Source organism: Variovorax atrisoli 110B, from assembly GCF_000382045.1.
GTDB classification, from domain to species: Bacteria; Pseudomonadota; Gammaproteobacteria; order Burkholderiales; family Burkholderiaceae_C; genus Variovorax; species Variovorax atrisoli.
On record NZ_KB907456.1, the window covers coordinates 1 to 55,323 of the forward strand.

General features: G+C 68.0%; 54 protein-coding genes (1 of these 54 only partly in view). 25 read left to right on the top strand and 29 right to left on the bottom strand.

All coding sequences use genetic code 11. The features are described from left to right. Positions 1-3,387, top strand: a 3,387-nt coding sequence (locus tag G369_RS36060; protein ID WP_019655734.1) for a non-ribosomal peptide synthetase, incomplete at its 5' end; no start/stop codon positions are given. 164 nt (positions 3,388-3,551) lie between these two features. Here G369_RS36060 and G369_RS0119645 read toward each other — a convergent pair. From G369_RS0119645 to fhuF, 4 genes are all read right to left on the bottom strand, one after another. Further along, positions 3,552-5,903, bottom strand: a complete 2,352-nt coding sequence (locus G369_RS0119645; protein ID WP_019655735.1) for a TonB-dependent siderophore receptor — start codon at positions 5,901-5,903, stop codon at positions 3,552-3,554. A 258-nt stretch (positions 5,904-6,161) separates the two neighbouring features. Beyond that, positions 6,162-7,472: a lysine N(6)-hydroxylase/L-ornithine N(5)-oxygenase family protein gene (locus G369_RS0119650; RefSeq protein ID WP_019655736.1), complete on the bottom strand. Its 1,311-nt coding sequence runs from the start codon at positions 7,470-7,472 to the stop codon at positions 6,162-6,164. A 96-nt stretch (positions 7,473-7,568) separates the two neighbouring features. Next, on the bottom strand, positions 7,569-8,414 hold the full coding sequence (locus tag G369_RS0119655) for a formyl transferase (protein ID WP_019655737.1): 846 nt from the start codon (positions 8,412-8,414) through the stop codon (positions 7,569-7,571). 104 nt (positions 8,415-8,518) lie between these two features. Beyond that, on the bottom strand, positions 8,519-9,295 hold the full coding sequence (gene fhuF, locus G369_RS0119660; protein WP_019655738.1) for a siderophore-iron reductase FhuF: 777 nt from the start codon (positions 9,293-9,295) through the stop codon (positions 8,519-8,521). Between the two features lie 246 nt (positions 9,296-9,541). Here fhuF and G369_RS0119665 point away from each other — a divergent pair, with 246 nt between their 5' ends. From G369_RS0119665 to G369_RS0119700, 8 genes are all read left to right on the top strand, one after another. After that, positions 9,542-11,224, top strand: coding sequence for a cyclic peptide export ABC transporter (locus G369_RS0119665; RefSeq protein ID WP_019655739.1), 1,683 nt, complete (start codon positions 9,542-9,544; stop codon positions 11,222-11,224). Then, on the top strand, positions 11,221-11,823 hold the full coding sequence (locus tag G369_RS37150; RefSeq protein WP_020723173.1) for a Fur family transcriptional regulator: 603 nt from the start codon (positions 11,221-11,223) through the stop codon (positions 11,821-11,823). Before G369_RS0119665 ends, G369_RS37150 begins: the two co-directional genes overlap by 4 nt. A gap of 12 nt (positions 11,824-11,835) precedes the next feature. After that, positions 11,836-13,023 (top strand): efflux RND transporter periplasmic adaptor subunit, encoded by a 1,188-nt coding sequence (locus G369_RS0119675; RefSeq protein WP_019655741.1) that lies wholly within the window; start codon positions 11,836-11,838, stop codon positions 13,021-13,023. Beyond that, a complete protein-coding gene (locus G369_RS0119680; RefSeq protein WP_051127610.1) occupies positions 13,020-15,017 on the top strand; it encodes an ABC transporter permease in 1,998 nt (665 codons plus the stop codon). Before G369_RS0119675 ends, G369_RS0119680 begins: the two co-directional genes overlap by 4 nt. A gap of 2 nt (positions 15,018-15,019) precedes the next feature. Next, a complete protein-coding gene (locus G369_RS36070; RefSeq protein ID WP_244164359.1) occupies positions 15,020-16,462 on the top strand; it encodes an efflux transporter outer membrane subunit in 1,443 nt (480 codons plus the stop codon). Continuing rightward, positions 16,462-17,769 (top strand): PepSY domain-containing protein, encoded by a 1,308-nt coding sequence (locus G369_RS0119690; RefSeq protein WP_019655744.1) that lies wholly within the window; start codon positions 16,462-16,464, stop codon positions 17,767-17,769. The genes G369_RS36070 and G369_RS0119690 overlap by 1 nt, the downstream gene beginning before the upstream one ends. A gap of 118 nt (positions 17,770-17,887) precedes the next feature. Continuing rightward, a complete protein-coding gene (locus tag G369_RS36075; RefSeq protein WP_019655745.1) occupies positions 17,888-18,127 on the top strand; it encodes a hypothetical protein in 240 nt (79 codons plus the stop codon). Further along, entirely contained in the window at positions 18,124-18,351 is a 228-nt protein-coding gene (locus G369_RS0119700) for a hypothetical protein (protein WP_019655746.1), read from the top strand. The genes G369_RS36075 and G369_RS0119700 overlap by 4 nt, the downstream gene beginning before the upstream one ends. 31 nt (positions 18,352-18,382) lie before the next feature. Here the strand turns inward: G369_RS0119700 and G369_RS0119705 are convergent, their stop codons facing one another. From G369_RS0119705 to G369_RS0119720, 4 genes are all read right to left on the bottom strand, one after another. Beyond that, a complete protein-coding gene (locus G369_RS0119705; protein WP_019655747.1) occupies positions 18,383-19,447 on the bottom strand; it encodes a FecR family protein in 1,065 nt (354 codons plus the stop codon). Beyond that, positions 19,444-20,064: an RNA polymerase sigma factor gene (locus G369_RS0119710; RefSeq protein ID WP_019655748.1), complete on the bottom strand. Its 621-nt coding sequence runs from the start codon at positions 20,062-20,064 to the stop codon at positions 19,444-19,446. Before G369_RS0119710 ends, G369_RS0119705 begins: the two co-directional genes overlap by 4 nt. Before the next feature lie 273 nt (positions 20,065-20,337). Further along, entirely contained in the window at positions 20,338-21,783 is a 1,446-nt protein-coding gene (locus G369_RS0119715) for an FAD-binding oxidoreductase (RefSeq protein ID WP_019655749.1), read from the bottom strand. Further along, on the bottom strand, positions 21,780-22,190 hold the full coding sequence (locus tag G369_RS0119720; protein WP_019655750.1) for a DUF2069 domain-containing protein: 411 nt from the start codon (positions 22,188-22,190) through the stop codon (positions 21,780-21,782). Before G369_RS0119720 ends, G369_RS0119715 begins: the two co-directional genes overlap by 4 nt. Before the next feature lie 108 nt (positions 22,191-22,298). On the opposite strand from G369_RS0119720, the gene G369_RS0119725 reads away from it, so the two are divergent. Next, on the top strand, positions 22,299-23,510 hold the full coding sequence (locus G369_RS0119725) for a YihY family inner membrane protein (protein ID WP_019655751.1): 1,212 nt from the start codon (positions 22,299-22,301) through the stop codon (positions 23,508-23,510). A gap of 100 nt (positions 23,511-23,610) precedes the next feature. Here G369_RS0119725 and G369_RS0119730 read toward each other — a convergent pair whose 3' ends face one another. Then, entirely contained in the window at positions 23,611-23,952 is a 342-nt protein-coding gene (locus G369_RS0119730) for an Mpo1-like protein (RefSeq protein WP_019655752.1), read from the bottom strand. Between the two features lie 102 nt (positions 23,953-24,054). On the opposite strand from G369_RS0119730, the gene G369_RS0119735 reads away from it, so the two are divergent. Both G369_RS0119735 and G369_RS0119740 read left to right on the top strand, forming a co-directional pair. Next, positions 24,055-24,447: a thioredoxin family protein gene (locus tag G369_RS0119735; RefSeq protein ID WP_019655753.1), complete on the top strand. Its 393-nt coding sequence runs from the start codon at positions 24,055-24,057 to the stop codon at positions 24,445-24,447. Positions 24,448-24,465: 18 nt separating this feature from the next. Continuing rightward, positions 24,466-25,128 carry an NAD-dependent epimerase/dehydratase family protein gene (locus G369_RS0119740; RefSeq protein WP_019655754.1) on the top strand — a complete coding sequence of 221 codons (663 nt, stop codon included), beginning with the start codon at positions 24,466-24,468 and terminating at the stop codon, positions 25,126-25,128. Here the strand turns inward: G369_RS0119740 and G369_RS0119745 are convergent. Further along, positions 25,112-26,080, bottom strand: coding sequence for a LysR family transcriptional regulator (locus G369_RS0119745; RefSeq protein ID WP_019655755.1), 969 nt, complete (start codon positions 26,078-26,080; stop codon positions 25,112-25,114). The genes G369_RS0119740 and G369_RS0119745 overlap by 17 nt on opposite strands. A 127-nt stretch (positions 26,081-26,207) precedes the next feature. Here G369_RS0119745 and G369_RS0119750 point away from each other — a divergent pair, with 127 nt between their 5' ends. Both G369_RS0119750 and G369_RS0119755 read left to right on the top strand, forming a co-directional pair. Then, positions 26,208-27,635 carry a M20 family metallopeptidase gene (locus G369_RS0119750; protein ID WP_019655756.1) on the top strand — a complete coding sequence of 476 codons (1,428 nt, stop codon included), beginning with the start codon at positions 26,208-26,210 and terminating at the stop codon, positions 27,633-27,635. Between the two features lie 8 nt (positions 27,636-27,643). Further along, positions 27,644-28,633 carry a Bug family tripartite tricarboxylate transporter substrate binding protein gene (locus G369_RS0119755; RefSeq protein ID WP_019655757.1) on the top strand — a complete coding sequence of 330 codons (990 nt, stop codon included), beginning with the start codon at positions 27,644-27,646 and terminating at the stop codon, positions 28,631-28,633. Between the two features lie 3 nt (positions 28,634-28,636). Here the strand turns inward: G369_RS0119755 and G369_RS0119760 are convergent, their stop codons facing one another. Both G369_RS0119760 and G369_RS0119765 read right to left on the bottom strand, forming a co-directional pair. Next, a complete protein-coding gene (locus G369_RS0119760) occupies positions 28,637-29,443 on the bottom strand; it encodes an alpha/beta fold hydrolase (protein ID WP_019655758.1) in 807 nt (268 codons plus the stop codon). A gap of 1 nt (position 29,444) precedes the next feature. After that, positions 29,445-30,755: an O-acetylhomoserine aminocarboxypropyltransferase gene (locus G369_RS0119765; protein ID WP_019655759.1), complete on the bottom strand. Its 1,311-nt coding sequence runs from the start codon at positions 30,753-30,755 to the stop codon at positions 29,445-29,447. A 167-nt stretch (positions 30,756-30,922) separates the two neighbouring features. Between G369_RS0119765 and G369_RS0119770 the strand changes: the two genes are divergently transcribed. After that, positions 30,923-31,375, top strand: a complete 453-nt coding sequence (locus G369_RS0119770; protein ID WP_019655760.1) for a CBS domain-containing protein — start codon at positions 30,923-30,925, stop codon at positions 31,373-31,375. Between the two features lie 33 nt (positions 31,376-31,408). On the opposite strand, the gene G369_RS0119775 is transcribed toward G369_RS0119770, so the two are convergent. The 3 genes from G369_RS0119775 to add are packed head-to-tail and all read right to left on the bottom strand — an operon-like array spanning position 31,409 to position 34,603. Further along, positions 31,409-32,500 carry a nucleoside hydrolase gene (locus G369_RS0119775; RefSeq protein WP_026346508.1) on the bottom strand — a complete coding sequence of 364 codons (1,092 nt, stop codon included), beginning with the start codon at positions 32,498-32,500 and terminating at the stop codon, positions 31,409-31,411. 4 nt (positions 32,501-32,504) lie between these two features. Beyond that, positions 32,505-33,485 carry a Bug family tripartite tricarboxylate transporter substrate binding protein gene (locus tag G369_RS0119780; protein ID WP_020723177.1) on the bottom strand — a complete coding sequence of 327 codons (981 nt, stop codon included), beginning with the start codon at positions 33,483-33,485 and terminating at the stop codon, positions 32,505-32,507. An 8-nt stretch (positions 33,486-33,493) separates the two neighbouring features. Then, positions 33,494-34,603, bottom strand: coding sequence for an adenosine deaminase (add, locus tag G369_RS0119785; protein ID WP_019655763.1), 1,110 nt, complete (start codon positions 34,601-34,603; stop codon positions 33,494-33,496). A gap of 87 nt (positions 34,604-34,690) precedes the next feature. Here add and G369_RS0119790 point away from each other — a divergent pair, with 87 nt between their 5' ends. After that, entirely contained in the window at positions 34,691-35,647 is a 957-nt protein-coding gene (locus tag G369_RS0119790; RefSeq protein WP_019655764.1) for a LysR family transcriptional regulator, read from the top strand. Between the two features lie 4 nt (positions 35,648-35,651). On the opposite strand, the gene G369_RS0119795 is transcribed toward G369_RS0119790, so the two are convergent. The 4 genes from G369_RS0119795 to G369_RS0119810 all read right to left on the bottom strand — a co-directional run bounded on the left by G369_RS0119795 (position 35,652) and on the right by G369_RS0119810 (position 39,901). Continuing rightward, entirely contained in the window at positions 35,652-36,749 is a 1,098-nt protein-coding gene (locus G369_RS0119795; protein ID WP_019655765.1) for an IS630 family transposase, read from the bottom strand. Between the two features lie 65 nt (positions 36,750-36,814). Beyond that, on the bottom strand, positions 36,815-37,450 hold the full coding sequence (locus G369_RS0119800; protein WP_019655766.1) for a hypothetical protein: 636 nt from the start codon (positions 37,448-37,450) through the stop codon (positions 36,815-36,817). Next, positions 37,447-38,331: a universal stress protein gene (locus G369_RS0119805; RefSeq protein ID WP_019655767.1), complete on the bottom strand. Its 885-nt coding sequence runs from the start codon at positions 38,329-38,331 to the stop codon at positions 37,447-37,449. Before G369_RS0119805 ends, G369_RS0119800 begins: the two co-directional genes overlap by 4 nt. A 349-nt stretch (positions 38,332-38,680) precedes the next feature. Further along, positions 38,681-39,901 (bottom strand): polyhydroxyalkanoate depolymerase, encoded by a 1,221-nt coding sequence (locus G369_RS0119810; RefSeq protein ID WP_019655768.1) that lies wholly within the window; start codon positions 39,899-39,901, stop codon positions 38,681-38,683. Between the two features lie 90 nt (positions 39,902-39,991). Between G369_RS0119810 and G369_RS0119815 the strand changes: the two genes are divergently transcribed. After that, positions 39,992-40,648, top strand: a complete 657-nt coding sequence (locus tag G369_RS0119815) for a glutathione S-transferase (RefSeq protein ID WP_026346511.1) — start codon at positions 39,992-39,994, stop codon at positions 40,646-40,648. Between the two features lie 10 nt (positions 40,649-40,658). Here G369_RS0119815 and G369_RS0119820 read toward each other — a convergent pair whose 3' ends face one another. Further along, a complete protein-coding gene (locus G369_RS0119820) occupies positions 40,659-41,486 on the bottom strand; it encodes a helix-turn-helix domain-containing protein (RefSeq protein ID WP_019655770.1) in 828 nt (275 codons plus the stop codon). A 109-nt stretch (positions 41,487-41,595) separates the two neighbouring features. On the opposite strand from G369_RS0119820, the gene G369_RS0119825 reads away from it, so the two are divergent. Together G369_RS0119825 and G369_RS0119830 are read left to right on the top strand one after the other, a co-directional pair. Then, positions 41,596-42,582 (top strand): Bug family tripartite tricarboxylate transporter substrate binding protein, encoded by a 987-nt coding sequence (locus G369_RS0119825; RefSeq protein ID WP_026346512.1) that lies wholly within the window; start codon positions 41,596-41,598, stop codon positions 42,580-42,582. A 34-nt stretch (positions 42,583-42,616) separates the two neighbouring features. Further along, a complete protein-coding gene (locus tag G369_RS0119830) occupies positions 42,617-43,969 on the top strand; it encodes a Rieske 2Fe-2S domain-containing protein (protein WP_019655772.1) in 1,353 nt (450 codons plus the stop codon). Here G369_RS0119830 and G369_RS0119835 read toward each other — a convergent pair. The 6 genes from G369_RS0119835 to G369_RS0119860 are packed head-to-tail and all read right to left on the bottom strand — an operon-like array spanning position 43,966 to position 48,121. After that, entirely contained in the window at positions 43,966-44,313 is a 348-nt protein-coding gene (locus G369_RS0119835; RefSeq protein WP_019655773.1) for a DOPA 4,5-dioxygenase family protein, read from the bottom strand. The two genes, G369_RS0119830 and G369_RS0119835, sit on opposite strands and share 4 nt — an antisense overlap. Before the next feature lie 7 nt (positions 44,314-44,320). Further along, a complete protein-coding gene (locus tag G369_RS0119840; RefSeq protein WP_019655774.1) occupies positions 44,321-44,950 on the bottom strand; it encodes a DUF4166 domain-containing protein in 630 nt (209 codons plus the stop codon). Continuing rightward, positions 44,947-46,008: an SRPBCC family protein gene (locus G369_RS0119845; RefSeq protein WP_019655775.1), complete on the bottom strand. Its 1,062-nt coding sequence runs from the start codon at positions 46,006-46,008 to the stop codon at positions 44,947-44,949. Before G369_RS0119845 ends, G369_RS0119840 begins: the two co-directional genes overlap by 4 nt. A 56-nt stretch (positions 46,009-46,064) precedes the next feature. Then, positions 46,065-47,012, bottom strand: coding sequence for an SAM-dependent methyltransferase (locus G369_RS0119850; RefSeq protein WP_019655776.1), 948 nt, complete (start codon positions 47,010-47,012; stop codon positions 46,065-46,067). Between the two features lie 29 nt (positions 47,013-47,041). After that, on the bottom strand, positions 47,042-47,464 hold the full coding sequence (locus tag G369_RS0119855) for a thiol-disulfide oxidoreductase DCC family protein (RefSeq protein ID WP_019655777.1): 423 nt from the start codon (positions 47,462-47,464) through the stop codon (positions 47,042-47,044). A 60-nt stretch (positions 47,465-47,524) separates the two neighbouring features. Then, positions 47,525-48,121 (bottom strand): GbsR/MarR family transcriptional regulator, encoded by a 597-nt coding sequence (locus G369_RS0119860; protein ID WP_019655778.1) that lies wholly within the window; start codon positions 48,119-48,121, stop codon positions 47,525-47,527. 124 nt (positions 48,122-48,245) lie between these two features. On the opposite strand from G369_RS0119860, the gene G369_RS0119865 reads away from it, so the two are divergent. Continuing rightward, a complete protein-coding gene (locus tag G369_RS0119865; protein WP_019655779.1) occupies positions 48,246-49,340 on the top strand; it encodes a PA0069 family radical SAM protein in 1,095 nt (364 codons plus the stop codon). Positions 49,341-49,427: 87 nt separating this feature from the next. Next, positions 49,428-50,471, top strand: a complete 1,044-nt coding sequence (locus tag G369_RS0119870; RefSeq protein ID WP_019655780.1) for an RNA methyltransferase — start codon at positions 49,428-49,430, stop codon at positions 50,469-50,471. 52 nt (positions 50,472-50,523) lie between these two features. Here the strand turns inward: G369_RS0119870 and G369_RS0119875 are convergent, their stop codons facing one another. The 3 genes from G369_RS0119875 to G369_RS0119885 all read right to left on the bottom strand — a co-directional run bounded on the left by G369_RS0119875 (position 50,524) and on the right by G369_RS0119885 (position 52,655). Then, complete coding sequence (locus G369_RS0119875; protein WP_019655781.1) at positions 50,524-51,294, bottom strand: alpha/beta fold hydrolase; 771 nt, start codon at positions 51,292-51,294, stop codon at positions 50,524-50,526. A 154-nt stretch (positions 51,295-51,448) separates the two neighbouring features. Continuing rightward, positions 51,449-52,027 (bottom strand): DUF1569 domain-containing protein, encoded by a 579-nt coding sequence (locus tag G369_RS0119880; protein WP_019655782.1) that lies wholly within the window; start codon positions 52,025-52,027, stop codon positions 51,449-51,451. An 82-nt stretch (positions 52,028-52,109) separates the two neighbouring features. Beyond that, a complete protein-coding gene (locus G369_RS0119885) occupies positions 52,110-52,655 on the bottom strand; it encodes a MarR family winged helix-turn-helix transcriptional regulator (RefSeq protein ID WP_019655783.1) in 546 nt (181 codons plus the stop codon). A 326-nt stretch (positions 52,656-52,981) separates the two neighbouring features. Here G369_RS0119885 and G369_RS0119890 point away from each other — a divergent pair, with 326 nt between their 5' ends. The 4 genes from G369_RS0119890 to G369_RS0119905 all read left to right on the top strand — a co-directional run. Then, the gene (locus G369_RS0119890) at positions 52,982-53,950 is read left to right on the top strand and encodes a LysR family transcriptional regulator (RefSeq protein ID WP_019655784.1); all 969 of its coding nucleotides are present in this window, start codon (positions 52,982-52,984) and stop codon (positions 53,948-53,950) included. 221 nt (positions 53,951-54,171) lie between these two features. Beyond that, on the top strand, positions 54,172-54,567 hold the full coding sequence (locus tag G369_RS38635; RefSeq protein ID WP_157773743.1) for a type II secretion system protein: 396 nt from the start codon (positions 54,172-54,174) through the stop codon (positions 54,565-54,567). A 32-nt stretch (positions 54,568-54,599) separates the two neighbouring features. Beyond that, positions 54,600-55,277, top strand: coding sequence for a hypothetical protein (locus G369_RS0119900; RefSeq protein ID WP_051127612.1), 678 nt, complete (start codon positions 54,600-54,602; stop codon positions 55,275-55,277). Continuing rightward, positions 55,274-55,323 carry the start of a GTP-binding protein gene (locus tag G369_RS0119905; RefSeq protein WP_019655787.1) on the top strand. Its footprint extends 493 nt past the window's final position, so the window shows 50 of its 543 coding nt (coding positions 1-50); its start codon is at positions 55,274-55,276; the stop codon falls past the right edge of the window. Before G369_RS0119900 ends, G369_RS0119905 begins: the two co-directional genes overlap by 4 nt.

Genomic DNA, 55,323 nt, shown 5'->3' on the forward strand with positions numbered 1-55,323 from the left:
CACGAGGCGTTCTTCCGCCAGATGCTGGCAGACGTGGACGAGCCGACGGCGCCGTTCAACCTGCTGGACGTGCAGGGAGACGGCACGCGGGTAGAAGAAGCCCGGCTGAGGCTCGATGCCCAGCTCGCACAAGAGATCCGAAGAGAAGCACAGCGCCATGGGGTGAGTGCGGCGACGCTGTTCCACCTGGCGTGGGCGCTGGTGCTGGGCAAGGCCACGGGCAAGGACGACGTGGTGTTCGGCACGGTGCTGTTCGGGCGGATGCAGGGCGGGGAAGGGGCGCAGAGAGCGCTGGGGTTGTTCATCAACACGCTGCCGCTGCGGGTGAGGCTGGGAGCCAGAGAGATACAGGCGTGCGTGAAGGAGACGCATCAAGCGCTCACGCAGCTGCTGCACCACGAGCATGCGAACCTGTCGCTGGCGCAGCGCTGCAGTGCGCTGCCGGGCGGGACGCCGCTGTTCTCGGCGCTGCTGAACTACCGGTACAGCCCGGAGCCCGAGGTGATCGAAGGCCAGGATGCGGTGCCCATGTGGGAGGGCATGGACGATCTTGGTGGACAGGAACGCACCAACTATCCCTTCGGCATGTCGGTGGATGATCTGGGCAAGGACTTCGAGCTGGTGGCGCAGATTCACGAAGCGGTGAGTGCGCAGCGCATCTGCGGCTTCATGCGCATGGCCATCGACGGGATCGTGGCTGCACTGGAGAAGCATCCTGCGCAGCCCATTCGCGAACTGGATGTGATCTTCGATGCCGAGCGCAGTCAGCTGACGGCATGGGGATCGCAACACCAATCTCAGGAATCCTCAGTCGGCGACCCGATCCACAGCCGGATAGAGCGCGAGGCGGCGCAGCATCCGGATGCCACTGCACTGGTCTTCGGCGATGAGTCCCTGAGCTACGGCGAACTCAACGCGAAGGCGAATCGCCTGGCCCACCGTCTGATCGCCCTGGGCGTGAAGCCCGAGAGCCGGGTGGGCATCGCGGTGGAACGCTCCATCGAGATGGTGGTGGGCATCCTGGCGGTGCTCAAGGCCGGCGGTGCCTACGTGCCCCTGGACCCCGAGTACCCGGCGGATCGCCTGTCCTACATGGTGCAAGACAGCGGCATCGAGCTGCTGCTGACCCAGAGCCACCTGGGCGCACTGCCCGGCGCGGAATCACTCCAGGTGCTGCCGCTCGACACGCTCGATACCGCGTCCGAGCCCGACGGCAACCCGCAGGTCGCGCTGCACGGCGAGAACCTGGCCTACGTCATCTACACATCGGGCTCCACAGGCCGCCCCAAGGGCGCGCAGCTGTGCCACCGCAACGTGACGCGACTGCTGGACGCCACGCAGCACTGGTTCGGCTTCTCGCCAGACGATGTCTGGACGATGTTCCACTCCTACGCCTTCGACTTCTCGGTGTGGGAGATCTTCGGAGCGCTGTGCGCCGGGGGCAAGCTGGTGGTCGTGCCGTTCTGGGTGAGCCGCTCGCCGGAGGACTTCCTGCAGCTGCTGCGCGCGCAGCGCGTGAGCATCCTGAACCAGACGCCATCGGCCTTCGGGCAGCTGGTGGCCCTGCCGCAGGCGCTGGAGGGAGGGTTGTCGCTGCGTGCGGTGATCTTCGGAGGCGAGGCGCTGGACCCGCAGCGCCTGAGGCCCTGGATAGAGCGCTACGGGGACGGCAGCCCGCAGCTGATCAACATGTACGGCATCACCGAGACGACGGTGCACGTGACCTACCGGCGCATCACGCGGGCGGATCTGGGTCAGCAGCGCAGTCCGGTGGGAGTGGCGATCCCGGACCTGGGGATGCAGGTGCTGGACGGACAGCTGGGGCCCGTGCCGCAGGGGGTGGCGGGGGAGCTGTATGTCAGTGGGGAGGGGTTGGCTCGGGGGTACCTGAAGCGAGCCGCCTTGACCGCGGAGCGCTTCATCGCGACAGAGAAGGGGCAGCGCCTGTACCGAACGGGGGACCTTGTGCGGTGGAACAACGAGGGTCAGCTGGAGTACCTGGGCCGGATCGACCACCAGGTGAAGGTGCGGGGGTTCCGCATCGAGCTGGGGGAGATCGAGGCGGGGCTGCAGGCCCAGGAGGAGGTGCGGGAGGCGGTGGTCGTGGCGAACGAGGGCCCTGCGGGTACGAGGCTGGTGGCCTATGTCTCGGGCAACGCGGGCCAGGTGATCGACACGGCGGCCCTGAAGCAGAAGCTGGGCGAAGCGCTGCCGGACTACATGGTTCCGAGCGTGATCGTGGAGCTGCAGGCGCTGCCGCTGAACGCGAACGGGAAGGTGGACCGCAAGGCGCTGCCAGCGCCGGAGTTCACGAGCGAGAGGGCGTACGAGGCGCCCGAGGGGGAGGTCGAGGAGGCTCTGGCAGCCATCTGGGCCGAAGTACTCGCAGTGGCTCGCGTGGGCCGCAACGACAACTTCTTCGAACTCGGCGGCGACTCCATCATCAGCCTCAAGCTCATCGCTCGCATCCGCGAGAGCGTTCCTGGCGGAAGCTGGCTGTCCCTGATCGACGTAATGCAAAGCGGCTCGTTGAGGGATCTCGCGGCTCGCCTGCGCCAGAAGTTCGAGCAGGAGCACAACGCCGTCTGCTTCAACGCAACCGGCAGCGGAACGCCGCTCTATTGCCTGCCGGGCCTGATGGTCAACTCGCGCGAGTTCCTGCCGCTGGCGCAGGCACTGCAGGACGACCGGCCGGTCTACGGTTTCGCTTGCCATGTCTTCACGCGAAAGCGTTGGCGCGGCTTCGATGTCCAGGCCATTGCCGCAGAGTACGCGGACTTCATCTCGGCGACTGCCTTGCAGGGGCGCTGCGCGCTGCTCGGCTGGTCGTCGGGTGGCGATCTTGCGTTCGAGGTGGTGCGCCAGTTGCAGGGCCGCGTCGAGATCGAATTCGTGGGCATGGTCGACGTCTTCGAGAACACCGCCCTGCGGGCCACGCGCACCCTCACGGACGTGCAGCGCCGGCAGGCCGAAGAGGCACTGGCCGCCTGGCTGGCACGTTCGCAGATGGCCGACCGCTGGCATGAACTGCTGGCGCGGATGGGGGGCTCCGAGCGCGCATACGTGCTCGAGGAAATGCTGTTTGCCGGCCGCGAGTTCCCCCTCGACGGGCCGGGCGAAGAATCGCTGGAATGCGAAATGTGGATCCGGCTCGACAAGCGCCTGCGGGCAGAGCAATGCGCCTACGACCGCATCGACGTGCCCATGCACGTCTTTCTCGCGGATGCGTCGCTGCAGGAACGCGGCGTGCTGAGGAACTGGTCGGACAGCGCCCCGGTGCTGTCGTCCGAGATCGTGCCCGACGCCGATCACCTGAGCATCATCCGACACCCGCAGATGCTCGCCAGCCTGAGGCAGCACCTGGCACGGACGGAGGTGCTGGCGTAGCGCGATGGCGTGCGGGTCACGGCCCGCACGCACGCACGCAAGCAAACAAGCGGAAAGTGAAAAGAAAAACGGCCTTCAGAAATGAAGGCCGTTTTCTAGTCTCGAGAAGACAGGAGGAGAAGGGATCGCCGGGAGCTGACGCCCTCCCGGCCGGCGCGTCGTCGTCAGAAGCGGTATGTTGCCGTCGCGACGACCTTGCGCAGCTCGCCGTAGCGGCAGCTGCCCGAACTGCAGTTGCTGATGTAGGTCTTGTTGGTCAGGTTGCGCACGTTCAGCGCCAGGCTCCAGCGCTGGAAGTCGTAGCCGACGAGTGCGTCGATCAGCGTGTACGACGGCACCTTGGCTGCCGCGGACTCCTGGTAGCCGTGGTTGGAGCCCATGAAGCGCGCGCCAAGGCCCACCTTGATGCCGGAATCGAAACGGTAGTCCGTCCACACCGACAGCTGGTTGCGCGACACGGCCTGCATCTGCTTGCCGATTTCGCTCGCCGTGCTGCTGGCCGTGACCACCGCCTTCGGCGTGTAGGTGTAGGCCGCGATCACGTTCATGTTCTTGACCGGCTGGAAGGCTGCTTCCAGCTCGAGGCCGCGCACCAGGATCTCGCCGGTCTGCTTCGGCTGGTAGGTCGAGTTGTAGGTGATGTAGTTCTGGCGGCGCAGGTCGAAGATCGCGGCGCTGTACTTGCTCTTGCCGTCCAGGGGCTGGTAGCGCACGCCGGCTTCGTACTGGCGTCCGGTCTCTGGCTTCAGCGGCTTGCTCGTCTCGGGGTCGATCGTCACCGTCGGCGAGAACGACTCGGAATAGCTGATGTACGGCGCCCAGCCGCTCGGATGCAGGTAGACCAGGCCCGCGCGGCTCGTGAACTTGTGGTCCGTGATGCGCGTCGTCGATCCGTCGAGGTAGTTGTTCAGGCGGGCCGTCGCGGTGTCATAACGGCCACCCAGCGTGGCGACCCAGTTGCCCCACTTGATCTGGTCCTGCAGGTAGAAGCCGGTCTGCTCAAGGCTGGTCTTGGCGTCGAACCACGGGTCCAGGGGGACGACGTCGTTCGTGTACACCGGGTTGTAGCCGTCGATGTTCGAGACCGTGCCGGCGTTGTAGGTGCGCTGGTAGTTGCGCGAACGCTGGTAGTCGACGCCGAACAGGAAGGTGTGTTGCCAGTCGCCGAGCTTGAACTTGGCCTGCGCCTGGTTGTCTATCGTGAAGAGCCGCGCGCTCTCCTTGCTGCCGAAGGGGAAGCGGCTCAGCGTGCGGAAGTTGGCCGGGTCCGAAGGCACGTCGGGGTTGACGGTCACGAAGTTGCTCGCGTTGTAGACCTGCCGGTAGTCGACCTTGATGGAACCGTAGCGCACATTCTGGCGCAGCGTCCAGGTGTCGTTCACGCGATGGTCGAGCATGTAGCCCACCATCCACTGGTCCTGGTTGAAGTGGTCGAAGCCGGGCTCGCCCACGTAGGTCTTCGGCGAGAACTTGCCGTTCGGGTTGGGCAGCAGCGTGCCGACTTCGGGGAAGCTGCCGTAGGAACTGCCGTCACGGATGCGCAGGTAGTGCGACAGCAGCGTGAGCGAGGTGTCGCTCGACGGCTTCCAGGTGAGCGACGGCGCGATGTACGTGCGGTCGTTCGGCAGGCCGCTGGCGTCCAGCTTGGCGTCGCGCACCAGTCCAGTGATTCGGTACAGCACCTTGTCCTGCTCGTCGAGCGGGCCCGAGAAGTCGCCCGCGACCTGGCGGCGGGAGTTGTCTCCGAGCTGCACCTGCAGTTCGCGCAGCGGCTCCTCGGTCGGACGCTTGCTGACCACGTTGATCATGCCGCCGGGGCCGGTCTGCCCGTACAGCACCGACGACGGGCCGCGCAGGACCTCGATGCGCTCGGTGCCGTAGTTCTCGGTCTGCCAGACGGCCCAGCCGTTGTTGTTGCGCAGCTGCAGGCCATCCAGGTAGTAGCCGGGCGTCTGCGCGTCGAAGCCGCGGATGATGGTCCAGTCGAAGCGCGAATCCGCACCCCATGGCGACACGTTGATGCCGGGCGTGTAGGCCAGAGCGTCCTTCAGGCGCAGTGCGCCGGTGGCCTCGATGAAATCGGATGTGACGACCGAGATCGATTGGGGTGTTTCGATGATCGGCGTGTCGGTCTTCGTACCGACGGCATTGCGCTTGGCGACATAGCCCTTGAGCGGGCCCGAAGCCGTTTCGGCCTCGCCTTCCGCGAGAACGGTGACGGTGGGGAGCGTCGAGGAGGAAGAGGCCGGCACGTCCGCGGCGCGACGGACGGCGTAGCCGCCGTTTTCAGTCCGGGTGGCGCGCAGGGCGGTGCCTGCGAGCATGGTCTCCAGGGCCTGCGCCACGGTCAGCCTGCCCGACACCGGTTGGGAGCCGACGCCGGCCACCACGTCGCCTGCGGCAAAGACCTGAACGCCGGTCTGCCGCGAGAGCTCGTTCAGTGCCGTTGCCACAGGCTGTGCCGGCACCTTGACCTCAAACACCTGCACGGCCGCCTGACCTGGCGTCTGAGCCATGGCAACGGGGCTCAGCAACCCGAGGGCAGTTCCGAAGGCAGCAGCAAGAGCGGCATTCAGTAGATGTTGACGAGGCAAGGGACGCATAAGTCAGGGACTCCAGGGTTTCAATTAAAAGTAAGACGTATTTACCTTCGGGCGCGGATGCCGGCCCGATTTCCGGTCTCTGGCGCTTCTATGAGTAAGACGTTCGAACTCATAAAACAGAGACACACCGTCGCAACTTTTTTCGCCCCGGGGTCCGATGCCCGAAAAAACTCAGGTTCCGATCGCTTCGTGCTCCTGGTGCTTCTGGTGCACCTGGACGGCAGGACCGGCCGGGGTCGCGAGCAGGGCGCTGCCGATCTCTCCGGTACGCACCGACGTGACCGACAGCAGGGTGTCGCTGAGGCCGTGCGAATCCTCGCAGGCGCCCTGCAGGTAGATGGCCGGGCGGAAGTCAGGCGTGCCCTGCAGCCGGTAATGCCGGTCGACCGAGTAGTCCCCCAGGTACGGGTCCAGCGGCGACAGCAGCGTCTTGTGATGCTCCCTTGCATAACCCGTGGCGAGCACGACTGCGTCGTACCTGACGGTGCTTTCGCGCATCGCGTTCTGGTCCCACAGCGTGAGGTGCACGCCGTGGCCGTCGGCAGTCACTCCGCGGATGTCGTGCCGGCGCAGGAGGCGCAGCCGGTTTCCGCCGATCACCCGCTGTTGGTAGAAGGACTTGAAGATCTGCTGGATCAGCTCGAGGTCGGCCACGGCGTAGTTGGTATGCCAGAACTCGTCAAGCAGTGCCGCGCGCTCGGCCTCCGAGCGGCTGAAGGTGTAGTCGGTGAACTCGGCGTTGAATATCTCGTTCACGAAGGGGCTGTCGTCCGCCGGGCGGATCGAGCGGGCACGCGTGATGAGGTCGACCTGCGGCGTGCCGGGGCGGCCCTGCAGGTCCATGAAGATCTCGGCTGCACTTTGCCCCGCGCCCACCACGGCCACCCGCCGCGGGTTGCCGATCTGTGCGATGTCCTGCAGGTAGGTGCTGGAATGAAACACGCGCGGGTCGTTCCGCAGGGTGCGAAAGCTGTCGGGAATGTTGGCCATGCCGCCGATGCCGACCACCAGGTTGCGCGTCAGCCGCTCGACGAGCTTGCCCGAGTGGTTGCGCGAGCGCACGCGCAGCAGGGCTACTTCGCCGCCTTTTTCCTCGGGAAGCACCTCGAACACCTCTTCACCGTAGGCGCAGGCGTCGTCGAACTGCTCCGCGGCCCAGGACAGGTAGTCGTTGAACTCGTGGCGACTCGGGAAGAAGCTCTTGAGGTTGACGAAGTCCGTCAGTCGGCCTTTTTCGTGCAGGTAGTTGATGAAGGTGAAGTGGCTGGTCGGGTTGCGCAGCGTCGCCAGGTCCTTCAGGAACGAGATCTGCATGTGCGCATGGTCCAGCAGCATGTGCGGGTGCCAGGCGAAGCTCAGCTGCTTCTCGATGAACAGGGCGTCGAACGGGCTGCCCGCATGGCGCTTTTCCTCGAGCGCGATGGCCAGCGCGATGTTGGACGGGCCGAACCCGATCCCGATCAGATCATGGACGTGTTGCATTGAAGATCGACTCCTGTGTATGAAGAGGGCTCGCATGCGCGAGTGAGGCAATCGCCCAGGAAATTGCTGGACATGGCGCCGGGTGCGCTCGGGTGTTCACGCGGCAACCGGGGCCATGGTGGTCTCGGCCAGCAGGGCCAGGCCCTGGTGCAGCGCGGGAAACAGGCTGTTGTTGAAGTTGTTCCAGCGCAGTTCCAGGATCGTTTCTCCGGGCTCGATCTTCGTGTCGAGCACGTCGAAGATGACCTCGCCGGAGTCGATGCCGTTGTCGACGTAGTGGAACGACGCGCCGGTCATGGTGACCGGGGCGACATCGACTTTCTCGAGGGTGTTCCAGTCGACCACCCGCTTGCCCTGCGCGCCGTACAGCGCGTCCAGCGTTGCGTGGGCGCCGCGGCGCTCATAGGGCGACTCGATGCGCGTGATGCCGGGATGGATATTCGCGATCCGCCGGTGAAACGGCGCGCCCGGGCGCACCAGTTCGTCGAGGATCACCAGCAGCCCGTCGAGCACGACGACGTCGGCCTCGAGTTCCACCAGCTTGTCGTACAGGCGGCGCTCGAAGTCGCTCTTTCCCTTGGCGCGGTCGGGGGCGTCGAGGGGCAGTTGCCGGTAGGTCGACGCGATGGGGTGCAGCATGTCGTTCAGCCGCTTGCCTTGCGTGCGCAGGTCAGCGGGGAAGATCCATTTCTTGCCCGGCTCGCAGGCGAAGCCGTAGTCCTGCAGCGACTTGCGGTCGCGCGGCGAACTCTGGTCGTCGTCGTAGATGATCCCCTCGAGCGAATACGCGTCGCCCAGCGACGTGCCGTCCAGCGCCTCGGCGAGGTATTCGAGCGGTGACTTCATGTAGCGCCGCTCGCCCTTGTAGTCGATGAACTGGCCGGCCTGGTCGGCCGCGGCATTTCTCAGGGACAGGATGTAGACGAGTTTGGCTTTGGACATGGGCGTTCGATGTTGGTCTGGTCTGAAGTGGTGGCTGATGTGCCGCCGCCTGAGAAAGACGAGGCAGCCGTGAATCTGTTCATCTGCGAGGGCTCATGCGCCGCTCAGGCGTTCCGTTCTTCCGCTTCGGCCCGGTCCCTGCGGTACGCAGGTGCGAGCGGGCATGGGCCGCAGTGCGTCTCGCCGGGCAGCAGGTGGTTCAGGCAGCAGTGCCGGTACAGCGTCAGGGTTTCGCAGCGGCCGGCCTCGATCCTGCGCACCTCCCGCCGGGGCGCGTACAGGGGATGGACGCGCGCCTGCGGCCAGGTCGCGTCGCGCAGCAGCCGGTCCCGGTCCTGCGTGATCGGCGCCGCGCAGCCGGTCATGGCCAGTGCTTCGTTCAGGATGGTTTCGATGTGCCGTGCCGTGTTGCTCCAGAGAATCTTTGGCGCGAGCTTCGTCAGGCGGCTGATGGCTGCGAAGAGCGGCTCCAGGTGCTGCCAGAACATCGGCGCATAGCGTTGCGCAGTGCTGGCGCCTGGCATCGGCCGGCCCAGGTCGCGGATGTAAAAGCCGAGCGGATCGCCGGCTTCGTCGAAGCTCACCCAGACCTGTTCCGGCGCCGCCGGAAAGGCATGCTGCAGCACGCTGGCTGCAGCCACCATTGGCGGCAGCCACATGCCCAGGTACTCCAGGCTCCATGCGGAGGCTACCGCCCGCAGATCGCGGACATCGGCGCCGAGATGTCGGGCCTGGCGATATAGCAGCTCGGTCAGCAGGGCGGGGTCGTGCAGCAGATCGGCTACCCCGATGGCATTGGCGGGCGGCTGCGGCGCGCAATGGAGGGCCTCGCCATGCCTCGCGTGCTCTCCCTGGAACAGGGGTTCCAGCAGCGCAATCATGGCCCGGTCCGGGACTCGGAAGGCAAATGGAATTCGTCGTGCATGCAGATAGGACGGACGGAGGGCTCCGGTGTTCACGCTGAGGCCGCATGAACATTTTGGAGCGTCGCCCGTTGAATGGGGAGCGGCTCCGAGCTGCCGGCGACCCTGGCCATCCGCCCGGTCGTCTTCCATTCGTTACCCGTCCGGTCGCTGGAGGTCCACGCTGCCGGGTCGTTGTCGCCCCAGGGGCGGAAAGACTTTCGCATGACATCTTCGAATGGCGATGCCGCCGAAATCAGGCGCCTGCTGAAGCCCTTTCTCCCATGGATGGCCTTGTCGTCGTTCACCGGCATCGCCGCCGGCGTGGCCACCGTACTGCTGCTGGCCACGATCAACAAGGTGCTGAACACGTCCGGCGGCCTCGCCGGCGGCCTGCTGCTGACTTTCGTTGCGCTGTGCGCGGTGTCGCTGATCGGTCGCGTGGTCTCGGACGTCTCGACCAATCTCGTCGGGCAGCGACTCGTCTCGCAGATCCGCAAGAGCCTGGCCCAGAAGATCCTGTCGGCGCCGATCGATGCGCTGGAGCGCTATCGCACGCACCGGCTGATGCCCGTGCTGTCGCAGGACGTGGACATGATCAGCGACGTGGCCTTCGCTTTCTCCGCGACGCTGATCTCGCTGGCCATTGCCCTGGGATGCCTGACCTATCTGGCGGTGCTGTCGTTTCCGCTGTTCTGCGTGCTGATGGTGGCACTGGTCATCGGCATCTCCATACAGGTGGTGGCACAAACCCGCGGCGTGGCCGGCTTCTGGAAGGCGCGCGACTACGAAGAGCGACTGCACAAGGCCTACCGCGGCATCAGCGAGGGTGCGAAGGAGTTGCGCATGCATCGCTCGCGCCGCGCGCTGGTGTTCGGCGGGCAGATCGAGCGCATCGTCGACAGCATCCGCACCGTCAACAGCCGGGCGATCAACACCTACGTGATCGCCACGGCCTTCGGCTCGGCGCTGTTCTTCCTGCTGATCGCGCTGATCCTGGGCTGGGCGGCCTTCCGCAACACCGATCCCGTGGTGCTGAGCGGTTTCGTTCTCGTGCTGCTGTTCCTCAAGGGGCCGATGGACCAGATCGCAGGCGCTCTGCCGGGCGTGGGCCGTGCCAAGGTGGCGTTCCAGCGCATTGCCGACCTGTCGACGCGCTTCGCAAGCCCCGAGCCGCATCTGCACCTGGACCGCGCGCCTAGCGAAGTGCGCCTGGGCAGCGCCATCGAACTGCGCGGAGTGCGCTATGCCTTCGACGCCGCGGAGGGCAGCGATGCGTTCGTGCTGGGCCCCGTCGACCTGCGGTTGAACAAGGGCGAGCTGGTCTTCGTGGTCGGTGACAACGGTTCCGGCAAGACCACCATGATCAAGCTGCTGCTGGGCCTCTATGCGCCGCAAGGCGGGGAGATATTCGTCGACGGCAAGGTCGTCACGCCCGAGGCCCGGGACGACTACAGGCAGCTCTTCACCACCGTGTTCTCCGACTTCTACCTCTTCGAGGATCTGGTGGCGGACGGCTCCGGCGGCGCGTCCTCTGCCGGCCTGCCCGAGGCTGCGTTGCCGTACCTCGAACGCCTGGAGATCGCGCACAAGGTCTCCGTGAAGGATGGCTTGTTCACCACCACCGATCTTTCCACCGGCCAGCGCAAGCGCCTGGCGTTGGTGCATGCGTATCTCGAAGGGCGGCCAGTGCTGGTGTTCGACGAATGGGCGGCCGACCAGGATCCGACCTTCCGTCATCTGTTCTACACCGAGCTGCTGCCCGAGCTGCGTGCCAAGGGGCACCTTCTGGTCGTGATCTCGCACGACGACCGCTACTTCCACCTGGCCGACCGCGTGATCACCATGCGCGCGGGGCGCATCGCGGAAGACCGCGCCCGGCCCCGACTCGAAAGCCTCGCCGCGTGAACGACCAACCGCAAGCACATAAAGCCCTGCCGCAGCCGCCGCGTCCCGCCTTCCTGGCGCAACTGCGGGCGGCCAACCTGCGACCGTCCGCGGTGCGCGTCTGCGTGCTCCAGACCCTCGCGGATGCTGGTGAGGAGTGGCAGCGAGGCGAAGAAGTCTTCCGCCGCATGCTGCTGCGCGGCACCTCGGTGAGCTTGACGACGGTCTACCGCATCCTCAAGGAGTTCGAGCAGAGCGGCCTGATCATGCGCGAATGGGTGCGAAGCCGCGGCGGTGCTCTGGCGGTGTTCCGCTACAAGATGCCGGACGCCGAGCCCTGCGGCGTGCGCATGCGCTGCGGCGGCTGCGGAGCCGTCGCCGAGGTTCATGACCGCGATCTGCGCGAGGTGCTCATGCGCGTGGCGCTGAGCCGGGGGTTGCCGTCGGCCGGTGCGTTCGACGTGCAGATCCACGGCCCCTGCTCGACGTGCCGGAGCCAGGGTGCGACGCCACAGGGTTCGTATGAGTCGCAGTTTGGAGAGCCCGGCGGCCATGGCGCCGGAATGCTGCCGCTGGCCGGTTTTCATTCCCGGCCGCGCACGCAGCGTCTTTCGGCCTAGCGGGGTGGCGGGATGAACAGTGGTGTCAGTAGCGGTGCCCCGAAGCGCGCCGGTCGCCGCTACGCGGTGGCTCTGTCGCTCGTTTCGCTGGCGGCCGTGGCGGGCGCCGGCATGCTCTGGGGGCGCGGCTCCGCTGCCGAGGTCGAGTCGGTGGCAGTGGCGCGGACGACCATCGAATCGAGCGTAACCGCGCTTGGCGTGCTGCAGCCGCGGCACTATGTGGACGTGGGCGCGCAGGTCTCGGGCCAGATCCTCAAGCTGCGGGCGCAGCCCGGCGACATCGTCGCCAAGGGGCAGTTGCTGGTCGAGATCGATCCGAGCGTGCAGCAGGCCACGGTCGACGCGGGCCGAGCGTCGCTCGCGGGCCAGCGGGCACAGCTGGCGGACCAGCAGGCGCAGCACCGCCTCGCGCAGCAGCAACAGGCGCGGCAGCGCCAGATGGCTGCCGACGGTGCGACGCGCGAAGAAGACGTGCAGAGTGCGGAGGCCACGCTGGCTTCCGCCGCCGCGCGAGTGCGCAATCTCGAAGCCCAGATCGCGCAGACCCAGGCCACGCTGAAGGCCGACGAGGCCAGGCTCGGCTACACCCGTATCTACGCGCCGATGGCCGGCACCATCGTGTCCGTCGAGGCGCGCGAAGGCCAGACGCTGAATGCCGCCTACCAGACGCCGAATGTGCTGCGCATCGCCGACCTGTCGTCGATGACCGTGTGGTCCGAGGTGTCGGAGGCGGACGTGCGTCGCATCAAGGCGGGCATGCCGGTCTACTTCACCACGCTCGGCGAAAGCCGGCGCCAGTGGCAAGGCAAGGTGCGCCAGCTGCTGCCTGCGCCGCCGCTGCCGGAGAACAAGTCGGGCAACAGCGACAGCGGAGCGCGCCAGTCGGCCGCGTCCAGCAAGGTGGTGGTCTATACCGCGCTCTTCGATGTCGACAACGCCGACGGCGAGCTCATGCCGCAGATGACCGCGAAAGTATCGTTCGTCGAGTACGCCGAGAAGGACGTGCTCACTGTGCCGCTGGCTGCACTCGTGCCCGTGGCCGGCAGCGCCGATCGCTTCACCGCCCGTGTGTTGCGCGCCGACGGCAAGGCGGAGCGGCGCGAGTTGCGCATCGGTGTGCGCAACCGCCTGGCGGCCCAGGTGCTCGAAGGGGTGCAGGCCGGCGAGCGCATCGTCGTGGGCAAGGCGGCGAAGGAATGACACCGCCTCGGAAGCCCGCACGCGGGGAGACCCCCAGGCCCCTGATCGAGTTGCAGGACATCCGCAAGTCGTACGGTGGCCGTGAAGGGGAGGGCGGCGCGGAAGGCGGCAGCCCCGCCGTGACGGTGCTGCACGGCATCTCCCTGCAGCTGCACGCGGGCGAGTTCGTCGCCATTGTCGGTGCCTCGGGGTCCGGCAAGTCCACGCTCATGCACATCCTCGGCTGCCTCGACCGGGCCAGCGCGGGGCGCTACCTGTTCGACGGGCGCGACGTGTCCACCTTCGACGGCGATGCGCTCGCGTGGCTGCGCCGCGAGGCCTTCGGTTTCGTGTTCCAGGGCTACCACCTGGTGCCCAGCGAATCGGTGCTGGAGAACACGGAGATTCCCGCGCTCTATGCCGGAATGCCGGAAGCCGAGCGACATGCGCGTGCCGTTGCCCTGCTCGAACGGCTGGGCATGGGCGCGCGGCTGCACCACCGGCCGCACCAGCTCTCGGGCGGCCAGCAGCAGCGCGTGGCCATCGCGCGTGCGCTGATGAACGGCGGGCGGATCATCCTTGCGGACGAGCCCACCGGCGCCCTGGACAGCAAGAGCGGCGCTGAAGTGATGGCGCTGCTGCGCGAGCTGGCGGACGCGGGCCACACCGTGATCCTCATCACCCACGACCGCTCGGTGGCGGCGCAGGCGCGGCGCATCATCGAGATCCGCGACGGGCGCATCGTCGAGGACTCGGGCGGCATGGAGCAGCCGGCCGTTGCGGTCGACATCGAGATGCCCGACCTGCAGGCATCGCGCGGCGGAGCCTCCATGGCGGCCGACATGCGCGAGGCCACGCGCACGGCGTGGCGCGTGATGTGGAGCAACCGCTTTCGCACCGGGCTCACGCTACTGGGCATCGTCATCGGCGTGGCATCGGTCATCGTGATGCTCGCGGTCGGGGGCGGCTCGCAGAAGAAGGTGATGGCGCAGTTCGAGACCTTCGGCACGCGGACCATGTTCGTCTCGGCCCAGGTCGCGAGCACCCGCAATCCCGGCGCGCCGCTGACGCTGGCCGACGCGGAGGCCCTCCGCATGCTGCCCAACGTCGAGGGCGTGGCGCCCTACATCGAGGACAAGGTGGTGGTGCGGCGCGGCAACATCGACCACCTGACCGAAGGCGGCGGCGCCACGATCGACTTCTCTCCGGTGCTCGGATGGGGCGTGGCCGAAGGCGTGATGTTCGATGCGGACGACGAACTGCGCGTCGCCAAGGTCGCCGTGATCGGCCAGACGGTGCGCAAGCTGCTTTTCGCGGACGGTCAAAGCCCCGTCGGCCAGGACATCCTGGTGGACAAGGTGCCGTTCCAGATCGTCGGCGTGCTTGCCGCCAAGGGCGCCAACGACGGCGAGGACCAGGACGACCGCGTGGTGGTGCCGCTGTCCGCGGCAACGACGCGGATCTACGGTCACCCGCATCCGACGTGGATCGCCGTGCAGGTGCGCGACATCGAGCGGGCGCAGGAGACGGCGGAGGCCATCGAGGCGCAGCTGGCGCGCCAGCAGGCCGGCCGCGAAGTGCGCATCTGGAACCGCGTCGAGGCGCTGCGCGTGCAGACCGAGACGGCGCGCGCGATGACGCTGATGCTGGGGCTGATCGCCATCGTGTCGCTGATCGTCGGCGGCATCGGCGTGATGAACGTGATGCTCATGACGGTGCGCGAGCGCACGCGCGAGATCGGCATCCGCATGGCGACGGGCGCGCGCCAGCGCGACATCCTTCGGCAGTTCATGACCGAGGCGGTGCTGGTGACTTCGGTGGGTGGCACCGTGGGCGTCGTCGCGGGGCTGGGCATCGTCGTGGGGCTGATGCTGGCCGGCGTGCCGGTGCTGTTCTCGCTGGCGGCGAGCGTGGGGGCCTTCGGCTGCGCAGTGCTGACGGGCCTGATCTTCGGATTCATGCCGGCGCGCAATGCCGCGCGGCTTGACCCTGTGGTGGCACTGGCGGGAGAGTGACCATGCCCAGGACGCGCCCGGTTTACGTTGCCTGTTGGATGGCCTTGCTGTGCGCGGCGTTGACGTCCGGCTGTGCGCTGCACGGCGACCGTGCCGAGCGCGCGGTGGAGCTTCCCTCCGTGTGGCGTCACGCGCAGGTCGACGACACCACGGGTCCGATCGATGCGCAATGGTGGCGCAGCTTCGGCAGCACGGAGCTCGACGCGGTGATTGCGCGCGCCCAATCGCAAAGCAACGATCTGGCCGCTGCTGTCTCGCGGGTGCGGCAGGGCGATGCGCGGGCGCGCATCGCCGGCGCGGCACTGCAGCCCCAGGTCACGGCCAGCCTCGGCATCGGCCGCGAGGGGCGCCTAGGCAGTGACGCCACGGTCGCCGGCAGCACTTATGCCGCGGGTTTTGCCGCCACCTATGAACTCGACCTGTGGGGCCGAAGCGCCGCGTTGCGCGACGAGGCGCTGCAAGGCTCGCGCGCCAGCACCTTCGACCGCGACACGGTGCGGCTCACGGTGACGGCAGACGTCGCCGGCAGCTGGCTGCTTGCGCTGGCCTTGCGTGAGCGCGCCGAGATTGCCGCGCGCAATCTCGACAATGCGCGTCGCGTGCTGGCACTGGTGGAGGCGCGCAGCCGCGCCGGCGCCGTGTCGCCGCTGGATCTCGCGCAGCAGCGTGGACTGGTGGCTGCACAGCAGCGCGCACACGCGGCGTTGCGTCAGCAGGCCAGCGATGCGGAGACTGCGCTCGCACTGTTGCTGGGCACCACGGCAAAGGCGTTCGAACTGCAAGGGCCGCGGCTCGACGCGCTTCAGGTTCCCGTCATCGGCGTGGACGCGCCCTCTGCCCTGCTGGTGCGCCGCCCGGACATCGCGCGCGCGGAAGCCCGGTTGGCCGCCGCCGACGCCAACGTGCTGGCGGCACGCGCCGCGCTGCTGCCGACCGTTTCCCTGAGTGCGACGGTGGGCACCGGGGAAAGCCGTTTCGGCAGGCTCTTCGACAATCCGCTCTACGGCCTGGCTGCCGGTCTGGCGGCGCCGGTCTTCGACGGAGGGCGCCTGGCCGGCAATCGGCAACTGGCCGAGGCGAAGCGCGAAGAACTGCTGGCCGACTACCGGGCCGCTATCGTCGGTGCGTTCGCGGATGCTGAGACCGCGCTGAATGGTGTGTCGGCGATCGATGCGCAGGCCGCTGCACAGGCAGCCGAGCTTGCCGAGGCGCGCCGTGCGGCAGAATTGTCCGAAGCCCGCTATCGCGCTGGCGCCGAGACCCTGCTCGCATTGCTCGATGCGCAGCGCACTCTCTACGCCGCGCAGGATCTTTCGGTGCAGCTGCGCATGGCGCGTCTGCAGGCACGGGTCTCGCTCTACCGTGCAATGGGCGGTGGATGGCAGGAGCCCCGGTGCACGGGTGTCGCGCCCGCCGCCGATGAAGGACATACCGAATGCGCTTGATGCTCGTGGCCCTGCATCGCTGGGCCGGCCTCCTGATGGCCGCATTTCTGTTCGTCGCCGGCCTGACTGGCGCCGTGATTTCGTGGGACCACGAAATCGACGAATGGCTCAATCCGCATCTCACAGATGCCCGCACGACCGGGTCGGCCTTGTCCTCGCTGGAGCTGGCCAGGCAGATCGAGGCGCGGCATCCGCAGGTGCAGGTATCGGCGCTGCCGATGGCCGCCGAGCCGGGGCATTCGCTGGCCTTCAGCGTGCAGGCGCGCGTCGATCCCGCCACCGGCCAGTTGTTCAAGCCCGGCTTCAACCAGGTCTTCATCGATCCGGCTTCCGGCGAAGAACTCGGGCGGCGCGAATGGGGTGCGGTCTGGCCGATCAGCAAGGAGAACTTCGTCTCGTTTCTCTACGTACTGCACTACAGCCTGCACCTGCCGAAGTTCTGGGGCATCGATCGCTGGGGCGTATGGCTGATGGGCGTGATCGCGCTCGTCTGGACCATCGACTGCTTCACCGGCTTCTACCTGACGCTGCCGATGCGCCGGCCGAAGAAGCCCGCGGCGGGCGAGGCGCGCGCAGCCGACGGAGCCAAGGCCTGGTGGCAACGCTGGAAGCCGGCGTGGAAGGTCCGCTGGCGCGGCGGTTCATACAAGCTGAATTTCGACCTGCATCGCGCCGGTAGCCTGTGGACCTGGGCGCTGTTGTTCATCGTGGCGTTCACCGCCTTCTCGCTGAATCTGTACCGGGAGGTGTTCTTCCCTGCAATGTCGCTGGTGTCCGACGTGACGCCCATGCCTTTCGAGCAACGCCAGCCTGCCCCCGAGGAAAAACCGGTGATCCCCCGGCTCGGCTATGCAGATGTGCTCGGCAAGGTAACGCAGGAGGCGCAGCGTCTCGGCTGGCAGGAACCCGTGGGGGAGCTCTTCTATGCCGAGCTTTTCGGCATCTACGGCGCGCAGTTCTATGCGCCGGAAGACGAGCATGGGTCAGGCGGCGTCGGACATCGGATCCTGTATATCGATGGCGTCGACGGGCGCTTCGTCGGCATCCGCGAGCCCTGGAAGGGCACGGCCGCCGATATCTTCGTGCAGGCACAGTTCCCGGTGCACTCGGGCCGCATCCTCGGGCTGCCGGGGCGCATCCTGATTTCCGTGATGGGCCTGGTGGTAGCGATGCTGAGCGTGACCGGCGTCGTGATCTGGCTGCGCAAGCGCAAGGCGTACCTGAAATCCCGGGAGCAGCAACAGCAACAGCAGGTCACAGGGCCTCCCGTGCTGCAGCCCACGACGGGTGCGGGAACGCCCGGCTGAACATTCCGGTTTTCGAAACGTCATTTTCAAGAGACGCCTTTGCGCGCCGGCATTCCCGGCCCTGCATCGGCCTCGACGGTCGTCGTTCCGAATCAACAACACAGCGCCTGGAGTAGCAGTGGTCCCGCAAAACGATCCGAAGGCGCAGTACGCCGAGGAAACCGCATGGCGTCTCTACATGGACCTCAGGGAGAACCCATGCCGCACGGGCGCGTTGAAGCTGACCCACTGGTTGCGGGAAGACCAGGCGCATCCGCGCGCATTCGATCGCGCCCTGCGCCTCTGGGCGCTCGCGGGTGCCGCGCTGGTCGTCAGTCGCCGCAGGAATTTTCATCCGCCCACGGGCGGGCTCGAATGAAGCGCGACGGGCCGGTCACGCGCACGCTCGTGCCCGAGGAGTGCATTCGCACCGCGGCGTCGCTTTTTGCCTGCGTGCATGCGTCACCGAGCTTGCAGAACGCCGAGCAACTGGCCCAGTGGTTGGGAAAGGACCCGCGTCATCTGCGTGCGCTCGACATCGCGCTGGCGGAGTGGGGCTTGGCGCAGTCCGGCCACCCTGTCGGGAACGTGCCCGGCGCCTGAGAGTCGGGCAGGCGGCGAAGGACCGACCGGCTCAGCGCACTCGCAGGGCCACGCTGCCATCCGGCCGTGGTTCTGTGGCGAGGGGCAGGATCGTCGGCAACACGGCAACGAGGCCATCGGAATCGTTGGTGCGGAAGCGGCCCGACAGCCGCATCGCGTCGATGCGAGAGTTCGTGCTGACGATGGGGCGTGCGCGATAGCTGTTGACTGCGGCCAGGGCGTCGCCGAGCGGCGTATTCTCGAAGACCAGCCAGCCGCTGCGCCAGGCGGACAGGGCGGCCGTGTCCGTCTGCCGCACGGCGGCTGCGTGGCCGTCCTGGATTTCCAGCAAATCGCCCATGCGCAGATCGATTACTTCCGCTTCCGCGCCGGCGGCGCCGTCCCGCGGCGACACGCGCACGCGCACATGGCCATTCTCCACGCCCACTGTGAGCGGGCCGCCGCGGTCGCGCACAGTGAATGCGGTACCGACCACTTCGATGCTGGCACCGCGCGTGCGGACGTGAAAGGGGCGGGTCGTGTCGCGCGCCACTTCGAAGCGCACTTCGCCGTGCGCCATGTCGACGGTGCGGCGCTGGCGATAGAGCGTCACATCGATCGCGCTCTGCGGCGCCAGGTCGAGCTGGCTGCCGGACGCATCGCCGCGGCCGTCGGTCAGCGTCACCTTGAGCATCTGAGCCGTCCGGGTTTCGTAGGCAGCGCGAAACACTGGTTGCTGCCAGTACCACTGCACGCCTCGGCCCGCGACCAGGCCGGTACCCAGGAAGGCTGCGACCGAAAGCAGCATCTTGCGGCGCTGCTGGCGGTGCGTCGACGTCGTGGCGGCAGCTGCCGCATTGGCCATCAGAGCGGCTTCGGGTTCGTCGAAGTGCGCGCGCAGGTCGCTTGCCATGCCGCCGAGCGCATCCCAGCGCTCGTGCGCCTCCTGCACGGCTGCCGCGTGCTCCGCCGATTTGCTGCGCCACTGGTCGAGCAACGCGCGGGCGCGGCCCGCGGCTTCGCCGGTGGCGATCTCGCCTTCGACGATCAGCGCGAGCGCGCGCTCGATCAGCCGTTCGCGCGGAGGAGCGCCGACCGCCATGCTGCCGCCGTTCACGAGAAGTCTTCTGCCAATGCCGCGTCGAAGCCCGGCCGGCTCAGCACGACCTGGGGTTCGATCAGCTCCGAGCGCAGTTCGGCGAATACGCGCGAGCAGTCGATGGTGGCGCGCAGCAGGTGCTTGGCCACGGCCATTTCGGTGATGTTCAGCCGATGCGCTATTTCACTGCGCGTGTGGCCGTAGGCGCGAAACAGCAGGAAGACTTCACGCCGGCGCGGCGGCAGTTGTTCCATGGTTTCGACCACCCGCGCCAGAACCCGTTGCTGGGCCACGACGTATTCGCTGGACTGCGCCGTCTGCTGCGTGCCGATGCCTGCATGCGTGCCGGCCCACTCCTGGGCGACCTTGCGCCGGCGAGCGTCGTCGACGCACAGGTTGCGCGCCACGCGAAACAGCAGGGCCCGAGGCGATTCGATGGCGTTGGCATTGGCGTCCAGCAGGTCGGACGGGGCATCGCCGCGATTGCCGCCGCGCGCCTTGAGGGCTGCCGTGTAGACCCGCTCGAAGCTCGATTGCGCGATGTCGGCCGCGTAGTGCGGATCTCTCAGGTCGCGAGTCAGCTGCCGGCGCAAGTCCGCATAGTGAGCTACAAGTTCCTGGACGAGGTCGCGCATCCGGCCGCCTTCTCGCAAGCATCGACGATGGGTCCCGGGGCTGCGTGCCTGAACGCGTCGACAAGACTGCCCCGACTTCCGCATGGGAAGAGGCGTGCAGGCCGTGCAGGCGCTTGGCTTCGAAGACCCCGGGGTTGGTGAATAAGAACTATTCTTATTGGAGTGTATCACCGAATTGTTAGCTCAAGACATGACTGCGGCGCAGTCACGGATCGCCCGGCTGCTTCGCGCCGGGAAATAGCGGGTCTGGGCGGACGCGGGCCGCAGGTCTGCCTAGACCCGGATCACCCGCCCGGGGTTCAGGATGTTCTTCGGATCAAGCCCCCGCTTGATCGCCCGCATCATCTCCAGCGCCACCGGCGACTTGTGCTTCGCGAGCTTGTCGACCTTGAGCGAGCCCACGCCGTGCTCGGCCGAGAACGAGCCGCCGAACTTCTCGACCGCGTCGTACACCAGCGTGTTGATGCGCTCTTCCTCGTTCTTCAGGAAGGCCTTGGTATCGACGTTCTCCGGCGCCTGTACGTTGTAGTGCAGGTTGCCGTCGCCCAGGTGGCCGAAGTTGACCAGCCGCACGCCGGCGATCTCGCGCGCCAGCAGCGCGTCGGTCTCCTGAACGAAGGCAGGGATGCGCGAGACGGGAATCGAGATGTCGTGCTTGATGTTCAGGCCTTCCTCGGCCTGTGCGAGCGGAATGCTCTCGCGGATGTGCCACAGCTGGTGCGCCTGCGTGAGGTTCTCGGCCACCACCGCGTCGGTCACGCAGCCGTCCTCGAAGGCGGTTTCGAGCAGCGCCTCGAAGCGCGCGCGGGCGTGGTCCTCGGATTCGCTGTCGGAGTTCTCCAGCAGCACGCAGTAGGGCACTGAATCGTCGCCGATGAAGGGCACGCGCAGCTGGGGCATGTGCTTGTCGACCAGGCTCAGCGCGAACTTGCCCATCACCTCGAAGCCGGTGAGGCCGGGGCCCAGGTGCTTGTGGGCGAGGCCCAGCAGGGTCACCGCGTGGTCGAGTGACGGCACTGCGGCCCAGGCCGTGAGCTGCGCGGCGGGCAGCGGGTAGAGCTTCATGGTCGCCGCGGTGATGATGCCCAGCGTGCCCTCGCTGCCGACGAACAGGTCGCGCAGGTCGTAGCCGGTGTTGTCCTTGCGCAGGCCGCTGGTGCCTTCCCAGATCTCGCCCTGCGGCGTGACCACCTCCAGGCCCAGGCACAGCTCGCGCGTGTTGCCGTAGCGCACGACCTGCGTGCCGCCCGCGTTGGTCGCGAGGTTGCCGCCGATGGTGCAGCTGCCCTCGGCCGCGAGGCTCAGCGGGAACAGGTAGCCGGCTTTCTCGGCGGTTTCCTGCAACGTCTGCAGGATGCAGCCGGCCTCCACCGTCATCGTGAGGTTGGCGGCGTCGATGGTGCGGATCGCGTTCATGCGCTGCAGGCTCAGCACCACCTGCGTGCCGCTGTCGTCCGGAATGGAGCCGACCGCGAGGCCGGTATTGCCGCCTTGTGGAATGACGGCCGTGCCGGCCGCGGCGCAGGCCTTGACCACGTCGGCCACCTGCTGCGTGTTGGCCGGACGCACCACGGCCAGCGACCTGCCGCGCGAGCGCTTGCGCCAGTCCTGCTCGTAGGCGGTGAGGTCGCCCTCGTTGAGCACGTGCGAGGCGCCGACGATGGCGCGCAGTCGTTCGATCAGGGCTGTGGAAGAAGCGGTAGTGGTGGCAGTGGTCATTGGGCGGAAGCCTCCAGTTGGCGGGCAGCGTTCTTGGCGTGGCGCAGGCGAAGCCGCACATGCCAGGCGCAGGCGGCGAAGAGCACGAGGCACAGCAGCACCTCGACGAGCGCGAGCACCTGGCTCACGCCGCTGGTGTCGCTCCAGGCGCGCACCACGCCTTCGGTGAAATAGAGCCAGATCATCAGGCTGACCCAGCGGTAGGTGTACATGCGGTTCTTCCACAGCCCCGCGAGCGGAATGACCAGCGGCAGCACCTTCAGCGCCATCAGCGAGCCGCCGGGCCGCAGGGGCGCCAGCCACAGTTCCCAGGCCAGGCCCAGCACGATCAGGCCGAGCAGGCTGCCCACGGCGGCCCAGCGGGTGGCACGAACGGAGGATGGTGCTAGCGGCGAATTGGCATTCATGAACGGGAGACCGCGGAACCGGCTTTGCCAGGCCGCTGGTATTGCCCCGGCGAGGGGGTTGGCGCAGCGACACGAAGTGCGCGGAGGCTGGGGGAGAGTTCAACTCCTATGATACCGGCCATGAATCGACGGCAGCTCTGGAGGGATCTTTCGCGCTTTCCGTGGCGCAACACCGCAGCGGTGCTCGGCGAGCGCTTCCGCGAGGACCGGCTCGGCCTCACGGCCAGCAGCCTGACCTTCACCACCACCATCGCGATGGTGCCCTTCTTCACGGTGGCGCTGGCTCTCTTCACCGTGTTCCCGATGTTCGCGAAGATGCAGGGCCGCCTGCAGCGCTGGCTCATCGAGAGCCTTATCCCGGACAACATCGCGCGGCAGGTGCTGGGCTACCTGAACCAGTTCGCGAGCAAGGCCAGCGGGCTCGGCATCGCGGGCCTGATCGTGCTGCTGATCACCGCCATCGCGCTGATCCTCACCATCGACAAGACGCTCAACAACATCTGGCGCGTGCGCTCGCCGCGGCCGTTCGCGCAGCGGGTGCTGATCTACTGGGCGGCCATCACGCTGGGGCCGATCATCCTCGCGGTGAGCCTTTCCACCACTTCGTACGTGGTCGCGGCCACCAGCGACGTGGTGGGACGCGGCATGGTGAAGCTGTTCTTCGACACCTTCGAGTTCTTGCTGCTCGCGGTCGGCATGGCCTCGCTCTACCACTACGTGCCCAACACCAACGTGCGCTGGTCGCATGCATGGGCCGGAGGCATCTTCGTGGCGGCGGCCATCGAGATCGCCAAGCGCGTGCTGGGCTACTACCTGAGCCTCGTGCCGACCTACTCGGTGCTGTACGGCGCCTTCGCCACGGTGCCGATCCTGCTTGTGTGGATCTACGTGGCCTGGGTGATCGTGCTGCTCGGCGCGGTCATCGCGGCCTACCTGCCCAGCCTGCTGACGGGCGTCGCGCGGCGCGGCGGCACTGCCGGCTGGCCCATGCAGTTGGCCATGGAGACGCTGCAGCACCTGGCCCGTGCGCAGGCCACGCCGGCCAAGGGCATGGGCGCGACCGAGCTGGTGACGCGCATGCGCGTCGATGCGCTGCAGCTCGCGCCGGTGCTCGAGACGCTGGTGGCGCTCGACTGGATCGCGCCGCTGGCGGAAGAGCCCGCCAACGAGGACCCGCGCTACGTGCTGCTCGCCGACCCCTCGACGCCCATCGAGCCGCTGCTGAAGGAACTGCTGATGCCGCAGGCCGAGCCGCTCGAGGACCTCTGGCAGAAGGGTCCGCTGCGCTCCCTGCGGCTGGGCGACGTGCTGTTGATTTGATGGGATTGTTCCAGGAACACCGCGGAACCGGCTCCGCCGGGCCGCCGGTGTTGCCCCCTGCAAGGGGAGGACGACCACGCGAAGTGGGCAAGCCTGGGGGTTAGTTGATTCTTACGCGCCCCAGCCAGATGTCCCGGTACATCGCCCAGTCGCCCATGAATGAATAGAGCGGCCGCTTGAACGATGCCGGCTTGTTCTTCTCGAAGCCGAAGTGCCCGACCCAGGCGAAGCCGTATCCAGCCAAGAGGCCTGCCAGCAGCCACCACGGATTGAGCGTGGCTACCAGCGCCACCAGGCACAGCAGCGAGATGGTCGAGCCGGCGAAGTGCAGCCGCCGGCAGGTGAGGTTGGCATGCTCGGTCAGGTAGAAGGGATAGAACTCCGCGAAGCTCTTGAACTGGCGCGGATCGACGGCAGATGCGGGGGCGGTCGTGGTGTTCATCGTGCGAGTCTCCTGTACCCTTCGGGAGGGCTTTGTCCATAATAGCCACGACCTCCCGGCCGCGCCAACCGGCCTTCCGATCACACCACCGACGCATCAGCCTTGAGCGCTATTCCAAGCCTTCCGAGCACCCCCGAGTCCGCCGGTCCGGCCGGCGATGCGCCCTGGGTCGTCTGCCTCTGCGCCGAATGGTGCGGCACCTGCCGCGATTACCGGCCGCTGCTCCAGGAAGTGGCACGGGCGCATCCGCAGTTCCGCTTCGCCTGGGTCGACATCGAGGACCATGCCGACATCGCCGATGCCTTCGACGTCGAGACCTTCCCGACCCTGCTGGTCGCCGGTTCCGATGGCACGCGTTTCCTGGGTCCGCTGCTGCCGCATGCCGAGACGCTCTCGCGCATGCTCTCGGCGCTGCAGGCGCCGCAGCCCTCCAGCCTCGACGTCGACCTGCTGCTGGCCGTGCTGAACAAGAAGCCCGCAGTCTTCGCGGTCTGACCGGCTGGAGCCTTTCCCATGAAAGTCCTAATCTTCGGCGCCACCGGCATGGTGGGGCAGGGCGTGCTGCGTGAATGCCTGCTGGCGCCCGACGTGGAAAGCGTCGTCGCAATCGGCCGCAACCCCACGGGGCAGCAGCACCCGAAGCTGCGCGACCTGGTCCACAGGAACATGTACGACTACGGCGACGTCGAATCGCAGCTGCAGGGTTTCGATGCCTGCTTCTTCTGCCTCGGCGTGTCCTCGGTGGGCATGAAGGAGCCCGAGTACAGGCACATCACCTACGACCTGACGCTGGCCGCCGCCACCGTGCTCGCTCGGCTCAACCCGGGCATGACCTTCACCTACGTGACGGGCGCGGGCACCGACAGCAGCGAGCGCGGCAGCAGCATGTGGGCGCGCGTGAAGGGCGCGACCGAGAACGCGCTGCTGCGCCTGCCGTTCAAGGCGGCCTACATGTTCCGTCCCGGCATGATCCAGCCGCTGCACGGCATCCGCTCGAAGACGCCGGTGTACGACGCGGCCATCGTCGTGCTCAAGCCCGTGCTCGGGCTGGCCTTCCGGCTTTGGCCGAACCGGGTGACGACGACCGAGAAGGTGGGACGCGCGATGCTGGCGGTGGCGCGCAACGGTGCGTCGAAGCCGATCCTCGACCCCGCCGACATCAACGCCCTGGGCTGATCTCCTTCTTCGTTGCGCCGGAAGCCTGCGCGCGCCCCAGCTTGCGGCGCCCCGCGCTGGCGATGGCCGCGACCAGGTGCCGCACGAAGTCCTGCGCCAGCGGCGGCAGCGTGCGGCCTTCGAGCGCCAGCACCTGCAATTGCCGCTGCTGCAGCGGCGCCTCTGCAAAAGGCCGCGCCACCACCGTGCCGTCGTCGATCAGGTGCATCACCGTGACCAGGCCCGAGAGCATCACATCGGGCGTGCGCAGCAGCGGCAGCAGCACCGAGGAGAAATTGCTCACGAAGAGCGCGCGGTACTGCAGCCCCTGCAGGCTGCAGGCCTGGTCGAAGAGCTGGCGGGCGGTCACGCCCTTGTCGCCCACGGCCAGCGGATAGCGCACCGCGTCGGCCACCGACACCACGCGCTGGCGTGCCAGCGGATGGTCGGGCCGCAGCACTGCGTACACCGGCGCGGTGGCCGAGTGCTCGATCTTCAGGCCGGGCTCGGGCGCGACCACGTACTTGAGCGCGATGTCGGTCTCGCCGCGCGCCAGCAGAGAGCTCACGCCGTCGGGCGAGCCCACGTGCAGCTCCAGCTGGCAGCCCGGGTTGGCCGACTCGAAGCTGCGCATCACCAGCGGCATGAAGTGCCCCGCGAAGCCTTCGGTGCAGGCCATGCGGATGCGCCGCGCGCTCTGGCCGCCGAGGTCGCGCACCTGCTCTATCACCTGCTCGATGTCGATCTGCGCATTGCGCAGGTGCGCCGCCAGCCGCTCGCCGGCCGCCGTGAGCGCCATGCCCCGCGCATGTCGTTCGAAGAGCGGCGTGCCCAGGCTGTCCTCCAGCTTGGCGATCTGCCGGCTCACCGCCGACGAGGCCACGAAGAGGCGGGCGGCCGCCTGGTTGACCGAGCCGCTGCGCGCCACTTCGAGGAAGTGCCGCATCGGGATGCTGAGGAGCGGGAGCGTCATGGCAGGGGTGGAAGTGGCCGAAGTATTGCCTTCAAGGCAATGGTAGCTTGCCAAAACGATGCTGGAAGCATCGGCCTTCAGGCCTTGTACTTGCTGTCCCGATGGACCGAAAGACAAGGAACCCTTCATGCAACGCAAGGACAGCCTCGCCGCCGCAGCAGCCTACTTCGACAAGGGCGGCTTCTTCGCCGACCTCCAGCGCCGCGTCGCCTTCCGCACCGAAAGCGACACTGGCGCCGCCACGCCTGCGCTCGAGGCCTACCTGCGCGAGGAGATGATTCCGCCGCTCGCCGCACTCGGCTTCGCCTGCGAGGTGGTCGCCAACCCGGTGCCCGGCGGCGGGCCCTTCCTCATCGCGCGCCGCATCGAGGACCCGTCCCTGCCCACCGTGATGACCTACGGGCACGGCGACGTGGTCAGCGGGCAGGACGCGCACTGGGAAGAGGGCCTCGCCCCCTGGGCGCTGACGGCACGCGGCGAGCGCTGGTACGGGCGCGGCACGGCCGACAACAAGGGCCAGCACAGCATCAACATCGGCGGCCTGGCGGCAGCGCTGGAGGCCCGCGGCGGCAGGCTCGGCTACAACGTGACCTGGCTCGTCGAGATGGGCGAGGAGGCCGCCTCGCCCGGCCTGCACGCAGTGTGCGCGCAGCAGCGCGACAAGCTGCGCGCCGACCTGTTCATCGCCAGCGACGGCCCGCGCGTGAGCGCGGCGCGGCCGACGCTGTTCCTAGGCTCCCGCGGCGCGGTCAATTTCAGCCTGCGCCTGCGCGCCCGGCCGCGCGGCTATCACTCGGGCAACTGGGGCGGTGTGCTGGTCAATCCGGGCACCGTCGTCAGCCATGCGGTGGCTTCGCTGGTGGATGCGCGCGGACGCATCCTCGTCGAGGCGCTTCGCCCGCCGCCGGTCACACAGGCGGTGCGCGATGCGCTGGCCAGCATCGCCATCGGCGGCGGCGCGGACGATCCCGAGGTCGACGAAGGCTGGGGCGAGCCCGGCCTGAGCCCGGCGGAGCGGCTGGTGGCCTGGAACAACATCGAGGTGCTGGCGCTCGGCGCAGGCTCGCCGCAGCGGCCCGTCAACGCGATTCCCTCGGAGGCCGTGGCGCACTGCCAGCTGCGCTTCGTGGTCGGCACGCCCTGGCAGGACCTGCAGAAGATCGTGCGCGCGCACCTCGATGCGCACGGCTTCGGCCAGGTCGAGGTGGAGGTCACGCTGACCGGCGCCGCGACACGGCTCGACGTGGAGAACCCCTGGGTGGGCTGGGCGCGTCGTTCCATCGAGGAAAGCAGCGGCCAGCGCCTGGACCTGCTGCCCAACCTCGCCGGTTCGCTGCCGAACGACGTGTTCGCCGACCAGCTCGGGCTGCCCACGCTGTGGGTGCCGCATTCGTACCCGGCCTGCTCGCAGCACGCGCCCAACGAACACCTGCTCGCGCCGCTGGCGCGCGAGGGCCTGCAGATCATGGCCGGCCTCTACTGGGACCTGGGCGAGCCGGGCCTCGCGCCTTGGGCCGCCGGCCGGCTTGCGCAATCCGCTTCCGCTCTCTCCTGACACGCACCATGGACATCGCCATCTCCCGTCGCCGCTTCGGCCTGCTTCTTTCCGCTTGCGCCGTGCCGGGCGCTCATTCGCCCGTCTTCGCCCAGGGGGCCTGGCCCGAACGTCCGATCAAGCTCGTCGTGCCTTTCCCGCCGGGCGGCGGCACCGACCTGGTTGCGCGGGCGATGGGGCAGACGCTGTCGGAGCAGCTCGGCCAGCCCGTCGTGATCGACAACAAGCCCGGCGCCTCCACCATCATCGGCACTGACGCGGTCGCCAAGGCCGCACCCGATGGCTACACGCTGCTGCTGTCGGGCTCGACCAGCTTCAGCGTGAACCCGGCCCTGCGCGCCAGGCTGCCCTACGACACGGTGCGCGACCTCGCGCCCATCGCCATCGTGGCGCGCACGCCCCTGGTGCTGGTGGTGGGCAAGGGCCAGCCCTGGCAGTCGCTGCCCGAACTCGTCGCGGCGGCCAAGGCGAGGCCGAAGAGCATCCGATACGCCACCTTCGGTTCCGGCTCGGGGCCCCACCTGTCGGGCGAGCTGTTCGCGCTGGCCGCGGGCATCCAGCTGCAGGACATTCCGTACAAGGGCAGCAGCCAGAGCGCGCTGGCGGTGATCGGCGGCGAGGTCGAGATCGCCATCGACACCGTGGCGGCGGTGGCGCCGCACGTGCGCGCAGGCAAGCTGCGCGCGCTGGGCATCGTGGGCGCGACGCGCTCCAGCATGCTGCCGGAGGTGCGCACGCTGGCCGAACAGGGCCTGCCCGAGGCCACTTTCGACGCCTGGTACGGCTTCGCCGCCCCGGCGCGCACGCCGGCTCCGGTTGTCGACAAGCTCGCCCGCACCGTCGTCGCGACCATGGGCCACCCGGCGCTGCAGGCCCAACTGCGCGCGCAGGGCATGGAGCCGGTGGCCATCGGCGCGGCGGCGTTCCGCGCGCAGATGGAAGGCGAGATCTCGCGCTACCGCGCGCTCGCCCACCGGGCTGGCATCGCGGCGGAGTAGGGCTCAGGCGTTCAGGAAGTCGCGCAGCGCGAACAGCACCTCGTCGGGCGCCTCGTTCATCAGCGAGTGGCCCGCGCGAACCGTCACCACCTTCGCGTTGCGCGCCTTGCCCACCAGCGCCTTGGTGGCGCGCGGCGGCGTCATCTGGTCGGCATCGCCGAGCAGGAAGAGCACCGGGCACTGCACCTTCTCGATGGCCGCCTCGCCGTTCGCGTAGTCGTTGCAGGCCTTGAAGCCGATGTGGAACACATTCGCCTCGCGGTTGCTCGCGAGCACGCGGCGCATCAGCGCGCGCGAGCTGCCGTAGAGCCAGGTGCCGGGGCCGAGCGAGGAGGGCGGCGGTGCCAGCAGCGAGTGCGAGAAGGTGTTGACCATGGCGATGGCGCGCTGCGGGTCGCTCACCGAGCTTTCGAGCAGCGCGGGCGACACCGCCATCGGATAGGCCGTGCCGACCATCGCAAGCTGCGTGATGCGCTCCGGCGCGCGCGACGCCGCTTCCAGTGCGATCAGCGAGCCGAAGCTGTGGCCGACCAGCGCTGCCTTCTGCACGCCCGCCGCGTCGAGCAGCGCGATCACGAACTGCGCCGCCTCTTCCACGCTGGCCGGCGGCGGGCCCTCGCTCTTGCAGTGGCCGGGCAGGTCGACCGCGAGCACGTTCCAGCCGTGGTTGGCGAACCAGCGGCTCTGCAGGATCCACACGCTGTGGTCGTTGAGCACGCCGTGGATGAAGACGACCGTGGGCTTGGCCGCATCGAAGGGCTTGCCGCCGGTGTAGCAGTAGGTGGCGTGGCCGTTGACGGTGTAGTTCATCTCAGGCACCCGCCTTTTCCGCGGCCTTCAGGGCGCGCTTGAGGTCGTCGATCAGGTCGGCCGGGTCTTCCAGGCCGATCGAGAGGCGGATCGTGCCCTGAGAGATGCCCGCACCGGCCAGCGCCTCGTCGGTCATGCGGAAGTGCGTGGTGCTCGCGGGGTGGATCACCAGGCTGCGGCAGTCGCCCACGTTGGCCAGGTGGCTGAAGAGCTTCAGCGCCTCGATGAAGGCCTTGCCCTGGGCGCGGCTGCCGTTGATGTCGAAGCTGAATACGGCTCCGGCGCCGCGCGCGCCGTGGCGCAGCAGCTTCTGCGCGAGCGCGTGGCTCGGGTGCGATTCGATCAGCGGATGTCCCACGCGCGACACGAAGGGGTGGCTCGCGAGGAACTCGACCACCTTCTGCGTGCTGTCGATGTGACGCTCCATGCGCAGCGGCAGCGTCTCGATGCCCTGCAGGATCAGCCATGCCGTGTGCGGGCTCATCGAGGCGCCGAAGTCGCGCAGCCCCTCGCGGCGGGCGCGCAGCAGGAAGGCGCCGACGGTGCTTTCCTCGCTGAACACCATGTTGTGGAAGCCGTCGTAGGCCTGGGTCAGCTCGGCGAACTTGCCTGATTTCTCCCAGTCGAAGCTGCCGCCGTCGACCACCACGCCGCCGATGACGGTACCGTGGCCCGAGAGGAACTTGGTGGCCGAGTGGTAGACCAGGTCGGCGCCCCAGTCGAAGGGCTTGATCAGGTAGGGCGAGGTGAGCGTGGAATCGACCAGCAGCGGCACGCCCGCCTCGTGGGCGATGTCGGCCACGGCCGGGATGTCGAGCACGTCGAGCCCGGGGTTGCCCACCGTCTCGCCGAAGAAGAGCTTGGTCTCGGGGCGTACCGCGGCGCGCCAGCCGTCGAGGTCGCCGGGCTTGACGAAGGTGGTCTCGATGCCGAAGCGGCGCATCGTGTAGTGCAGCAGGTTCTGCGAGCCGCCGTACAGGGCCGTGCTGGCCACGATGTGCGAGCCCGCGCCCATCAGCGTGGCCACCGACAGGTGCAGCGCCGCCTGCCCGCTGGCGGTGGCAATAGCGCCGATGCCGCCCTCGAGCGCCGACACGCGCTGCTCCAGCACCGCGTTGGTCGGGTTGCTGATGCGCGAGTACACGTGGCCGGCGCGCTCCAGGTTGAACAGGGCGGCCGCGTGGTCGCTGGATTCGAAGACGAAGGAGGTGGTCAGGTGGATCGGCACCGCCCGCGCGCCGGTGGCGGGGTCTGGCGCGGCGCCGGCGTGCAGCGCGAGGGTGTCGAAACCGGGGTCGGAATATCCGGGCATGAGGGCCTTTCTCGTGTCTGAGCTGTTGTCTCCTGGCAAAGCCCCGTTACGTCTGCAATTCAGCGTGCGCGACAGGGGCGCTCAGGTCGGCGTCGATTGTGGGCTATATTCAAAAACGGCACGCCCGCCGAGATAGCCGAGATTGAGTCCCCCAGAGGAGCAAAACGATGAAAGTCAGCGACATCCTTCGCGTCAAGGGCAATACGCTCTTCACCATCACGCCAGACGACCTGCTGGCAGAAGCCGCCAAGACGATGGCGGAAAAGGACATCGGTTCGCTGGTGGTCATGGAACACGGCGACCTGGTCGGCATGCTCACCTTCCGCGAGGTGATCGTGACCATCGTCGCCAATGGGGGCCAGGTCGGCACCACGCTCGTGCGCAAGGCCATGGACGACGCCCCCGTCACCTGCACCCTGGAAACCGACCTCGACGAGATCCGCCGCATCATGCTGGAGCGCCACGCGCGCTACATGCCCGTGATGGACAAGCGCATGCTGATGGGCGTGATCAGCTTCTACGACGTGGCCAAGGCCGTGGTGGACAGCCAGAACTTCGAGAACAAGATGCTCAAGGCCTACATCCGCGACTGGCCCGAGGAAGACGAGAAGGCCGGCTGACCCGCCGGCATCCCCTTGCGCGGCAGGCCCTGATCAGGGCAGCCGCGCGATCTGCGCCTGCAGCAGGGCGTAGAAGCCCTCGGTATCGGCCTCGCTGATCCACAGCGCATTGGGCGTGCGGCGGTTGTAGCCGCGAAAGTCGACCACCGTCGCGCCGGTCGTGAACTCCCCCTTCGTCTCCACATCCACGCTCACCTTCGCGCCCTTGAAGAGCTCGGGCTCGAGCAGATAGGCGATCACGCACGGGTCGTAGATCGGCCCGACCGCCACGCCGCGGCGGCGCACGCCGTAGGCCATCATCGAGTCGAAGATGTCCGCCACCACCTTGCCGGCGTTGTTGCGCATGGCGCGGAAGGGCGCGATGCGCTCTGGCGTGAGCAGCACGCGGCGCGCCGCGTCGTGCGACATGGCCGTGACCGGCACGCCGCTGCGGAACACGATCGACGCGGCCTCGGGGTCGGCATACACGTTGAAGGTGGCGGCCGGCGTGATGTTGCCGCCCACGCCCCAGGAGCCGTCCATCACCACGATCTCGGCAATGGCCGGCTTGATGTCGGGCGCCGAGTTGAGCGCGGCCGCGAAGTTGGTGAGCGGCCCCAGGCCCACGAGCGTGATGCTCCTAGGCTGGGCGGCGCGCAGCGTCTCGATGATGTACTGCACCGCATGCTTCGGCTCCAGCGGCCCGCGGGGTTCGTGCAGCGTCGGGCCTTCCATGCCGGTCTTGCCGTGCACGTCGTCGGCGAAGATGGGTTCGCGCACCAGCGGGCGCGGATAGCCGGCGTAGACCGGAATCTCGGGCCGCCCGGCCCAGTCGCGCACGATGCGCGCGTTCTTCTCGGTCACGGCCAGGGGCAGGTTGCCCACGCTCACGGTCAGCGCCCTGATGTCGAGCCGGTCGGTGGCGGCCATGGCCATCAGCAGGGCGATGGCGTCGTCCTGGCCGGGGTCGGTGTCGATGATGACCTGGCGCCTGCCCGTCATCGGGGGCAGCCGGGTGGCCGGGGTGCCGGCGAGTGCCTGCGCCAGTTGGGCGGGGCTCGGGCTCTGGGCCCATGCCATGCCAGCGAGGCCGGCGGCGGATGCGCCCAGCAGCAGGGCGCGGCGGGACAGTAAGGGCCTGGTCACGCGCTCACTCCTTGATGTTGGCGGTCTGCACGATCTTCTGGTTGCGCGCGTACTCGGCCTGCACGAACTTCGCGAAGGCCTCGGGCGTGCCGCTGCCCGGCAGCGCGCCTTGCTCCACGAGCTTGCTGCGCACGCCTTCCTCCTGCAGCACCGCGTTGAGTTCCTGGTTGATCTGCGCGACCACGGCCGGCGGCGTCTTCGCGGGCGCGAAGATGCCGGTCCAGCTCACCATGTCGAAGCCCTTGAGGCCGGGCATTTCGTCGAAGGTCGGCACGTTCGGCAGCGCGGCCAGCCGCTTGCTGCCGGTGATGCCCAGCGCCTTCAGCCGCTTGCCGTTCACGTGCGGAATCGCGCTGGTGCTCACCAGCATCGCCAGGTCGACCTGCTCGCCGATCACGTCGGTGGCGATCTGTGCGCCGCCGCGGTAGGGCACGTGCGTGACGAAGATGCCGCTGCGCTCCTTCAGCAGCTCCATCGCCAGCTGCAACACGGTCCCCACGCCCGAGGTCGCGTAGTTGTACTTGCCGGGCTTGGCCTTGGCCAGCTTCACGAAGTCGGAGAAGGTCTGCGCCTCGAGGCCGGGCCGTGCCACCAGCACCATCGGCGCCGTGTTGAGCATGCCCACCGGCGCCAGGTCCTTCAGCGGATCGAAGCGGAAGGCCGAGGGGTTCACCAGCTTGCCGATGGCGATGGCGCTGTCGGGGCCCGCCACCAGCGTGTAGCCGTCGGGCGCCGCGTTCACCGCCTTCGCCACGCCGATCGCGCCGCCCGCGCCGGCCACGTTCTCGACCACCACCGACTGCTTGAGCCGCTCGCCGAGACGCTGCGCCACGAGGCGCGCGTTCACGTCCACGCTGCCGCCGGCCGTGAAGGGCACGATCAGCGTGATGGGCTTGGCGGCGGGCCATGCCGCCTGTGCGAGGGCGGCGGTGGGAAGGGCGGCGCAGAGCGCAGCGGCAAGGAGCAGGCGGCGGGGCGTGTTCATGGCGTGGGTCATTCGTGGTTGGTGGGGGCGGGTTCGGTGTCGAGCCGGGCGCGCAGCGCGTCGAACTCGGCGCTCCATTGCGTGCGCCACTCGCGGCGCTGCGCTTCGTCGATCCATGCGCCGTCGAGGCCGTTGAGCATGAAGCCGCGCAGGTCGTCCAGGCCGAAGCCGAAGTCGCGCACCATCATCAGCCAGGCCTGCGTGGGCGTGACCTTGTGCAGCGTCGGGTCGTCGGTGTTCGGGTGGATGCGCAGGCCCAGGCCGGGCATGCGGCGGATGGGGTGGTCCAGCGCCCAGCGCTCGGGCGGCAGGGTGCGCAGGTAGTAGGAGTTGGTGGGCACGACGGTGAAGATCACGCCGCGCTCGGCGCACCTGCGCGCGTAGTCGGGCTGGTCGACCACCGTGTAGCCGTGGTCGATGCGGTCGACCTGCAATTCGTCGAGCGCGGTGCGCACGTTGGTCCAGGGCATGCCGAACTCGCCCGCGTGCGCGGTGGTCTTCAGGCCGGCCTTCTTCGCGTCGGCATAGGCCCGGGCGAACATCTCGGGCGGGCGGTCGACCTCGCGGTAGTCGATGCCGATGCCGATCACTTCGTCGCAGCGATGGGCCTTGACCCATTCGACCATCTCCACGGCCGCCTCGGGGCTGGCCTCGCGGTCGATGGCGGCGATGAGGCGGCCGGAGATGCCGAACTCCTGCTTCGCATCCTGGATGGCCCGCACGATGGCGCCCTGCGCGAGCGGGTAGGCGATGCCCGACTCATGCACCGTGCCGGTCGGGTTCCAGAAGAACTCCGCATGGCGCACGTTGTGGGCAGCGGCGTCCTGCAGGTATTCGAGCGTGAGCTGGTAGAGGTCGCCGGCGCTGCGCACCAGCTGGGCATCGAGCGCGCGCAGCACCCGCAGCACACCGACCGGCTTCTCGCCGCGCGTGTAGAAGCCCTCGATCTCGTCGTCGGCCAGCGGAGAGCCGGCGCGGCGGTTGAGCTGCTTGAAGGTCTCGTGGCGCACCGTGCCGAACAGGTGGCAGTGCAGCTCGGCCTTGGGCATCGCATGCAGCATCGCCTCCAGCGTGAGGGGCGCTGCGGAGATGGTGGGCGCGGACGTGGGGCTGATCATGGCGGGCAGTCTAGTAACGCAGTGCCCATAAGGAAAATTTTGAATTTCTATAATTTGATTCACTGAATCAATAACCAGGGATTCGCCATGGCCGCCTTGCCCCTGCGCGCTCTCACGCTGCGCCAGCTGCAGTTCTTCTCGGTGCTGGTGGAAGAAGGCCAGTTCGGCAAAGCCGCGCGGCGGCTGGCCATCACCCAGCCGGCCCTGAGCAACGCCATCAAGCAGATGGAGAAGCTGCTCGGCGCCGAGCTGCTCACCCGGTCCACCCATCGGCTCGAACTCACGCCCGTGGGCGCCGAGGTGCTCGCGCGCACCGACTTCCTGGTCAACACCTTCGAGGTGGCGCTGCGCGACATCGAGAGCACGGTGCAGCGCGGCCGGGCCTATGTGCGCATCGGCGTGATCCCCTCGGCCAGCGCGCGGGTGGCGGCTGCCGCCAGCGAGTTCCTTCAGGACGGCCATCGCGAGGTGGAGCTGTCCTGGCGCGATGCCCCGTCGAACACCCTGCTGGCCGAACTGCGCAGTGGCCAGATCGACATGGCCGTGGCCGCCATCACCGAACCGCCGGGCGGCCTCACTTGCATCGACCTCTTCCGTGACCCGCTCGTGCTGGTGGTGCGGCGCGACCACCCGCTGGCGGCGGCCGGCGATGCGAGCTGGGAGGCCATCGGCAAGGAGCGGCTGGTGCTATTCGAAAGCGGAAGCATGCCGGCGCTGGGAAACCCGGCGCGCGCGCAGTTCGCGCAGGGGCCGCAGCCCTACCGCGTGAGCTACTCCGAGACGCTCTATGCGCTGGTGCGCGGCGGCCAGGCCCTGGGGCTGATGCCGCGCCTGTACACCTCGTCGCTGCGCGACCCCGAGCTGGCCGTGGTGCCGCTGCTGAAGCCGCGCGTCGAGCGCCGCGTGGTGCTGGCCTACCTGCCGGGGCCGATGCGCAACGTAGTGGCGCAGGAGCTCATCGCCTTCCTGCGCGAGCGGCTGCCGCAGGCCGGCGAGGCGACGGTTCGGCGCGTGAGCGGCAAGGGCTCGCGGGCGCGGCGCTGAGGCGCTAGTGTCCTGTCCCGTTTATTCGACGGCAGAGGCGAGATAGTTTTTCGAGGATTGAGTCGGCGGTGGCCGTCCAGGTGAACGGCTTGCAGTTCTCGTTGTACTGGCTGACGAACATGTCGATCTTGTTCGTCAGCTCCTTGACGCTTTTGAACGAACCGCGCCGGATGGCCTTGTCGGTGATCACGGCGAAGAAGCGTTCGACCTGATTGAGCCAGCTCGAATAGGTCGGCACGAAGTGCATGTGCCAGCGTGGCCGCTGCGCGAGCCAGGCGCGCACCTTCGGATGCTTGTGGCTGGCGTAGTTGTCCACGATGCAGTGCACGTCCAGCTCCTGCGGCACGGCCTGGTCGATCTCACGCAGGAAGCTCAGGAACTCCTGGTGCCGATGGCGAGGCTTGCAACTGGCCAGGATTGCGCCGTTGAGCACGTTCAGGGCTGCGAACAGTGTCGTTGTCCCATGGCGAACGTAGTCGTGCGTGACGCCCTCGACGTAGCCCAATCCCATCGGCAGCATGGGCTGCGTGCGCTCCAACGCCTGACACTGGCTTTTCTCATCGACGCATAGCACCAAGGCGTTCTCGGGAGGGTTGAGGTACAGCCCGACCACGTCGCGCAGCTTCTCGATGAACAGCGGATCTGTCGAGAGCTTGAAACTCTCGACGCGGTGCGGCTTGAGCTGAAACGCGTTGAGGTAACGAGCCACCGTGCTCTTGCTGATGCCAGTCTCTGAGGCAAGACCGCGCGTACTCCAGTGCGTCGCCCCATCCGCAGGCTTGGTGTGCAACGTCTTGTTGATCAGCTCGGCAACGCGTTCATCGTCCACCGTGCGCGGCCGCCCGGGGCGCAGCTCGTCGTACAGACCCGTGATCCGATCGCGCGCGTAGCGCCCGCGCCACCTGTTGACCGTATTGCGGTCAAGTCCCAGCCGCTTGGCGACTTCGGTGCTCGCGACGCCGGCGCCTTCGCAGGCCAGCACGATGCGCGCGCGCAGCGACAGCGCCGCAGGCAGCGAGCGCGACCGCGCCATTGACGTCAGCTCGGCACGCTCACTCTCGGTCAGCTCAAGGTTGGTTGTACGGGTATGGGCATTGGCCATCAGGCACCTCCAAGGATGCCTTATCCCAAGCACTTCTTGTGCCTACGAATTAACGGGACAAGACACTAGCCCATCTGCGTCTCGAAGCGGAAGCGCTCCAGCGTCCAGCCTTCGCCGATCAGGAACATGCGGGTGTGCAGCGCATCGAGCGTGGCGCCATCGATCTCGCGGCCCAGATAGTTCAGCTGCTTGCATCGCAGATCGGCGAAGCCGGCCTCGTAGCGGCACGCCAGCCGCTGCCAGAGCGCATGCGCGCCCGGCGATTGCCGTGCGCCGCTCATGAGGCAGATGCCCCGGTCCAGTGCCCAGCGGTAGACGGCGGAAGCCAGCCCGCGCCGCTGCCAGGCCGGGTGGTACTGCGAATGCGGCGCACGGACGTGGCGATCCGCCCTGCGGCTCAGCTCGATCAGACGATTGAACACGGTGTAGCCCACGAGCATGTCGCGGCGCAGGTCCTCGATGTAGACGTACAACTCGCCGTCGGCCTCGCGAAAACGTGCGCGCAGGCCGGGGTCGCCGAGCGCAAGGCCTGGCATTTCCCGAAGGCGGTCGTGCATGGCGCGCATGCGCTCGTGGACGGGCGCGAGCGTGTCCGCGGGGCCTGGCTTGCCCGGGGCCACGTCGATGCGAAGCTCGGCCGGCCTCAAGCGCCAGCCCGGCAGCAGCGTAAGGAAAGGGAATGGCAGTGCCAGCATGGTCATGCCGTGCCCCTTTGCGCGATTGCAGGAGAGTGCCGCGCCTGCGTGCCGTGCGGCACCACGAGCACGTCGCCCGTGGACCATCTCAGCACGCGCAGCGCCACGCTGCCGAGCAGGAAATCCGTCAGCGCCGAGCGCCTGCGCTTGCCGACCACCAGCAGGTCGGCCCCCGTGTACTGCTGCTGCACGGCCGCCTGCCGAGCCGGATCGCCGCGCCCGATCGACGACACCACGCGGTTGCGGCGCGCGTTCGACGCATCCGACAGCCACAGCATGCGTTCGCGCGCCTGGCGGGCGCAGGCGTGGCGGTAGGCGTCTATCGCGTGCGCCGACACGTCGGCATAGCGCAGCTTGCCTTCATGCATGGGCGTGAAGGCATGGAACAGCTCGATATCGGCCTGTTCGTCGAAGTCGCAGGCCAGGTCGACCAGCGAGCGCGATTCCTCGATGAGGTCGACGGCGACGAGGATGCGCGCGTAGCCGCCAGCCTGTGCGTGCAGCCTTGTCACCAGCACGGGCCGCTGCGACGCCCGCAGCAGCCGTTCGGCCGGCTGGCCCCGGAAGAAGGCGCCGAGCGAGCGGTCGGGCTCGTCGCCGATCACCACGAGGTCGCACCAGCGCGCCTCGCGCGCGGCATCGTCGAGCAGTCCTCGCGTGTCGTCGATCTTCTTGACGAGGATGCCGAAGCGCTCGGCCACCTCCAGGCACACGGCGCCAAGGCCGCCTGCCGCATCGGCATTCGCAGGACCCGCGAAGGCCGCGGGGGCGTACATGATCTTCAGCAGCGCGCCGTGCGCCGCCGCGATGGAGGCTGCGCGCACGACAGTGCGCAGGCCGTGCGCCGACAGGTCCGTCACCGCCAGGATCGATTGGATGTTGCTCATCGTCAGTGCTCTTTCCGCATGGCAAGGCCGGCCGCCGTCCGCGGCGAAGCGGCTGGCGACGGGCAAGGGATTCAGCGGGGAAGGCGCGGCGCGCCCGGGCAGGCGCGCTACCGCGCGGGGCTTGGGCCCGGCGGTCGATGAAAGGTGCTGATGAAAGTGGAAGGAGGCTGACCGCCGGGCTCAGAGATCTGCGAGGGTCTGGTGCGACCCCGCGGCGGTCCGCGCAGTGAAGACTGCGCGCGGCGTGCTGCGGATCAAGGGCTGGCGTTGCATGGCGGCCGAGTGTAGGAAGACCGGCGCGCAAGGGCAAACAAAGGCCTCACGGCCCTTGCCAGATTGTTCTTCTCTCTCAGCCGCTCAACTCGGCTGCTGCGTGGATCGTCTCGCGCACGCGCGGATAGATCTGCGCGTTCCACTTGCTGCCGCTGAAAACCCCGTAGTGCCCCACGCCGGCCTGAAGGTGATGCGCCTTCATGTAGGGCCGGATGCCGGTGCAGAGGTCTTGCGCCGCGACGGTCTGGCCCACGGAGCAGATGTCGTCGCGCTCGCCTTCCACGGTGAGCAGCGCGGTGCGGCGGATGGCGGCCGGGTTCACGGTTCGCTCGCCCACGGTGAGTTTGCCCAGTGGCAGGTCGTAGGTCTGGAACACGCGCTCCACCGTCTCCAGGTAGAACTCGGCCGGCAGGTCGTTCACGGCCAGGTACTCGTCGTAGAAGGTGCCGATGGTGCGGGCCTTCTCGATGTCGCCTTCGACCAGGTGGGTGTACATGTCCTCGAACTGCTTCTTGTGCCGCTCGGGGTTCATGCTCATGAAGGCCGACAGCTGCAGGAAGCCGGGGTACACGCGCCGCATCATGCCGGCGTGCGGCCATGGCACGTGGCTGATGAGGTTGCGCCGGAACCAGTCGATGGGGCGGTCGGTCGCGAGCTTGTTCACCGCCGTGGGGTTGATGCGGCAGTCGACCGGGCCCGCCATCAGCGTCAGGCTGCGGGGCGTGGCGGGGTTGCCGTCCTCGGCCATCAGCGCGGTGGCGGCCAGCGCGGCCACGCAGGGCTGGCAGACGGCCACCATGTGCACGCCAGGGCCGACGGCCTCCAGGAAGCGGATGAGCTGCAGCGTGTAGTCGTCCAGCCCGAAGCCGCCGTGCCACAGCGGCACGTCGCGCGCGTTGTGCCAGTCGGTCAGGTAGACGTCGTGGTCGCGCAGCAGAGTGCGCACCGTTTCGCGCAGCAGCGTTGCGAAATGGCCCGACAACGGTGCGGCCAGCAGCACGGGCGGATGCACCGCATCGGTGTCCTTGCGGAAGTGCAGCAGGGTGCCGAAGGGGGAGACGAGGGTTTTCTCCTCGTGCACGGCTACCTCGGTGCCGTCGGACACCACGCTGCGGATGCCGTAGTCGGGCCGGGTGTGGGTCAGCCGCATGCGCGAGAACACCTCGAACTGGGCCGCCATGCGCCGCATCATGGTGCGCTCGGTGCCTTCCTTCCACAGCGCCTTGGCCAGGTACTGCGCCGCGAGCCGTGCCGGGGAGAGCAGGTCGGCTTGGTTCTGGTAGGCCCGGTACAGCATGAACCTCGCGCAGGCAAGTTGCGGGCCAGCCGCATGGCATGGGGCTTGCACGGCAAAGCCAAAGGCGCAACGCCCAAGGAGAGCTCCGAGATGGCCAAACCCGTACTCACCATCAGCAGCAAGAACTACGGCGCCTGGGCGCTGCGCGGCTGGCTGATGTGCAGGCTGGCGGGGCTGGACTTCAGCGAGAAGGTGATTCCGCCCGACGACCCGGCCATGAAGGCCGAGATGCTGCTGCTGTCTTCGTCGATGCTGGTGCCCTCGCTGCAGCACGGCAGCGTGAAGGTGTGGGACACGCTGGCCATCGGCGAATACCTCAACGAGATCAAGCCCAAGGCCGGCCTGCTGCCCGCCGATGTCGCCGCTCGCGCCCATTGCAGGGCCATCTGCGGCGAGATGCATTCGGGCTTCGCCTCGATGCGCGGCGCGCTGCCGATGAACATCAAGGCCCATTTCAAGAACTTCAAGGTGTGGTCGCGCGCGCAGGCCGACATCGACCGCATCGTCGCCATCTGGCGCGAGTGCCTCAAGGCCTATGGCGGCCCCTTTCTCTTCGGCTCCCAGCCCGGCATGGCCGACGCGATGTACGCGCCGGTGGTCACGCGCTTCCTGAGCTACGACGTGGCGCTCGACAGCGTCTGCGCCGCGTACTGCAAGCGGGTGATGGAGCTGCCCGCCATGAAGGAATGGGTGGCGGCCGCGAAGCAGGAACCCGACGAGATCGACGAGCTCGACGCGGAATTCTGAACAGCGCGCCTCATGGACTTGCCGGGGGCGGCCCGAAGCCCGCCTGCGCTAGCCTGCGCTCGATGTTCTGCGCGGCCTGCTGCAGGTCGCCCAGATGGGCCGACACGATCTCCCGCTCGCTCTTCACCACCGGCAGCCAGGCGCAGCTGAGGCAGCCCAACACCCGCTCGCCCTGGCGCAGCGGCACCGAGATCGCGCCGAAGCGGTCGGGCGAATCCATGCTGGTCGAGGTCGGGTCGCGCGCCACGTAGCCGAGGTCGCGCGCATGCGCCACCATGCGGCGGATGTTTTCGGGGCGCCGCGCGCTGCGGTCGAAGTCGTTGGGCGAACGCGCCAGCGCGGAGAGGATCTCCCGGCGCTCGTCTTCCGGGCAGAACGAGAGATAGCAGCGCCCCAGCGAGGACAGCAGCATCGGCGGGCGGAAGCCCAGCGCACGGTAGTTGACCGCCAGCCCGTTGCGCGGCCTGTCGGTGTCGAGGATGAGCATGGCCGTGCCGTCGCGCACGCCCAGGTCGATGGGCCATGGCACCACGCGCTGCAGCGTGGCGCGCGCGGGCGCCGCCAGTGCCGACAGGCGCGTGCGCCACGCCGCCACAGCCCCCGACTGACCCGTGGCCGAGGTGGGCACGTAGCGCCGGTCGTGTTCGCTGCGCTCGGCCCAGCCCGCCTGCTGCAGCGTCTTGAGGATGCGCAGCAGCGTGGCCTTCGACAGGCCCGTCTGCCGGTGCAGCTCCTGCAGCGTCACGGCCGAGGAGCGCTGGATGGCCAGCATCACATCGAGCCCGCGGCGCAATGCATCGATGGATTTCACGCTCTGCGCGCCCGTGGTGTCCGACATGCCGGTCTCCGGAAAAGGTTCACTGAGTGAAACTATATCTTCTGGCTTCGCGGCCCCGTTCCTACAGTGCGGACGACACCAACGTCGTCCCACCGAGAAGGAAAAGAGCATGTTGTTTCACCCGCGAAACGCGGCCCGAGCCGCTGCAGCAGCCGTTCTTTCGCTATGCGCCGTGACCGCGGCCATGGCGCAGTCCTGGCCGTCGAAGCCGATCACCATCGTCGTCGCCTATCCGGCCGGCGGCGACACCGACGCCATTGCGCGCACCTATGCCGAGAAGCTGTCGCAGCGCACCGGCCAGCCGGTGCTGATCGACAACCGGCCCGGCGCGAGCGGGATGATCGGCAACGCCTGGGTCGCGAAGGCGCCGGCCGACGGCTACACGCTGCTGTTCACGCCCAGCACCTTTCCCATCGCGCAGCATGTGCTGAAGGCCGGCCCCGGCGTGGCGCACGACGTGGTGAAGGACTTCACCCCCATCGTCAAGACCGGCAACATCCCGCTGCTGCTGGTGACCGCGCCGGTGACAGGCATCCGCAGCGTCGCGCAGCTCGTGGCCGGCGCGAAGGCGGGCAAGGCGCTGAGCTACGGCACGCCGGGCGCGGGCTCGCCGATGCACATCGCGGGCGAGCTCTTCAACAAGGACGCGGGCATCGCAGCCACGCACGCGCCGTACCGCGGCGTGGCGCCGGTGGTCAACGACGTGCTCGGCGGCCATGTCGCCGTGGGCTGGATCACGCCGGGCGCGGTGGCGAGCCACATCGCGGCGGGCAAGCTGGTGCCGCTCGGCGTGGCGGAGCGCCAGCGCACGAAGCTGATGCCCGAGGTGCCCACCTTCATCGAGCTGGGCTTCAAGGATGTGGACGTGAGCGCATGGATGGGCCTGCTCGGCCCGAAGGCGATGTCGCCGGACGTCGTGCAGGCGATCAACAGGCACTTCAACGAGATCCTGAAGATGCCCGACGTGCAGGCAAGGATGGCCGCGCTCGGCATCGAACCCGTGGGCGGCGCGCCCGCGGTGCTGGCGCAGCAGATTTCAGACGACGACCAGCGCTTCGGCAGGCTGGTGCGCGAGTTCGGCATCCGCGCCGACTGAAGAAGACAAGCGACACGGAACAAGGAGACTGCGCATGTTGAGCGAAGAAAAGAACCGCCTGCTGACCGAAGTGGGCCCCGGCAAGCCGATGGGCGACTACCTGCGCCGCTACTGGCACCCGATCGCGGGCGCCAGCGAGTTTGACGACAAGGCGGTGAAGCCGCTTCGCATCCTGGGCGAGGACCTGGTGCTCTACAAGGACCTGAGCGGCAACTACGGCCTGGTCGACCGCCGCTGCCCGCACCGCAACGCCGACATGTCCTACGGCTACGTCGAGCAGTGCGGCCTGCGCTGCAGCTACCACGGCTGGCAGTACGACCAGAGCGGCCAGTGCGTGCACCAGCCCTTCGAGGAAACGCTGGACCCCGGCGCACGCATGCGCAGGAACACGAGGATCAAGGCCTACCCGGTGCAGGAGAAGGCCGGCCTGCTGTGGGCGTACATGGGCCCGCAGCCCGCGCCTCTTTTGCCCGACTGGGAACTCTTCAACTGCGCGAACGGCTTCGCGCAGGCGGTGTTCGCCGAGATCCCCTGCAACTGGTTCCAGTGCCAGGAGAACTCCATCGACCCGGTGCACTTCGAGTGGACCCACAACAACTGGACCACGCGCCTGCAGGGCGACGAAGGGCCGTACGTGCCCACGCACCTCAAGCTGGCATTCGAGGAGTTCGAGCACGGCTTCGTCTACAAGCGCCTGCGCGGCGGCGAGCGCGAGGACAACGTGATGTGGACCACCGGCCGCGTCACGCTGTGGCCCAACGGCTTCTTCCTGGGCCATCACTTCGAATGGCGCGTGCCCATCGACGACCACAACACGCTGAGCGTGCTGTGGGTGCTGAGCCGCGTGCCCAGCGAGCAGGAGCCCTACGTGCAGGAGCGAATCCCGTCGTGGTACGGACCGATCAAGGACCCGGTGACGGGCCGCTGGATCACCAGCCACGTCGCCAACCAGGACTTCGTGGTGTGGGTGGGGCAGGGCACCGTCACCGACCGCACGCGCGAGAAGCTGGGGCAGAGCGACAAGGGCATCGTGATGATGCGGCGCCGCTTCTTCGAGGAGCTCGAGGCGATGCAGGCCGATCCGGCGCACGAGCCCAAGGGGCTGATCCGAGATCCGGAGAAGAACCGCAATGTGTTTCTGCCCTCGGCATGCCGCGACGAGATGATCAACGGCCTGCCGCGCAAGGAGCTGGCGGCACATCCGCTGCTGGGGCCGTACCTGAAGGACTTCTTCGGCCAGGCCGGGCAGCCCGACGAGGTGCGCGCGGCCTACGAGAAGGCCATCGGGCAGAAGGTGGAGGGCGCCACCTTCTTCAAGGTGCATGGCGCCGGCATCGAGGAAGAGGCCCGGGAAGAGTTTCGGAAAGAGGCGCGGGAAGAGGTCTAGCGCCGGAACATTCGCAGGTCGAGCTCGCTTTCCTCGCCCAGCCACATCGCGTGCATCGTGTGGTCGGCGAGGTCGTCGCCGGTCACGCCATGCACGAACACGTCGAGCCCGTCGCGGTTGGCTTCGAGCCAGCCGATGACCTGGTCGAACTCGGCGGCGTCGAAGGCGAGCTGGCAGCTCCAGTGCGGATGGGGGCCCACAAGCCGCTCGTGCACGCGGCCGACCACCACCATCAGCTCGCGGCCCGCGCGTTCGCAGAGGGCCTTGGCCTGCGCGAGCGTGTCGGGGCCGAAATAGACGTGGGCGTGGTACTGGGCGTAGAGGTTTTCTGGACGGCGGGGCATGGTGCGCTCATTGTGATCCCGTTCGCGCTCCGAGGCTGAAGCGCCCGCTGTAGCGGAACACGTCGCCCAGCCAGCGGTGGCGCAGCAGCATCTTCATGGTGAAGCGGTCTGCGTCGGCGGGGTCGGGCCGCTCCTCGACGTAGGCGGTGCCGAGCAAGAGCCCGAGCGGCAGCGGAACGCGCAGCCCCGCGACTCGCCAGACATAGCCCAGGTCGCGGAACACCAGCGCGCCTTCTTCGGCGCTCACCGCGAGGCGCATGCCGATGCCGAAGCGCACGTACTCGATCACCTCGCTGCCCCGGGCCGCATCGTGTTCCATGTGCGAGCGGAAATGGAAGGCCGCCCTGCCGGGGAAGCGGAAGACGCGGTCCCAGTGGAGCGTGGCGGCGTCGGGGCGGCAGCGGTAGTGCACCTCGATGGGCACTTCCTTGCCCTGGTGCGGCACCAGCGCGCCGAACAGCCGCCCGAAGGGCATCAGCAGCGCGGCCCAGGGCGCGTGCCAGACCTCGTCCATGGTGCCGCGCACGCAGACGTGATCGTCGGAGAAGGGCCTCATCACATAGTGGCGGCGGATGACCTCGCCCAGCGGGTCCCACGCGGGGCCGAGCGCCTGCCGGAAGACGGGTTGCACCGTCATCGAACGGCCGCAGTCGCCGTGGCTTCGGCGCGCGCCTTGTAGAAACGCAGGATGTTCTCCGAAGCATCGTTGAGCAGCAGGTGCATGACGCGGTCGGCATACCAGTTGAAGCTGGTGCTCAGCCGCCACGACACCGCCACGCGCAGCTCGGTGCCGCCGTCGCGCGGCGTCAGCGTGTAGGTGGCGTCGCGCAGGTCGAAGTACTGGCCGCCGATCATCACGTGGTCGTCGAGTGCGCCGGCCGGGAAGGAGTCGGGCGAGAAGCGGAAGCGCCACTTCAGCAGCCGGTTGGGCTCCCACTCGGTGATGACCTCCTCGAAGTGCACGTTCTTCTGCCACTGCACCTGGCGCACGCGGCCCTCGGGCGTGTCGACGGTCACGCCCGACACCGGCATTGGCACGCCGATGCGGTAGGCCCAGGCGTCACCGACTTCGGCGGGGCGGATGTCGCGCGCTGCGTTGAGCTCGTGCCACACACGCTCGGGCGGCGCGGCGATGAAGAGTGCGCGCGAGGTGTCCGAGTAGCGGTCGGGGTTGGGCAGTTGGGGCTCGATGGCGCCCAGCACCAGTGGCAGCATCGCGAAGCTGTAGACGGCCTGCTTCGGCCAGTTGGTGACGCGGCACACGATGCCCATCGCCAGGCCGCCCACGCTGCCCATGGTGGCGAAGAGCGGAACGATGACGATGGCGCAGATCAGCCCCTCGATGAACACCAGCAGCGTGCCCCCGACGAAGAGCGAAGTCGCCACCCACGGCGCCCAGATGTAGTAGCCCCAGCTGCGGCGCTCGATGCGCTCGGCCATGTACACCGTGACCGCGCCGCACACGGCGGGCACGAAGTAAACGAAGGAAGCCAGCATGGCCGAGTAGGGCTTGCCGGGCGCGCTGCTGAAGAACAGGCGCAGCACGAGCGCGACCGCCGCGCCGATGGCCATCGGCCAGAACCAGCCGAAGGGCATGCCGCGAACAGGCCTGGGCTGTGCTTCTTCGTTCGGCACGGGCTGCGGCTGGACGGGGGGCAGCTCGGCGAGCCTGCTGTCTTCGGAGTCGTTCTGCATGGAAGGCTCTTCTCCTCTGTCTGTACGTCTGTCTTGTTTGTGTTGCTGTCGGGCCCTCAGTCGGCGCGGCGGGTGGCGGTGACGATGCAGTAGTCGAAGTCGCGCCAGAACATGCCCAGCGCCAGGGCGCAGTAGCTCGCCACGATGTGCTTGCGCCGCCATGGGCTGAGCCTGCCGCGTGCCTTCCAGAGCTCGGCCAGCGTGAAGCGGGTGGCCAGCACCGGGATGTGCAGCGCGCTCGGCGCCACGCGCCAGCGCAGCGACTTCACCTCGACATCCTCGAAGCCATGGGCATGCAGCGCAGCCACGAAGTCTTCGCGCACGGCCAGCGTGGGCACGGCCCAACTGTCGGCCCACAGGCGGTGCAGCCAGCCAGCGATGCCGCCGGGCTTGCGTCGAAGCAGGAAGCCGTCGACCACCGCGAGGCGCGCGCCGGGCTTCAGCAGGCGCCCAGCTTCGCGGGCGAAGTCGGCCTTGTCGGTGCCGGCGGCATAGCAGGCGCTTTCGAGCGCCCATGCGCCGTCGGCCTGGGCGGCGGGCAGGCCGGTGCGGGTGTAGTCGGCCTCGATGTGGGCCATGCGGTGTGCCACGCCCGCGGCGGCGTCGAGCTTCGCGGCGATGCGGTTCTGCACGGCCACGTTGGTCACGGTGACGGCATAGAGCGATGCATGGTCGCCGACCAGCGTGCGCGCGGTGGCGCCGGCGCCGCAGCCCATGTCGATCACGCAGCGGTGGATGTCGCCGCCCGAGAGTGCGTCGTCGATGCGCAGCGCACGGCCGACCATGCGGTTCATCTCGACCAGCATGCCTTCGCGGCGCAGCGGATTCAGGCCCGCGCGCCAGAAGCCGAAGTGCATGTTGTAGCTGGGGCTCCAGGCGCTGTAGTCGGTTGCTACCTCGGTGAAGTAGTCCTGGGTGTCTTCGGGGGTGAGAGTGTTCTCGGAGTGGCTGCGCGCGCGAGTCTCGTGCGGCAGGCGGAAGTCGGGCTGGAAGACGGTCGGCATGGCGGTTCCCTCGGGTGGTCGTTTCTTCTTCAGATGCGGCAGTTGCCGTCATTGCAGGACGGCGCGACGCGCCCCGCCAGCCTCGCGGCCAGCCAGCGCGGAATGCGATAGCGGTTGCGCGCCAGCAGCGCATAGGCGCGATCGGCCAGCGGCGCGACCAGCGGCAGGTCGAGCAGCACGCCGCCGCTGGACAGGCCCACCGCCGCGCGGCAGATGCGGATCGCCGGCACGCCGACGTGCACACGGCCTTCGGCGTCGACGACATGGATGGCGGCCATCAGCGTCTCGCGCGGTGCAGGGCCGCTTGTGAAATCGGCTGGCGAGCAGTCGACCAGATTCAGCCGGCCCGCCGTGTCGCGTGCCTTGAGCGCGCCCATTTCGGCGGAGCAGATCGCGCAGCTCGCATCGAAATAGATCGTCAGAGGGGGGACTGGAACGGCGGTGCGGCTCATGTTGTTCCTTGTTATCGATATTTCTGTCAAAACAGAAATTTACGGGCAAAAAAAGAGACCTCAGATCATGGGAAGGCTGGCGTGGTGCGCGTCCGGGTCTTCGCCCTTGCCCGCGCCCTTGCCGCCTTGCGACGAATCGCCGCGCACGAACTTCTGCACGCTCGCGCCGAGCGTCAGCACCTTGTCGAGCGTGCCGGGCGACAGCCGCAGCATCTCGTCGGCCCAGGTGGCGAGCTTTTCCATGAGCTCCATCGTCGAGCGGATGCGGTCCTGCGCATCGGCGGGCTCCTTCTGGAAGTCGGGGCTGGCCACGAGCTCGCGCAGCACGCGCACCGTGGGGTCGAACTCGCGCTCCTTGCGCTCGCGAACGACGGTGCGGAACAGCTCCCACACGTCGACGCTGGTCTCGAAGTAGTCGCGCCGGTCGCCCAGCGTGTGGGTCACGCGGACCAGGTTCCAGGCCTGCAGCTCCTTCAAGCTGTTGCTGATGTTGGAACGGGCCACGCCGAGGGTTTCGCACAGCTCTTCGGCGTTCATGGGCTTGCCGTGGGCGAAGAGCAGGGCATGGATCTGCGAGACGGTGCGGTTCACGCCCCACAGCGAGCCCATTTCGCCCCAGTGCAGGACGAACTTGCGTTGGATGTCGGTGAGTTCCATGCCGCCGAGTTTAGGATTCTCGAAATTTCTGTCAAGACAGAAATTAAAAATTCGGCAGCGATGGTGAATCGGTGGAATACTGTATGAATAAACAGTTAATCGAGTTGCCAAGGAATCGCCGACCATGCCAGCCGCCTTCATTCCCATCCACGCCATCAAGGGCCGCGGCGCGGCCACGCACATCGCGCACCGCTTCTCCAAGGACGAGCGCAACGCCTTCGACGACGGCTGGGGCACGCTGGAGGAAGGCGCGGCCGAAGCCGAGGAGCTCCAGCCCATCGCCACCGAGGTGCGCTTCGAGGACGTGAAGTCGGCGCTCAACGGGAACGACTCGCCCGACATCTACTTCGACCGCTCGATCAACCCGTACCGGGGATGCGAGCACGGCTGCATCTACTGCTTCGCGCGTCCGACCCACAGCTACCTCAACCTGTCGCCCGGCCTCGACTTCGAGACCAAGCTGATCGCCAAGCGCAACATCGTCGAGGTGCTGCGCGCCGAACTCGGGCGCCGCAGCTATCGCCCGAACTACATCGCCATCGGCACCGCCACCGACTGCTACCAGCCCATCGAGCGCGAGCTGCGGCTCACGCGCTCGGTGATCGAGCTGCTGAGCGAGGCGCGGCACCCGTTCGCGCTGGTCACCAAGTCGAGCGCCGTCGAGCGCGACCTCGACCTGATCGCGCCCATGGCGGCCGACCATCTGGCGGCCGTGTACGTCACCGTGACCACGCTCGACGGCGACCTCGCCCGCAAGCTGGAGCCCCGCGCGGCCGCACCGCACCGCCGGCTGCGCACCATCCGCGCGCTCACCGAGGCCGGCGTGCCGGTGGGAGTGAGCGTGGCGCCGCAGATTCCCTTCGTCACCGAAGACATGGAGCAGGTGCTCGAGGCCGCCTGGGAGGCGGGCGCGCGCAGCGCCTTCTATACGGTGGTGCGGCTGCCCTGGGAGGTGGCGCCGCTCTTCAAGGAGTGGCTGGCGCTGCACTACCCGCAGCGCGCCGACCGCATCATGGCGCGCATCCGCGAGATGCGCGGCGGCAAGGACTACGACGCCGACTTCGCCACCCGCATGAAGGGCTCGGGCCTGTGGGCCGACCTGATCCACCAGCGCTTCCAGCAGGCCGCGAACCGCCTGGGCTACAACCGCGAGCGCATCCCGCTCGATGTTTCCGCGTTCCGGCCGCCGGGGGCTGCTGGGCAGGGCAGCCTGTTCTAGAGGTGCACAATCCGGGGCTTGTCGACCACCCTGCAGCGCACCCGGTACGCCCGGCATGCGCGCAGAGCCTCCAGCCCCAGAGGGCGCATGCGAATCCACGAACTGAAAGAGCGGCTGCGAAAAGCCGGAGCCGGCCCCAGCCACGAACAGCGCATCCTGCGGCTGTGGTCCCACGCCCTGCCCAGGAACAGCGGCAGGCGCCTGCCCGCGAGCTTCTTTCCCGCGCCGCTGATGGAGGCGCTGCCTGCCATCGAGGCCGAGCTGGCGGGGCTGGCGCGCGTGGTCGCGGCGCATCCGGGTGCCGATGGCTCTGAGAGGCTGCTGGTGGCCCTCGCCGACGGCCAGACCGTCGAAAGCGTGCTGCTGCCGCGCGACGGGCTCTGCGTCTCGTCGCAGGTGGGCTGCGCGGTCGGCTGCCAGTTCTGCATGACGGGCCGCGACGGCCTGCTGCGCCAGGTCGGAAGCGCCGAGATCATTGCCCAGGTCGCGCTCGCGCGCATGCGCAGGCCGGTGCGCAAGGTGGTGTTCATGGGCATGGGCGAGCCGGCGCACAACATGGACAACGTACTCGAAGCCATCGAGCTGCTCGGCACCGTGGGCAACGTCGGCCACAAGAACCTGGTGTTCTCCACGGTGGGCGATCCGCGCGTGTTCGAGCGACTCGCCAAGGAGCGCGTGAGGCCCGCGCTGGCGCTCTCGCTGCACACCACCAAGGCCGAGCTGCGCAGGAAGCTGCTTCCGCGCGCGCCCGGCATGACGCCCGAGGAGCTGGTCGAGGCTGGCGAAGGCTATGCGCGTGCCAGCGGGTACCCGATCCAGTATCAGTGGACGCTGCTCGAAGGCGTGAACGACGGGCAGGACGAGATCGACGGCATCGTGCGGCTGCTCTCTGGCAAGTGGGGCGTGCTGAACATGATTCCCTTCAACGCCGTGGATGGCGTGGCGTTCAACCGTCCGTCGTGGGAGCGCTGCAAGCAGATCGCCCGCACGCTGCACGAGCGCGGCATTCTCACGAAGCTGCGGCAGTCGGCGGGGCAGGACATCGACGGCGGGTGCGGGCAGCTGAGGGCGCGTGCCGCCGAGGCGGCCGAGGTCGCGATACCGATCCGCCGGATCGAAGCGCAGCGCTGAGGAAGCGAAGAAGGAAAGCGGCGCTCCGGCCGCCTGTCGCCTGGCGCCTGCCTCAGGCGAAGGAGGCCATCCAGTCGCGGATCTTGTCGGGTGCCTCGACCATCACGTTGTGGCCGTGCGCACCGAGGTCCAGGGCGTCGGGATCGAGAGAGCGGGTCTGCGCCAGCGTCACCATCGCATCGTTGCCGCCGCGGGCGAGATGGACGGGGCAGCGCGCCAGCGACATCAGTTCGGACAGCGGCGGCTTGCCGACCGCATTGGCGCGCGGATCCATCGCCAGGCGCCAGCTCTCGCCTTCTCGGGCGACACCTCGCGCAGCCACCGGTGATGCCGCACCGGCCACCGCCGCGAGGCCGGACACCTTCAGGTAGCGCTCCTGCGCCTCCGCTTGCTTCGCGAACAGCTTCGCGGGCTGCAGCGCCAGCGCCTCCATGCGACGAAGCTCCTCGTCGCTCCACGCGATCTTGATGCCGGCCGCGAACACGCGTTGAGGCATCAGGCCGAACCAGCCGGTGGCGAGCGCAAGGGCGACCACGCCGCCCAGCGAATGCCCGAGCACCACGAGGCGTCCGCCGGGCTGGATGTGCGGCAACACCGCGCGCGCCACGCTCGCGGCGTGCTGGCCGATGGCATAGGAATCCTGGGCGGCGGAGCGGCCGTGGCCGGGCAGGTCCGGCGCCAGCCAGCGGCCTTGCCAGGCGGCGCTTGCGCCGGTGCGCATGTCCGCGCACAGAGGCGACCACACCGCGCCGGTCGCGCCCATGCCGTGCAGCATCAGAAGCAGGTCGGGGCCTTCGCCGCCTTGTTCCATGTAGATGTCCACCGCCTTGCCTCCGTCGGATCTTCGAAGATCCGAGAATACCTGCCGGTGCGTGCACGACGCCTCCGGCAGGCAAAGCCAAGGGGCAGGCACGCCATCAAGGAGCACAAGGCGTTGCCACGACGAAGATCACCTGCGCGCCGCGACACTCCGCGCCTCAGCCGGCGTCCACCAGCTCCCAGTGATTGGCCAGGTGCATGAGATGCGCCCGGGTGTACTCCGGCTTGCCGAGCGCGCCGTAGGCGAAGTGCGGTGCGAGCGCCGAGCGGTGCCGCTCGAAGCGTTCCAGCGCGCTCATCAGGTGGTCCACGGCCGCATCGAGGGGCTGGCCTGAGGCGATCGCCGGTGCGCCGGGGATGGGCTCTTCGAGCCCGTGGCTCATCTTTCCGCGCGCCGAGAACACCGCGAACGCCGTGCGGCCCAGCGAGGCGCGGAACCACGCGGGCTTGAGATGCGGAAAACCGTCCAGCGAGTACTCGATGCTCTGCGCGCTGTGGTGCAGCACCTGGGCCAGGTCCCAGCCGGAGCGGGTGTGCAGCGGTGTGGTGCGCAGGCGTTCGAGGGTGCGCATGGCGCGGGGAAGGTCGGTGAAGTCGGCCATGGCGATGGGCTGGTCGGCGTGGGTGAGGACGTAGCCGGCACCCGCGGCCGCCGCGCCCGCGAGCAGCGCGCCGCCGGTCAGCAGGGCGCGCCGGGTGCGCCGGGCCGGATGGTCATTCCTGGTGTCGGTGTTCATGTGGTGCCGGATGGTAGGCACCGGTCAGCGCCGGAACTGTCAAATTTCCGACGATCTCCCAACGATCGCGCTTCGGGCCCGCTCAGGCGCTGCGGCCCGGCCACCTGTGGCGCGTGCCCCCGGAGCGGCGGTCGGCCTTCTCGGGCACCACGCCCAGCGCGCTCAGTTCCTTGCCGCGCAGTTCGAGCCGGCGCAGGCATGTGAGGAAGACGTCGAGGTGTTCCTCGTCGATGGCTTCGAGCAGGTCCATGTTGAGGCGCGCGATCCGCGGGAACACCGAGTCGCACAGTTCCCGGCCCGCGGCGCTGAGCCGCACGTGCACCTCGCGGCCGTCGTCGGCATCGCGCCGACGCTCCACCAGCTTCTTCTCTGCCAGGCTGCGCAGGCCGCGCGAGGTGCGCACGCGGTCGAGGTGCAGGCGCTCGGCGAATGCGGAGGAGGTGATCTCTCCGATCTGCGCGAGCATGCCGATCATTCCCCACTCGCGGTGCGTGATGCCGAAGCCGCCTTCGACGAGGCGCGTCGCCATGCCGCTGCCCGCGCGCATGGCACGGGAGAGGCGGTAAAGGAGCAGGTCGTCCAGAGAGCGCGGCGCGCGCAGCGCCTGGGCATCGGGGAAAGCTTGCATTGGAAATCCGAACGTGAGGTCTTGCGGGCCAACCGACCTCGATGGTGGGTGATGGATTAGATCAATCGTTTGTTGATATTTATAAACTGCCGGGCAATGAATATTGCCGCAATGTCATTGAGACTCGCGGAATTTATCCATTAAGACGTCCGCCAATTGCGGAAAGTCAGTTGTTGCTCAGTATTCGCCGCCGCGCTTGCGCGCAGAGTCGGCATATCGCACCGCTATTCGCGCCGTATTGATCGCAATTTGAATATCGATCGATAGCAATAGCGGAATTGTTGGACCCCAAGCCTTTTGCAGCAGTCATTCAAGGAAGGAATCCCTTGCTCGATCTGAACGAAGTCGCCATGTTTGTCCAGGTGGCGCGCCTGGGCAGCTTCGCGGAGGCCGCGCGGCACCTGCGCGTGCCCTCGGCCACGGTGAGCCGGCGCATCCAGCAGCTCGAGGCGCGCCTGGGCACGCGCCTCATGCAGCGCTCGACCCGCAAGCTCACGCTGACGAGCGCCGGCCAGACATTCCACGAACGCTGCGGCCCGGCGGTCGAGGAACTGATCGAGGCCGGGCAGTCGCATGTGGCGGTCAACAAGGAGCCCAGCGGCGCGATCCGGGTGGCCGCTTCGGCCAGCTTCTTCGAGTATTTCGACATGAGCTGGGTGTCGGCCTTCATGGCTGCGTACCCGCTGGTGCAGATCGACTTCGTGCTCAGCGACCTGCCGGCCGACCTCATCGCCGACCGCATCGACGTGGCGTTCCACATCGGAGCGCTCGAAGATTCGAGCTACGTGGCGCGCCGGATCTTCACGAGCTACGGCGGCCTCCTGGCAAGCCCCGCCTACATCGCGGCGAACGGCGCGCCGCGCGACCTTCGCGAACTGAGCGAGCACGAATGCGTGACGCAGCCGCCTGCCACGGGCAGCTTCGCCACCTGGCGCCTGCAGGGTCCCGACGGCTCCGAGGAAGACGTGCGTGTGCGCGGCCGCTTCAGCAGCAACACCCACGTCGCACTGCGCGAGGCAGCCTGCGCAGGACTGGGCATCGTCGCCCTGCCGGCGATCCTGACCGCGGCCGAACTGGCGTCGGGCCGGCTGGTGCCCGTGCTGCCCCAATACATGCGGGCAGGGCGAGGCATGAGCGTGGTCTACCCGAGCCGCCAGCAACGGCCGCTGGCGGTCACGGCGTTCGTGGACATGGCGGTCGAAAAGCTCAGTCTGCAGGAGTGGACGCCTCATTCAGCCGACACCATGAGCGAAGGCCGGCCGCAGCGGCATCTCGATTCTTCGGTCTGCCGCTGAGCTTCGCGCGCAATTTCCGCCGTTCTTATTTGCTTGTCGCATATGCACCATATGAGGGCGAATTTGCCGTTATTTGGTGCAATTTATTCGGCCTGATCGAGTGGATTGCGTCGAAAGCTGATCGGCTGAAACTCATTTTGTGCGCTAGTAGAGTGCAACAAATCTCGTAAACAATTGTCACGAAGTCTTTTGATGGACATGCAATTCGGCATGTCTGCATTGTGCTCAGCGCACGAAAAAAACTCATTCATTTTCATCATTCCCGCATTGGGAAATGGATCTTCCAGGTCACGGGCAAGGGGTACGGGTTGAATACACGGTCGAGGGGTGCAGCGAAACATCAGGCAGAACAGGCAGGCCAACGGCTTTCGCGCCGCACCAAGGGGTTCACGCTGATCGAGTCGGCGGTCCTTCTGGCTTGCTTGGCCGTGGCCGCATCCGCCGTGCTGCCCCGCTGCAAGAACGAACTCCTGAGCGGACGTCCGCTTGCCGGGTCGGACGGCCTCGTGGCGTCCCACATCGGCATGCAGCGCTTCCACCATGCTGCCGCAGGAGCGCTGGAGCACATCCTTGCGCCGTGCCTGCAAGGCTGGCGCGACACGGCTTCGATGGATTGACGGGGCATGGCGACGGCGCAGAGGAGACATCCATGCTGAGGCTCGGCGTCCACAAGCTGCCCATGGCAGAGGTGGTCCTGATCCGCACGATCATGCGGCTCTCGGCGGGCCAGCCCGGCTTTGCCTGGCAGCTGGTCGATGCGCCGCCCTACGACGCGCTGCTGGTCGACGGCTCCTCGGCGGAGCATGAATATCCCGGGGTGGTCGGCAGCATGGCTGCGGCCGTGCTCAGGCTCACGCGCATGAACGCGGGCTGGCAGCCCGGCACCATGGAGAGGCCGATCCGCGCCGACAGGCTGCAGCAGTGGCTTTGCAGCATCGAGCAGGCGTTGCGCGAGGCGCAGCCCGGCGGCCTCATGCTGCACGAGCAGACGGCGCTGGAAGTCGAGGTTTCCGACGCGGAGCGCTTCATGCTGCGCCGCTGGCCGCCGTCCATGCTGCTTCGCAACGACCTCGACAACATCCGCATGGCGAGCCTGCTGTCGCGCCGCGCGTTGAACGCGAGCGAGCTGTCGGACATCAGCCAGCTTCCTTTCTCGCAGTGCGTGGCCTTCCTGCTCGAACTGCGCAGGGCCGGCGTGCTGGAGCTGCACGTGGCGCAGGCGCTGCCGCCTGTCGCGCCCCGGAGCGACAAGGCGCTGCGCAGCCGCGATCTCGCGCGCAGCTTCATCGATGGCATCCGCCGCCGGCTGGGCCTGCGCGTGCCATGAGGGAGCACAAGATCCTCGTCACGGGCACTGTCGGTGCTGGCAAGAC

Excerpts from the sequence above, each read along its gene's own strand:
- G369_RS0119780 (WP_020723177.1), bottom strand. The coding sequence starts at position 33,485 with ATGAACACGCCCCGCCGCCTGCTCCTTGCCGCTGCGCTCTGCGCCGCC.
- G369_RS0119790 (WP_019655764.1), top strand. The coding sequence starts at position 34,691 with ATGGCCGCCTTGCCCCTGCGCGCTCTCACGCTGCGCCAGCTGCAGTTC.
- G369_RS0119760 (WP_019655758.1), bottom strand. The coding sequence starts at position 29,443 with ATGAACTACACCGTCAACGGCCACGCCACCTACTGCTACACCGGCGGC.
- G369_RS0119850 (WP_019655776.1), bottom strand. The coding sequence starts at position 47,012 with ATGCCGACCGTCTTCCAGCCCGACTTCCGCCTGCCGCACGAGACTCGC.
- G369_RS0119715 (WP_019655749.1), bottom strand. The coding sequence starts at position 21,783 with ATGACCACTGCCACCACTACCGCTTCTTCCACAGCCCTGATCGAACGA.
- G369_RS0119675 (WP_019655741.1), top strand. The coding sequence starts at position 11,836 with ATGAACAGTGGTGTCAGTAGCGGTGCCCCGAAGCGCGCCGGTCGCCGC.
- G369_RS0119680 (WP_051127610.1), top strand. The coding sequence starts at position 13,020 with ATGACACCGCCTCGGAAGCCCGCACGCGGGGAGACCCCCAGGCCCCTG.
- G369_RS0119870 (WP_019655780.1), top strand. The coding sequence starts at position 49,428 with ATGCGAATCCACGAACTGAAAGAGCGGCTGCGAAAAGCCGGAGCCGGC.
- G369_RS0119665 (WP_019655739.1), top strand. The coding sequence starts at position 9,542 with ATGACATCTTCGAATGGCGATGCCGCCGAAATCAGGCGCCTGCTGAAG.
- G369_RS0119820 (WP_019655770.1), bottom strand. The coding sequence starts at position 41,486 with ATGTCGGACACCACGGGCGCGCAGAGCGTGAAATCCATCGATGCATTG.
- G369_RS0119810 (WP_019655768.1), bottom strand. The coding sequence starts at position 39,901 with ATGCTGTACCGGGCCTACCAGAACCAAGCCGACCTGCTCTCCCCGGCA.
- G369_RS0119745 (WP_019655755.1), bottom strand. The coding sequence starts at position 26,080 with ATGACGCTCCCGCTCCTCAGCATCCCGATGCGGCACTTCCTCGAAGTG.
- G369_RS0119645 (WP_019655735.1), bottom strand. The coding sequence starts at position 5,903 with ATGGCTCAGACGCCAGGTCAGGCGGCCGTGCAGGTGTTTGAGGTCAAG.
- G369_RS0119860 (WP_019655778.1), bottom strand. The coding sequence starts at position 48,121 with ATGGAACTCACCGACATCCAACGCAAGTTCGTCCTGCACTGGGGCGAA.
- G369_RS0119825 (WP_026346512.1), top strand. The coding sequence starts at position 41,596 with ATGTTGTTTCACCCGCGAAACGCGGCCCGAGCCGCTGCAGCAGCCGTT.
- add (WP_019655763.1), bottom strand. The coding sequence starts at position 34,603 with ATGATCAGCCCCACGTCCGCGCCCACCATCTCCGCAGCGCCCCTCACG.
- G369_RS0119805 (WP_019655767.1), bottom strand. The coding sequence starts at position 38,331 with ATGAGCAACATCCAATCGATCCTGGCGGTGACGGACCTGTCGGCGCAC.
- G369_RS0119770 (WP_019655760.1), top strand. The coding sequence starts at position 30,923 with ATGAAAGTCAGCGACATCCTTCGCGTCAAGGGCAATACGCTCTTCACC.
- G369_RS0119700 (WP_019655746.1), top strand. The coding sequence starts at position 18,124 with ATGAAGCGCGACGGGCCGGTCACGCGCACGCTCGTGCCCGAGGAGTGC.
- G369_RS0119900 (WP_051127612.1), top strand. The coding sequence starts at position 54,600 with ATGCTGAGGCTCGGCGTCCACAAGCTGCCCATGGCAGAGGTGGTCCTG.
- G369_RS0119755 (WP_019655757.1), top strand. The coding sequence starts at position 27,644 with ATGGACATCGCCATCTCCCGTCGCCGCTTCGGCCTGCTTCTTTCCGCT.
- G369_RS0119835 (WP_019655773.1), bottom strand. The coding sequence starts at position 44,313 with ATGCCCCGCCGTCCAGAAAACCTCTACGCCCAGTACCACGCCCACGTC.
- G369_RS0119710 (WP_019655748.1), bottom strand. The coding sequence starts at position 20,064 with ATGCGCGACCTCGTCCAGGAACTTGTAGCTCACTATGCGGACTTGCGC.
- G369_RS0119725 (WP_019655751.1), top strand. The coding sequence starts at position 22,299 with ATGATACCGGCCATGAATCGACGGCAGCTCTGGAGGGATCTTTCGCGC.
- G369_RS0119830 (WP_019655772.1), top strand. The coding sequence starts at position 42,617 with ATGTTGAGCGAAGAAAAGAACCGCCTGCTGACCGAAGTGGGCCCCGGC.
- G369_RS0119880 (WP_019655782.1), bottom strand. The coding sequence starts at position 52,027 with ATGAACACCGACACCAGGAATGACCATCCGGCCCGGCGCACCCGGCGC.
- G369_RS0119750 (WP_019655756.1), top strand. The coding sequence starts at position 26,208 with ATGCAACGCAAGGACAGCCTCGCCGCCGCAGCAGCCTACTTCGACAAG.
- G369_RS0119855 (WP_019655777.1), bottom strand. The coding sequence starts at position 47,464 with ATGAGCCGCACCGCCGTTCCAGTCCCCCCTCTGACGATCTATTTCGAT.
- G369_RS0119650 (WP_019655736.1), bottom strand. The coding sequence starts at position 7,472 with ATGCAACACGTCCATGATCTGATCGGGATCGGGTTCGGCCCGTCCAAC.
- G369_RS0119865 (WP_019655779.1), top strand. The coding sequence starts at position 48,246 with ATGCCAGCCGCCTTCATTCCCATCCACGCCATCAAGGGCCGCGGCGCG.
- G369_RS0119730 (WP_019655752.1), bottom strand. The coding sequence starts at position 23,952 with ATGAACACCACGACCGCCCCCGCATCTGCCGTCGATCCGCGCCAGTTC.
- G369_RS0119765 (WP_019655759.1), bottom strand. The coding sequence starts at position 30,755 with ATGCCCGGATATTCCGACCCCGGTTTCGACACCCTCGCGCTGCACGCC.
- G369_RS0119655 (WP_019655737.1), bottom strand. The coding sequence starts at position 8,414 with ATGTCCAAAGCCAAACTCGTCTACATCCTGTCCCTGAGAAATGCCGCG.
- G369_RS0119740 (WP_019655754.1), top strand. The coding sequence starts at position 24,466 with ATGAAAGTCCTAATCTTCGGCGCCACCGGCATGGTGGGGCAGGGCGTG.
- G369_RS0119800 (WP_019655766.1), bottom strand. The coding sequence starts at position 37,450 with ATGACCATGCTGGCACTGCCATTCCCTTTCCTTACGCTGCTGCCGGGC.
- G369_RS0119795 (WP_019655765.1), bottom strand. The coding sequence starts at position 36,749 with ATGGCCAATGCCCATACCCGTACAACCAACCTTGAGCTGACCGAGAGT.
- G369_RS36070 (WP_244164359.1), top strand. The coding sequence starts at position 15,020 with ATGCCCAGGACGCGCCCGGTTTACGTTGCCTGTTGGATGGCCTTGCTG.
- G369_RS0119690 (WP_019655744.1), top strand. The coding sequence starts at position 16,462 with ATGCTCGTGGCCCTGCATCGCTGGGCCGGCCTCCTGATGGCCGCATTT.
- G369_RS0119845 (WP_019655775.1), bottom strand. The coding sequence starts at position 46,008 with ATGCAGAACGACTCCGAAGACAGCAGGCTCGCCGAGCTGCCCCCCGTC.
- G369_RS0119815 (WP_026346511.1), top strand. The coding sequence starts at position 39,992 with ATGGCCAAACCCGTACTCACCATCAGCAGCAAGAACTACGGCGCCTGG.
- fhuF (WP_019655738.1), bottom strand. The coding sequence starts at position 9,295 with ATGATTGCGCTGCTGGAACCCCTGTTCCAGGGAGAGCACGCGAGGCAT.
- G369_RS0119720 (WP_019655750.1), bottom strand. The coding sequence starts at position 22,190 with ATGAATGCCAATTCGCCGCTAGCACCATCCTCCGTTCGTGCCACCCGC.
- G369_RS0119840 (WP_019655774.1), bottom strand. The coding sequence starts at position 44,950 with ATGACGGTGCAACCCGTCTTCCGGCAGGCGCTCGGCCCCGCGTGGGAC.
- G369_RS0119885 (WP_019655783.1), bottom strand. The coding sequence starts at position 52,655 with ATGCAAGCTTTCCCCGATGCCCAGGCGCTGCGCGCGCCGCGCTCTCTG.